The 57,671-nt window shown below is 35.8% G+C and carries 55 protein-coding genes and 1 pseudogene (1 of these 56 running past the window's edge); 22 read left to right on the top strand and 34 right to left on the bottom strand.

The genetic code is table 11. The features are described from left to right. The 8 genes from C9J35_RS13250 to C9J35_RS13220 all read left to right on the top strand — a co-directional run. Positions 1 to 230, top strand: the 3' end of a protein-coding gene (locus C9J35_RS13250; RefSeq protein ID WP_107924875.1) for an ABC transporter substrate-binding protein. The gene continues 802 nt to the left of window position 1, outside the view; only the last 230 of its 1,032 coding nucleotides appear in the window; its start codon lies beyond the left edge, outside the window; the stop codon is at positions 228 to 230. A 209-nt stretch (positions 231 to 439) separates the two neighbouring features. Then, the gene (locus tag C9J35_RS13245) at positions 440 to 2,101 is read left to right on the top strand and encodes an ABC transporter permease (RefSeq protein ID WP_107924874.1); all 1,662 of its coding nucleotides are present in this window, start codon (positions 440 to 442) and stop codon (positions 2,099 to 2,101) included. Next, complete coding sequence (locus C9J35_RS24205) at positions 2,094 to 2,651, top strand: MBL fold metallo-hydrolase (RefSeq protein ID WP_235616300.1); 558 nt, start codon at positions 2,094 to 2,096, stop codon at positions 2,649 to 2,651. The genes C9J35_RS13245 and C9J35_RS24205 overlap by 8 nt, the downstream gene beginning before the upstream one ends. 132 nt (positions 2,652 to 2,783) lie before the next feature. Then, the gene (locus C9J35_RS24200) at positions 2,784 to 3,206 is read left to right on the top strand and encodes a hypothetical protein (RefSeq protein WP_235616299.1); all 423 of its coding nucleotides are present in this window, start codon (positions 2,784 to 2,786) and stop codon (positions 3,204 to 3,206) included. Further along, positions 3,190 to 3,999 (top strand): CYTH domain-containing protein, encoded by an 810-nt coding sequence (locus C9J35_RS13235; protein ID WP_235616298.1) that lies wholly within the window; start codon positions 3,190 to 3,192, stop codon positions 3,997 to 3,999. Before C9J35_RS24200 ends, C9J35_RS13235 begins: the two co-directional genes overlap by 17 nt. 624 nt (positions 4,000 to 4,623) lie before the next feature. Next, a complete protein-coding gene (locus C9J35_RS13230; protein WP_107924915.1) occupies positions 4,624 to 5,919 on the top strand; it encodes a M48 family metallopeptidase in 1,296 nt (431 codons plus the stop codon). A 127-nt stretch (positions 5,920 to 6,046) separates the two neighbouring features. Further along, positions 6,047 to 6,862: a YitT family protein gene (locus C9J35_RS13225; RefSeq protein WP_107924873.1), complete on the top strand. Its 816-nt coding sequence runs from the start codon at positions 6,047 to 6,049 to the stop codon at positions 6,860 to 6,862. Between the two features lie 186 nt (positions 6,863 to 7,048). Next, complete coding sequence (locus C9J35_RS13220; protein ID WP_107924872.1) at positions 7,049 to 7,408, top strand: MmcQ/YjbR family DNA-binding protein; 360 nt, start codon at positions 7,049 to 7,051, stop codon at positions 7,406 to 7,408. A gap of 387 nt (positions 7,409 to 7,795) precedes the next feature. On the opposite strand, the gene C9J35_RS13215 is transcribed toward C9J35_RS13220, so the two are convergent. The 4 genes from C9J35_RS13215 to C9J35_RS13200 all read right to left on the bottom strand — a co-directional run bounded on the left by C9J35_RS13215 (position 7,796) and on the right by C9J35_RS13200 (position 9,941). Continuing rightward, entirely contained in the window at positions 7,796 to 8,152 is a 357-nt protein-coding gene (locus C9J35_RS13215) for a GIY-YIG nuclease family protein (protein WP_107924871.1), read from the bottom strand. Between the two features lie 16 nt (positions 8,153 to 8,168). After that, positions 8,169 to 8,924: a DUF2087 domain-containing protein gene (locus C9J35_RS13210; protein WP_107924870.1), complete on the bottom strand. Its 756-nt coding sequence runs from the start codon at positions 8,922 to 8,924 to the stop codon at positions 8,169 to 8,171. Positions 8,925 to 9,085: 161 nt separating this feature from the next. Beyond that, positions 9,086 to 9,490, bottom strand: coding sequence for a DUF3021 domain-containing protein (locus tag C9J35_RS13205; RefSeq protein ID WP_107924869.1), 405 nt, complete (start codon positions 9,488 to 9,490; stop codon positions 9,086 to 9,088). A 1-nt stretch (position 9,491) separates the two neighbouring features. Continuing rightward, on the bottom strand, positions 9,492 to 9,941 hold the full coding sequence (locus C9J35_RS13200; protein ID WP_054767865.1) for a LytTR family DNA-binding domain-containing protein: 450 nt from the start codon (positions 9,939 to 9,941) through the stop codon (positions 9,492 to 9,494). A gap of 340 nt (positions 9,942 to 10,281) precedes the next feature. Here C9J35_RS13200 and C9J35_RS13195 point away from each other — a divergent pair. Beyond that, positions 10,282 to 11,226, top strand: a pseudogene (locus C9J35_RS13195) (AbrB family transcriptional regulator). A gap of 226 nt (positions 11,227 to 11,452) precedes the next feature. On the opposite strand, the gene C9J35_RS13190 reads toward C9J35_RS13195, so the two are convergent. Further along, positions 11,453 to 13,147 carry a methyl-accepting chemotaxis protein gene (locus C9J35_RS13190; RefSeq protein ID WP_107924868.1) on the bottom strand — a complete coding sequence of 565 codons (1,695 nt, stop codon included), beginning with the start codon at positions 13,145 to 13,147 and terminating at the stop codon, positions 11,453 to 11,455. 251 nt (positions 13,148 to 13,398) lie between these two features. Here C9J35_RS13190 and C9J35_RS23615 point away from each other — a divergent pair, with 251 nt between their 5' ends. The 4 genes from C9J35_RS23615 to C9J35_RS13175 all read left to right on the top strand — a co-directional run bounded on the left by C9J35_RS23615 (position 13,399) and on the right by C9J35_RS13175 (position 17,194). Further along, complete coding sequence (locus C9J35_RS23615; RefSeq protein WP_167395967.1) at positions 13,399 to 13,539, top strand: RAxF-45 family protein; 141 nt, start codon at positions 13,399 to 13,401, stop codon at positions 13,537 to 13,539. A gap of 104 nt (positions 13,540 to 13,643) precedes the next feature. Continuing rightward, positions 13,644 to 15,440: a ribosomal protection-like ABC-F family protein gene (gene abc-f, locus C9J35_RS13185; RefSeq protein ID WP_107924867.1), complete on the top strand. Its 1,797-nt coding sequence runs from the start codon at positions 13,644 to 13,646 to the stop codon at positions 15,438 to 15,440. Then, positions 15,433 to 16,221, top strand: a complete 789-nt coding sequence (locus C9J35_RS13180; RefSeq protein WP_107924866.1) for a GNAT family N-acetyltransferase — start codon at positions 15,433 to 15,435, stop codon at positions 16,219 to 16,221. The genes abc-f and C9J35_RS13180 overlap by 8 nt, the downstream gene beginning before the upstream one ends. A gap of 238 nt (positions 16,222 to 16,459) precedes the next feature. Next, complete coding sequence (locus C9J35_RS13175) at positions 16,460 to 17,194, top strand: hypothetical protein (RefSeq protein WP_107924865.1); 735 nt, start codon at positions 16,460 to 16,462, stop codon at positions 17,192 to 17,194. A gap of 90 nt (positions 17,195 to 17,284) precedes the next feature. Here the strand turns inward: C9J35_RS13175 and C9J35_RS13170 are convergent, their stop codons facing one another. From C9J35_RS13170 to C9J35_RS13040, 27 genes are all read right to left on the bottom strand, one after another. After that, on the bottom strand, positions 17,285 to 17,668 hold the full coding sequence (locus tag C9J35_RS13170; RefSeq protein WP_107924864.1) for a hypothetical protein: 384 nt from the start codon (positions 17,666 to 17,668) through the stop codon (positions 17,285 to 17,287). A gap of 185 nt (positions 17,669 to 17,853) precedes the next feature. Then, entirely contained in the window at positions 17,854 to 18,591 is a 738-nt protein-coding gene (locus C9J35_RS24740; protein WP_107924863.1) for a peptidoglycan recognition protein family protein, read from the bottom strand. Beyond that, complete coding sequence (locus tag C9J35_RS13160) at positions 18,575 to 18,871, bottom strand: phage holin (protein ID WP_010858741.1); 297 nt, start codon at positions 18,869 to 18,871, stop codon at positions 18,575 to 18,577. Before C9J35_RS13160 ends, C9J35_RS24740 begins: the two co-directional genes overlap by 17 nt. A gap of 18 nt (positions 18,872 to 18,889) precedes the next feature. Then, the gene (locus tag C9J35_RS13155) at positions 18,890 to 19,303 is read right to left on the bottom strand and encodes a hypothetical protein (protein ID WP_054767862.1); all 414 of its coding nucleotides are present in this window, start codon (positions 19,301 to 19,303) and stop codon (positions 18,890 to 18,892) included. An 85-nt stretch (positions 19,304 to 19,388) separates the two neighbouring features. Then, positions 19,389 to 19,835 carry a hypothetical protein gene (locus tag C9J35_RS13150; RefSeq protein WP_107924862.1) on the bottom strand — a complete coding sequence of 149 codons (447 nt, stop codon included), beginning with the start codon at positions 19,833 to 19,835 and terminating at the stop codon, positions 19,389 to 19,391. A 26-nt stretch (positions 19,836 to 19,861) separates the two neighbouring features. After that, complete coding sequence (locus C9J35_RS13145; protein WP_107924861.1) at positions 19,862 to 21,763, bottom strand: DNRLRE domain-containing protein; 1,902 nt, start codon at positions 21,761 to 21,763, stop codon at positions 19,862 to 19,864. Positions 21,764 to 21,794: 31 nt separating this feature from the next. Continuing rightward, positions 21,795 to 23,837 (bottom strand): discoidin/SUN/FTP domain-containing protein, encoded by a 2,043-nt coding sequence (locus tag C9J35_RS13140; protein ID WP_107924860.1) that lies wholly within the window; start codon positions 23,835 to 23,837, stop codon positions 21,795 to 21,797. A 1-nt stretch (position 23,838) separates the two neighbouring features. Continuing rightward, entirely contained in the window at positions 23,839 to 24,585 is a 747-nt protein-coding gene (locus tag C9J35_RS13135) for a discoidin domain-containing protein (protein ID WP_107924859.1), read from the bottom strand. Positions 24,586 to 24,635: 50 nt separating this feature from the next. Then, a complete protein-coding gene (locus C9J35_RS13130) occupies positions 24,636 to 25,871 on the bottom strand; it encodes a discoidin domain-containing protein (RefSeq protein ID WP_107924858.1) in 1,236 nt (411 codons plus the stop codon). Position 25,872: 1 nt separating this feature from the next. After that, positions 25,873 to 27,015: a discoidin domain-containing protein gene (locus C9J35_RS13125; RefSeq protein WP_054767853.1), complete on the bottom strand. Its 1,143-nt coding sequence runs from the start codon at positions 27,013 to 27,015 to the stop codon at positions 25,873 to 25,875. After that, positions 27,012 to 28,091, bottom strand: a complete 1,080-nt coding sequence (locus tag C9J35_RS13120; RefSeq protein WP_107924857.1) for a hypothetical protein — start codon at positions 28,089 to 28,091, stop codon at positions 27,012 to 27,014. Before C9J35_RS13120 ends, C9J35_RS13125 begins: the two co-directional genes overlap by 4 nt. Before the next feature lie 23 nt (positions 28,092 to 28,114). Then, positions 28,115 to 28,447 carry a hypothetical protein gene (locus C9J35_RS13115; protein WP_107924856.1) on the bottom strand — a complete coding sequence of 111 codons (333 nt, stop codon included), beginning with the start codon at positions 28,445 to 28,447 and terminating at the stop codon, positions 28,115 to 28,117. A gap of 24 nt (positions 28,448 to 28,471) precedes the next feature. Further along, a complete protein-coding gene (locus tag C9J35_RS13110; RefSeq protein WP_107924855.1) occupies positions 28,472 to 29,071 on the bottom strand; it encodes a hypothetical protein in 600 nt (199 codons plus the stop codon). Positions 29,072 to 29,197: 126 nt separating this feature from the next. Next, positions 29,198 to 29,941, bottom strand: coding sequence for a hypothetical protein (locus C9J35_RS13105; RefSeq protein ID WP_054767848.1), 744 nt, complete (start codon positions 29,939 to 29,941; stop codon positions 29,198 to 29,200). A 56-nt stretch (positions 29,942 to 29,997) separates the two neighbouring features. After that, the gene (locus C9J35_RS13100; RefSeq protein ID WP_107924854.1) at positions 29,998 to 31,164 is read right to left on the bottom strand and encodes a hypothetical protein; all 1,167 of its coding nucleotides are present in this window, start codon (positions 31,162 to 31,164) and stop codon (positions 29,998 to 30,000) included. Between the two features lie 26 nt (positions 31,165 to 31,190). Continuing rightward, positions 31,191 to 31,676 (bottom strand): PAAR domain-containing protein, encoded by a 486-nt coding sequence (locus C9J35_RS13095; protein ID WP_107924853.1) that lies wholly within the window; start codon positions 31,674 to 31,676, stop codon positions 31,191 to 31,193. Positions 31,677 to 31,688: 12 nt separating this feature from the next. Further along, positions 31,689 to 35,483 carry a phage tail spike protein gene (locus tag C9J35_RS13090; RefSeq protein ID WP_167395966.1) on the bottom strand — a complete coding sequence of 1,265 codons (3,795 nt, stop codon included), beginning with the start codon at positions 35,481 to 35,483 and terminating at the stop codon, positions 31,689 to 31,691. Between the two features lie 24 nt (positions 35,484 to 35,507). Further along, the gene (locus C9J35_RS13085) at positions 35,508 to 36,149 is read right to left on the bottom strand and encodes a phage tail domain-containing protein (protein WP_107924851.1); all 642 of its coding nucleotides are present in this window, start codon (positions 36,147 to 36,149) and stop codon (positions 35,508 to 35,510) included. Between the two features lie 10 nt (positions 36,150 to 36,159). Continuing rightward, positions 36,160 to 36,849 (bottom strand): hypothetical protein, encoded by a 690-nt coding sequence (locus tag C9J35_RS13080; protein ID WP_107924850.1) that lies wholly within the window; start codon positions 36,847 to 36,849, stop codon positions 36,160 to 36,162. Next, positions 36,818 to 37,414 (bottom strand): distal tail protein Dit, encoded by a 597-nt coding sequence (locus C9J35_RS13075; RefSeq protein WP_107924849.1) that lies wholly within the window; start codon positions 37,412 to 37,414, stop codon positions 36,818 to 36,820. The genes C9J35_RS13080 and C9J35_RS13075 overlap by 32 nt, the downstream gene beginning before the upstream one ends. Then, positions 37,414 to 43,416 carry a peptidoglycan DD-metalloendopeptidase family protein gene (locus C9J35_RS13070; protein WP_107924848.1) on the bottom strand — a complete coding sequence of 2,001 codons (6,003 nt, stop codon included), beginning with the start codon at positions 43,414 to 43,416 and terminating at the stop codon, positions 37,414 to 37,416. Before C9J35_RS13070 ends, C9J35_RS13075 begins: the two co-directional genes overlap by 1 nt. 156 nt (positions 43,417 to 43,572) lie before the next feature. Then, positions 43,573 to 44,094: a YomO family phage-derived protein gene (locus C9J35_RS13065; protein ID WP_107924847.1), complete on the bottom strand. Its 522-nt coding sequence runs from the start codon at positions 44,092 to 44,094 to the stop codon at positions 43,573 to 43,575. Positions 44,095 to 44,360: 266 nt separating this feature from the next. Then, positions 44,361 to 45,359 (bottom strand): YomU family phage tail tube protein, encoded by a 999-nt coding sequence (locus C9J35_RS13060; RefSeq protein WP_107924846.1) that lies wholly within the window; start codon positions 45,357 to 45,359, stop codon positions 44,361 to 44,363. 22 nt (positions 45,360 to 45,381) lie between these two features. Further along, positions 45,382 to 46,152, bottom strand: coding sequence for a hypothetical protein (locus C9J35_RS13055; RefSeq protein WP_107924845.1), 771 nt, complete (start codon positions 46,150 to 46,152; stop codon positions 45,382 to 45,384). Next, positions 46,149 to 46,688 carry a YomW family phage-derived protein gene (locus C9J35_RS13050; protein ID WP_107924844.1) on the bottom strand — a complete coding sequence of 180 codons (540 nt, stop codon included), beginning with the start codon at positions 46,686 to 46,688 and terminating at the stop codon, positions 46,149 to 46,151. Before C9J35_RS13050 ends, C9J35_RS13055 begins: the two co-directional genes overlap by 4 nt. Before the next feature lie 384 nt (positions 46,689 to 47,072). Next, the gene (locus C9J35_RS13045) at positions 47,073 to 47,549 is read right to left on the bottom strand and encodes a hypothetical protein (RefSeq protein WP_107924843.1); all 477 of its coding nucleotides are present in this window, start codon (positions 47,547 to 47,549) and stop codon (positions 47,073 to 47,075) included. A gap of 77 nt (positions 47,550 to 47,626) precedes the next feature. Continuing rightward, positions 47,627 to 48,136 carry a helix-turn-helix domain-containing protein gene (locus tag C9J35_RS13040; RefSeq protein WP_107924842.1) on the bottom strand — a complete coding sequence of 170 codons (510 nt, stop codon included), beginning with the start codon at positions 48,134 to 48,136 and terminating at the stop codon, positions 47,627 to 47,629. Between the two features lie 278 nt (positions 48,137 to 48,414). Here C9J35_RS13040 and C9J35_RS13035 point away from each other — a divergent pair, with 278 nt between their 5' ends. From C9J35_RS13035 to floT, 9 genes are all read left to right on the top strand, one after another. Beyond that, the gene (locus C9J35_RS13035; protein ID WP_107924841.1) at positions 48,415 to 49,728 is read left to right on the top strand and encodes a ParB N-terminal domain-containing protein; all 1,314 of its coding nucleotides are present in this window, start codon (positions 48,415 to 48,417) and stop codon (positions 49,726 to 49,728) included. Between the two features lie 15 nt (positions 49,729 to 49,743). Beyond that, on the top strand, positions 49,744 to 50,730 hold the full coding sequence (locus tag C9J35_RS13030; RefSeq protein ID WP_107924840.1) for a phage lytic cycle repressor MrpR family protein: 987 nt from the start codon (positions 49,744 to 49,746) through the stop codon (positions 50,728 to 50,730). Between the two features lie 319 nt (positions 50,731 to 51,049). After that, positions 51,050 to 51,508 (top strand): hypothetical protein, encoded by a 459-nt coding sequence (locus C9J35_RS13025; protein ID WP_054767810.1) that lies wholly within the window; start codon positions 51,050 to 51,052, stop codon positions 51,506 to 51,508. 85 nt (positions 51,509 to 51,593) lie between these two features. Then, positions 51,594 to 51,824 carry a hypothetical protein gene (locus C9J35_RS13020; RefSeq protein ID WP_107924839.1) on the top strand — a complete coding sequence of 77 codons (231 nt, stop codon included), beginning with the start codon at positions 51,594 to 51,596 and terminating at the stop codon, positions 51,822 to 51,824. 185 nt (positions 51,825 to 52,009) lie between these two features. Next, a complete protein-coding gene (locus C9J35_RS13015; RefSeq protein WP_054767808.1) occupies positions 52,010 to 52,321 on the top strand; it encodes a hypothetical protein in 312 nt (103 codons plus the stop codon). 31 nt (positions 52,322 to 52,352) lie between these two features. Continuing rightward, positions 52,353 to 52,535 carry a hypothetical protein gene (locus C9J35_RS13010; protein WP_054767807.1) on the top strand — a complete coding sequence of 61 codons (183 nt, stop codon included), beginning with the start codon at positions 52,353 to 52,355 and terminating at the stop codon, positions 52,533 to 52,535. A gap of 156 nt (positions 52,536 to 52,691) precedes the next feature. Beyond that, complete coding sequence (locus C9J35_RS13005) at positions 52,692 to 53,363, top strand: 3D domain-containing protein (RefSeq protein WP_107924838.1); 672 nt, start codon at positions 52,692 to 52,694, stop codon at positions 53,361 to 53,363. A gap of 157 nt (positions 53,364 to 53,520) precedes the next feature. Further along, complete coding sequence (locus tag C9J35_RS13000; protein ID WP_054767804.1) at positions 53,521 to 54,051, top strand: NfeD family membrane protein; 531 nt, start codon at positions 53,521 to 53,523, stop codon at positions 54,049 to 54,051. Positions 54,052 to 54,066: 15 nt separating this feature from the next. Then, complete coding sequence (floT, locus tag C9J35_RS12995; protein WP_107924837.1) at positions 54,067 to 55,617, top strand: flotillin lipid rafts scaffold protein FloT; 1,551 nt, start codon at positions 54,067 to 54,069, stop codon at positions 55,615 to 55,617. A gap of 138 nt (positions 55,618 to 55,755) precedes the next feature. Here the strand turns inward: floT and C9J35_RS12990 are convergent, their stop codons facing one another. Both C9J35_RS12990 and serS read right to left on the bottom strand, forming a co-directional pair. Then, a complete protein-coding gene (locus tag C9J35_RS12990) occupies positions 55,756 to 56,301 on the bottom strand; it encodes a GNAT family N-acetyltransferase (RefSeq protein ID WP_107924836.1) in 546 nt (181 codons plus the stop codon). Positions 56,302 to 56,820: 519 nt separating this feature from the next. Continuing rightward, positions 56,821 to 57,671, bottom strand: an 851-nt coding sequence (gene serS, locus C9J35_RS12980; protein ID WP_107924835.1) for a serine--tRNA ligase, incomplete at its 5' end; no start/stop codon positions are given.

Below are 57,671 nucleotides of genomic sequence, written 5' to 3'. Positions count from 1 at the left end.
TTATGAAAGAGGCTAAGAATGTTGAAGGTGCTAAAGCTTACGTGAATTTCTTACTGTCAGATGAAGGCCAAAAACTTGTCACAGATGCTTATTTACTACCCGGCAATAAAGAAATTCCTGTGAAAGATCGTGCAACATTGGATGAAATTCCACAGTTCAATGTGGACTGGAAAGGTGCAGAAGCAAAGCAACTGGATATTTTAACTAAATTTAATGATATTTTTCGCTAAGCGGCAAATGTAAAAGTTTAAAATTCTCAGTGCTTTCGAGTAGGCCTTAAAAATTTCTATAGAAAAAATATTCATTTTCAGCGGGGCATGGCGAGCCTGCACGATACAACCACATCTGTGGGATCTTGCCTGCTTGTTGTCCCGCACATCAAGCCTACTTCTGTAGGCTAAGCTCCACCCATGTTTACGTAGGAAGGAATGAAGTAACAATGATAATGGAAGGCAGACGCACTTTTGGATTATTACTGACGATTGTCGCAACGTTTGCTATCGCGCCATTAATAGCTATTGTCTATTATACTTTTTTCAATGATGGGCATTTAGATGTTTCGCAGATGAATAGAATGTTTGCTAATGATAGACTGTGGCAAACACTGGGCAACTCCTTATTATTAGGTTTATTAGTTATTTTGGGCACAACGATATTAGCCTTGCCCATGGCATTGATTCGCACAAAAACCAGTTTACATAAATTTGATTGGTTAGATATTATCCTCACCATACCTTTTATGACACCACCTTATATTGGCTCGATGGGATGGATACTGTTTATGCAGAATAATGGCTTTTTACAGCAGTTAATTCCGAGTGCATCATGGATGTCGAATACCTTTTTCTCCTTATTTGGAATGGTCATGATTATGAGTCTACATTTGTTTCCATTTCTATATTTAATGTTGAAAAATACATTATTAAGAATCAATGGGTCATTTTTAGATGCTGCACTCATTTTTGGACGTAGCTCTTGGCGCAATTGGACAAAAGTTGTTTTGCCTTTATTGGTTTCAAGTTATGTTCTAGGTATATTGCTGATTTTTATCAAAACATTAGCAGAATTTGGGACCCCTGCAACCTTTGGAAGTCGCATTGGTTTTCAAGTTTTTACGACAGAAATTCACTCTTATCTTGCAAGATGGCCGGTAGATATTAGTATGGCGACATCCCTTTCATTGTTTTTACTCTCCGTGTGTCTAGTCATCTGGTATTTCCAAAATTTCATCGGGCGTAAATATACATACAGTGTGCTTTCTGGTAAAACCCCTGCTGTTCGGGAGATTAAAGATACATGGTATATCAAGCTCGGCTCCTGGTTATTTGTAGGAATGGTGTTACTGTTTTCGATAGCTATTCCGTACTTTTCAATTATTGTCACATCGTTGCAAAAAGTACGAGGAAATGGTTTGAGTGCTGGTAATTTCAGTTTAGCATCTTATCAGGCTGTATTTACAAGTGGAAGCGCTGGTTTATCAGCATTTCTAAATAGTATAGTTTTCTCGATAATTACAGCTGTCGTAACAGCGATTATAGGATTATTTATTGCACTGTATATTAAAAAAGGCGAACGCAAAAAGCAACAAGTGTTAGATTTCTTTAGTCTCATGCCGAATATTATTCCAGGAATTGTTTTTGTCGTCGGTTTAATCATGTTCTGGAATGCACCTTGGTTGCCAGCGACTATTTATAACACGAAGGCAATGGTAGTTGTGACTTATTGTGTGCTGTTCTTACCCTATTCTGTGCAGTATACCAAATCATCTTTATCACAATTGGATCAATCGATTTTTCAATCAGCCGCTATTTTTGGCCGTAGTAGTTGGGACATGTACCGCTCTATTTTTATTCCACTATTAATGCAAGGAATCCTCGCTGGCATGATGATGACATTTATTATTTCGATGCGTGAGCTCGTAGCAGGATTGCTTATTTTGCCACCATCAGTTGAGACGGGTGCAACATTTATCTACAGCCAATTTGAGCAAGGAAACGTTGGCGTAGGGATGGCTGTTGCGGTTATTACAGTCGCTATGACAGTTATTTTCATGTTCGTATTAGATTGGCTTCAAAAACGGGGAGGACATGCAAGTGCTTAATGTGGAAATTTTAGGGGGAGTTGGTGAGTATGGTCGTAATTGTTTTTATGTCGAAACTGAAGGGCGGGCCATTCTTCTGGATTGTGGCGTGATGAATAATCATGAGAAAACGTCCCCAGATTTAACCGAAGCCCATGTGGCCAAGCTAGATGCTGTCTTTATTTCTCATTCGCATATTGACCATGTGGGTGCTCTCCCTTTACTTGAGCAGTGGGGCTACAACGGGCAGCTATTTATGAGTAAGATGACAGCGCAACAACTCAAGCACACTTATGAAAATATAACAATATTTCAGCCAGAGTCGATGGGCAACTGGTTAACTATTAGCGATAATCTGTCCTTTCAATGGGGCTTTAGTGGCCATGTAATTGGCAGTGTGTGGTACAAAATTCGATTTTTAGAGGAGGTGATATTTTTCTCGGGAGATTATGTTGTAGATTCCTATCTATTAAAGGCTACTCTCCCGACAGAGGATGATAGGGGGTATGATTTAGCATTTATTGATAGCGGCCATATTGAGAAGCGCATCAAAAATGTAGAAGTGTTGTAGCAAATCACGAAATTTATCAATGCCAAGCAAAATTGCCCGATTATTTTTCCATCTTCTTTTTCGGGAAAAACCGCTGATATTGCGACTTACCTTTTTCAGCATACGGCAAGAGAACTAATTGTAGACAATGAATTGTTGGCCTTTTTTGAAGATTATGTCGAGGCGCCAGAAAATCTAATGTCTTCAACGTTTAACACAGTGTTAACAGCATTAAAAAGCAACCACTTGCAGGATAAGACAGAGGGGGATAACGCAATCTATTTTGTCCCAGAGCGTGACGAATCGACAATTTCGAAGCTGTTGTCCGAATTTCCGACAGCCATTGTTATTTTTACTGGGTACTGTAAGAATGGCAGCAACTTGAAACATGTAGTGCAAAATCGAGCGAAGCAATTTTTTTACAAAACACACCCTGATTATCATGACATCATAGAGCTATCCAAAAAAATAAACGCTCAAAAAATCATCTATTTTCACAGTCAGTTAACAACTAAAGAAACAACACTTTTAAAAATTATAGGAAATGAGGATGACATATATGATGAACCATGTTAAGAAAATGGCACTGCAACTAACTCTAATGGGTGTTGTATTACTTTGTATTGGCGTAATGGGTGTCACACAGGCGAAAGCAGCAATCGAACCTGGTCATGAGATTAAATATAATATTAAATCGGAGTTATTCAATGAAGCTAACATCTTAAGTACTTTCAGTGCTACTAAAAAAGATGAAGTGAAAATTTATTACTTCGATACACCAAGTAAGAACTTTCAAACTGCAGACTATAACAACCGCTTACGTGTCTATAAAGGTAGCAATAAAATCGATATTACGTATAAAAAAAGATTTCTAAATACACCGCTTGAAGAGGCACTAGCTATCACAGAGAGTCATGGTTTCACTGGCTCTGAATCCAATTATAAATTTGAGTTGGACATTAAGGGCGGTAATCGTACGTTCACAATCAGTCGAAAAGAGTCATTAAAGGCAACATCTAAAGTTTCCTACGATACAGTAGATACGAGTGCTGCAAAGAAATTAATTTTAGACAACGTTCCGAAGAAAATTTTAAATTGGGATTCGGCAGCATGGTATAACGACACATTAGCACAGGCTGTCGTTTACGGCCCTGCTACGGCGACAACGTATAAAGGGAGCTATGCTGGTTATGAAGCAGATATTGAAGTTTGGAACTATCAAGGAGAAATCATGGTAGAACTTTCAACGAAAGAAAGCGATGCTGCCAAAGCGGCTAGCATTGAACAACAATGGCAAGATCATTTACTAACGGCTGGCTATTTAAGTACAGATCAACGTGGCAAAACGGCCTTTGTTATGGACAAGTAATACAAGGAAACCCTTCTCAATGGGCGTCTGTAAATGCGCTTTAACAAAATGATTTTTTATGCATTATAAAAGCTTCCCTGACTGTAGACACTCAAAGAAATTTGAGTTTGCCTACAGTCTTTTTTTAGCATAAATAGCAAGTAACCGTTGATTTTCGTTGTAGGCGCTCCCTTTTGGCCGGCACAGCGTTAACTAATTTTGCGGTGGGTCACCACAACTTGGATTTTCCACACGTGCTGTTCCTGCAAACGCGCCGCGCCTTTTACGCCACTCAGCTTGTATCGCCTATTGTGCTCCTAACCTGCAAAAATTCTTGAGGGATAACCATTCGATGCCGTTGGTTTTAGGTCTCAGTAAGAGACTGCTATCATTGAACATATTTTTTAGCACTTAAAAATAGATTATAAACCGTGGTCTATTATTTCCAATCTGCCAGAAGCTATTTATGTAAAACTATTACTTGAGCATAATAGATGTGATGTCGTAAAGAGAAACATTGCTAGTAATAAAATTGTGGCATGGTTATGAGATGAAATAAAAACACCGAAAAATTTGTTCTAACTTTTTTGATTTAGCTTACACTTACTATAGGACGAACTTAGCATGGAGCAAGGAGGAAATGACATAGCGAAAAAAATGGGAATTGTCGCGCTATTATTATTTGGAGTGTATGTTCTTTGCATGTATTGGTATATTTTTCATGGTGGTGGTGGCACAATACCACAAGCATTAAAAGGAACAGTTGCGGACCCAGCGATGTTTATGTCTGAACGAGAACTATACTTAAGTGGTGAATATTCAAAAATACGAAATTTCCTATTTTTTGTGGCTACACCTTTTGAATGGCTTGTCTACCTAGTTATATTGCTGATGGGATTATCACGCTATTTTGAAAAGGTTTCAACGGCACAAACTAAATGGAAACTTGTGCAAAATGCCGCTTATTTGTTTTTATTATCGATTGTGCTGTATGTAGTATTATACCCAATCGAATATTATCGTTTTTATCTAAGTAAAAGCTATGGCATAAGTACACAAGGTTTTTCTTCGTGGATGCGAGACGGTGTCATTGATTTTTGGGTGAATTTTGGCATGACTTTCCTCATTGTATCTGTACTGTATTGGCTCATCAGGAAGAGTACTAAGAGATGGTGGTTGTTTGCATGGCTTTTAACCATCCCCTTTACGATTTTTGTCATGTTTATCCAACCGGTTGTCATTGATCCGTTATACAATGATTTTTATCCGCTGAAAAATAAAGAGCTAGAGACAAAAATCTTAACGCTTGCTGAACAAGCCCAAATACCGGCGGAGCATGTATATGAAGTCAATATGGCGGAAAAGACTAATGCTTTAAACGCATATGTGACGGGTGTAGGTAGCAATTCGAGAATTGTCTTATGGGATACGACCTTAAACCGACTGTCGGACAATGAAATTTTGTTCATCATGGCACATGAGATGGGCCATTACGTAGAGAAGCATATTTATTTTGGTATCGCTGGTTATCTTTTATTGACATTAATAGGACTGTGGCTGACATCGAAATGTATGAAATGGCTGATTACACGTTATGGACACATATTAAAAATTAATAAAATTAGCGACATTCATTCATTACCATTGTTTTTACTCATTACCTCTATTCTTTTGTTTGCATCGAGTCCACTCTCTAACTATATTTCAAGATATCAGGAAACAAGAGCAGATCAGTATGCTATTTCCTTAATGGGCGATCAGGCGTCCGCGGTGACCGCATTTCAAAAGTTAACAAAGTCTGGCTTAAGTGAAGTTAATCCACAGCTGCTCGTAAAATGGTTCCGCTATACTCATCCGCCTATGCTGGAACGTATTTATAAGGTAGCTGAAAAAGAGGGACAAAAAAAGGAAGCGCCGATTAAGGAAGAACAAAAGAAATAGGGATTCTAGATAAGGGCACTAGATGCCACGAAAACGATGGATGTAGGTTTTTCAGGCGAATAAGTTGGGTATTCTAAGGGAAAGATGAATCAAAACTTGTTCGTTATAGAATGGTGGGGGATTATTTATGCGCAATATTGTCATCATTACGCTGGCATCCATAATAGTAGGCTTTGCTTATAATTTTTTGTTAATTCCCCATGAAATTTTGAGTGGCGGATTAAGTGGGATAGCCATCATGCTTGGTATTGTCACACCCTTAAATACAGGGGTTTTGAACCTTTTATTAAATTTACCATTGCTAATTTTAGGTGTTATGAAATTGGGGAAGCGCTTTATAGGATATACCATTCTATCGGTAGTCGTATTGTCGGTAAGCTTATATGTTATCCCTATTTATAAAGCAACACAAGAGCCAATTCTGGCATCTTTATTTGGCGGTGTCATTGTAGGTATTGGCTCTGGCATTATTTTTCGTGCCTCAGGTTCTTCTGGAGGTTTTGATATTGTAGCAATGTTGTTAAGTCGCAAACGGGATTTTCCGCTCGGTGTGTTACTTTCTGGAATGAATGCAGTTGTTGTAGCCATCTCAGGATTTGTCTTTAGCTGGGACGCTGCTTTACTAACCCTTGTATCCATCTATGCCACAGGGAAGGTTGTAGACACAATTCATACAAGTCATATTAAATTAACGCTAATGATTATCACTAGTAAAGGTGAAGAAGTAAGGCAACAGCTTTTAGCGAAGCTTCCTCGCGGTGTAACAATTATTGATGCCAAAGGGGCTTACTCTGGAGAGGGGCGCAAAGTATTAATTACCGTCATTACGCGCTACCAGCTTGCAGAAGTAAAAAGTATGATTAAAGAAACAGATGGAAAAGCGTTTGTCAATATTCTACAAACGACCGAAGTCATCGGTATGTTCGATCGTAGCTTAAAGTGAGGGATTGTTTTGTTTTTGTTGGTAAAAAATTAATCTACTATGATTGTGTTTTGTCACGACAGGGATTCCAAACGTTCCTTACAAAGAGTCACAATTACAATTGCTTAGGCACACGTTACTGGTTATAATGTTTATAACCGAACGTGTGTTTTTTTATACTAATAATGTTGAAATGGAGCGAATCATATGGACAAGGACAAGATACATGATTATTGTTTGAAGCTTGCAGGCACAACACATGATTATAAAGAAGAGTGGGAAGCTGAGCGTTATCAAATTGGCGATAAGCTGTATGCCATGATTGGCGGAAATGCCACTGGGAAGCCAGTTCTTACCTTGAAATGTGAACCTAATCGAGCTGAGGACCTTAGAGAAACATATGAAGATATTATCCCAGGGTATTACATGAATAAAACACATTGGAACTCTATTTACATGAATTCAGATATCTCGATGGATGTAGTTGAACAGCTCATTCAGCACTCCTATGATTTAGTTTTCGCAAAGTTGACAAAAAAAGTTCAACAACAAATAACAGCACAATAGAAACATTATTTTAACGCAGCATAATCGCTCTAACTCAGACCGTGGACAAACTCAAAATTGAGTTTGGTGACAGTCTTTTTTTCTTTTAAAAGAGAAGTATCTATATTAACCCGTTGATTTCTGCTACGGCGGACGTCTTTCGCGGGCATGGCTTCAGTGTCCTCGGCAGGGCCTTCAGCACATGCTTTTCCCGCAGAAAGCTTTGCTCTGTAGCGAAAGGCGAATGCCGTCAGCTACACTCGCCACCTGTGCTCCGATTAACTAGTGTAGATCTATAAATGATTGAGATAATGTATTGTTGATAAAAATTCAAAAGGTATTCGCAATGTGATTATGGCGAATACCTTTTGTCATCAGTCTGCTAACTTTTTTGTGGAATTCCAAGTATTACTTGTTCTTGGGAGAATTATAACCTTGTTCGCCAAAGGGCTGTAGTTCGTCGAGCCATTTTTGCTCAAGCTTTTCGAGTTCTTTCTTGGCATCGAAATAGCCTTCTTGTTTTTTCTTTAAATACGCGACAACCTCGATATCGAATGCCTCCATGCCGAATGTATTGTAGTCAGCCTGTAATGCTTTATTATTATGTGTATTTGTTTTTAACATAAACTTGAAACCATTTAAACGTTTTAAATTATTAAAGCTACTGACAAACACTTTACCATTTTGTTTATTGGTCATCGTGAAAACACCAGCTTCAATTTCAATTTCTTTATAGGACTCTTTCAATTCTTTTTTATGATCCACTTTAAACCCTACTTTCTTATTTTTTTACCCAATAGGCACTGCCATCATCTTTACGATTCATAAAACCATACTCGATTAAATAGCGACGTATTTGCACATAGTCCTCATAGATAGGTTGAATAACCGCAGTTAATTCTTTTTCTGTATAGTGTTTTGAGTCATCCAGAAGCTTTGTGATTGCTCGAAGTACAACAATTTTATGCTTTTCACGTTTTGGGAAGCGGACAAGCTCTTTGCCGATACCACTCGGGAAGAATTTTTCAAGTAACTGTTGTTCTTCCGTAAGTGTAATATTGTAGCGATCATCTACCATCGTTGCCGTTTTGTGAATAGGCACAAAAGTATCGACTTTTTCATCATGCTCTTTTAATAACTCCATCATTGCAAGAAATGTTTTTGCCTGACGTTCTTTTTCTTTTAATGCAAAACGATGGTGACGGATAGTTGTGGCACTGCCTATTTCCAATTCTTCTTTGATCTCTTGATCGGTTTTACCCTCATAAAATAAGCGCAAAATATGACTTTGATGATCCGTTAAGCCTGTCATTTTTTTATTTAATCCATTAAGGTAATGAAAAACGGATTGGTGTGTTGCCGTTATGTGAAGCTGCATAAATTTTTCAGCCTCATACAATACACCCTCGTGTGGATATATAATTCCTTTTTCGATTGTCTCGCCACAAAGCAAACAAGTGAAGTGTGTCCGTTCTTCTGTATAGCCTTGCTTAATATCATCAATTGAAGCTTGCCAAAATAATTGATTTACATCCATTGTGGAACCTCCTGAAAACAAACTTTTATTTACATTGTTTGTTTATTTATAAATAATTTATCAAATTGTTTGTTAAAAATCAATAATAAACACATCGTTTCTATAAACGATGTGTATTATATATGGCATATATTCAGATTTTTTGTAATAAGCCCATATTGTTATTGCTTTCTCTTTTGTAGTTCTTGATTGATTTTTTCAATATCATTTATTTGTAGCACGTATAAAATGCACCAGACGATGGAGTAAATGATTACCTCAGAGACAAACACATAGAACATGCCCGAATGTTCAAACCAACGGCCAAAATAGCCTGCTATGAAAACGCAAAGTGTTACAGCAAGAAAGTGCAGAGCAAGCTGAATAGTAAATAATAAACGCTCTAATTCAAAAATTAGGGAGAGTAGGCCAATGACAATGCCGAGTATGGCGGCGATTATAATTTGCTCTAGTAATTCTGGTCCTGTTACCACAGCATTATTAGACACAATACTAATCGTCACGAGGACGTAGGAAGAGCTAAGTGAAATGAGTAGTCCGATAATCATCATGCTTAAAATTCTCATGTTATGAATCCCTCCCGATACCTAACTGGCGCTTTAATTCTTTTATATACTTACGGCTAACATGAATGGATACATCATTATCGAGAAGTAATTCTGTGGTCCCAATTGTGCCCATCTGAATCGAAGCAATTTTGTTCATATTGACGAGTGTCGATTTACTAACACGGGCAAAGTCTTTTGCTAACTGTGTTTCTAGTTCATATAATTTGCGCTTGGTTTCGAATTCCTGCTCTTCCGTCTGTAAAAATACTTTCGCACCCTCTGCATAAATTGAATAAATATCGGTAATTTTTACTAGATGGATTTCCTGCTGCAAATAGCCGTCAAGCATTGTTGTTTGAGCTGCTTGCAATTGTTTCATTAGTTTTTCAATTTGCTCGTTGTACTCCTTTGCGTGAATATGAATCTCGGTTTCTTCTAGCGCATTATTAATCGTTAAATGAATTTTCATTGGTGGCCCCCTTACAATCAATTACATCTAAACGTAACTGTTCCTGCACTCTTGCGGATGGCGTCCATCAACCGAATCAGGATAATATAAATGTAGCATAGAAATTTTTGGATAGGGTAGATTCTTTGATAAGAGGTTGCAATTAATTCATAACAGGTTCTTTTATACGCATATAGGGACTAGAAAGGTAGTGGAGTGGTAAATTGATTTCGTTCACTGCATAATAGAGCTATTCATTCGTAAGGGGGTGCTTGGTCTGTATGAATTTTTGAAGCCAATATTGATTACGTTATGTATTGGGTATATTGGGGCGCTGTTATTTCAATTTTTACATATTCCGATGCCTTGGTTACTTGGGGCCATTACTGCAGTGCTTTGTGTCCAACTGTTTACAAACGTTCAATTGAAATGGCATAAATATTTTCGCAATTTTGGTTTAGTCGTTGCAGGCTATTCCATTGGCTTTGCTTTTACGCCTGAAGCGGTTTAGGATATTAAACAATTTTTAGGCAGTATGATTGTGCTGAATGTAATCTTTATCGTGTTGTTTCTTGCCATAAGTTTTTTAGTAGCAAGACGTACAGATTTAGATTTCTCGACGGCCTTGGCATGCTGCGTACCTGGGGGAATGGCACAAGTCGTGGCTTTCGCTGAGGAGCAAGGGAATATGGATATTGCCGTTATTACATTTTATCAGGTTTTGCGTGTGCTACTGATTGTTGGCTTTGTGCCCTTAATGGTGGCGGGCTCCGGTGGGAATATCATGCCTGTAGATGGCGGCTGGACATGGGAACTAGCAGGCTTGCTTGCTATTTGTGGACTAGCAGGATGGCTTGCACAAAGGGGGAGAATCCCGACAGGCTATATGCTTGGGCCAGTATTTTTATTAATGGGCTTGAATTTAGTTGGGCTGGATGTCCCAAAAATGCCATTGTTTCTTCTTCATATGGCGCAGCTATGTATTGGTATTTATATTGGGCTTTTATTGAAAAAAGAGGATTTACATTTATCGAAGAAGCATGTGTTTTATGCATTTGTATCAGCAGGAATTTTTATCGGTACTGCCTATGGTTTAACTTTTATCTTGAAGAGATTATACGAGCTTGATTTTCAAACAGGTTTTTTAAGTATCGTACCGGGTGGGCTTGACCAAATGGGGATTATTGCCGCTTCGGTTCATGCCAATGTCACCATTGTCACTGCATTTCAGTTATTCAGGTTACTGATTGTCTCCATTTTCCTTGTTCCTTTCGTGAAGGTGTTCGTGAAAAAAGTGAGAACCTAAAAAGGACTGGATGCCTATTTCAGAGATATAGCCTAACAAGAATGTGGACTACGTAAAAAAGATTGCTCATTATCAAATGTCTTGATAATGAACAATCTTTTGCTGAATTAGTATTTTACATGAATCCCAGTGAATCGTTGTTAGAACGACATGTTGCACTGATAGAATTGCATTTGTCGCTGAAACAACCATGACTTGCGCTGATAAGATACCGCGTTCACGGAAGTTAGTATTTAAACTGATGGATTAAATCTTGCAGTGTTTCTGCATTTTTTGTGAGCTGGGTTGCCGCGTTGTTTATGTCTTCCATGGAATAGAGGTTGGCTTCCGCAATCTGTGTGACTTCTTTTGACTGCTCACGTGCATCGACTGCGATTTCAGCCATAATCTGTGTCGAGGCATTCGCTTGTTCGATGCGTGCATATAATTCCTCGGCGATACTAGATACCTCTTGGATTTTATTTGTAACAAGTGAAACTTTTGTCGTAATGTCTTCAAAGGCTACGCTTGTTGTATGAACAACCTTCACAGTTGAAGTGGCTTCCTTTTCACTTTGTTGCATATGTTCGCTTGCTTCTTTGGATAGTTGCTGCATGGTATGGATAGTATCAGTAATTTGAGCAGCAGATGTTTTAGATTGTTCAGCTAATTTTCGAACTTCTTCTGCGACGATGGCAAAGCCCTTGCCATGTTCTCCAGCACGCGCCGCTTCTATTGAGGCATTTAGAGCAAGTAGGTTGGTTTGGTCAGCTATGGCATGAATGACCTCTACAATTTCGCCTATTTTATTGGCATGTGTGTCAAGTGCCGCAATAGAATTGGCACTCTCTTGGACCGCTGTTGTCATGACATGCATTTGCATCTGCATTGCCTGAGCAGATTCTTCACCATGCTTTGCAGTGTCAAAGGCATCCGATGCATAGGTTGAGACTTCACTATTTGTTTCTGTTACAAGTTGAATACCACCTGCAATGTCCTGCATGGCTTCGACATTTTCGTTAGCACTGTGTTTTTGTGTGCTTGCACCACTCGCTAATTCCGCCATGTTGGATGTTAATTGTTTAGTTGTACTTGTCGTAGAACCGGCTGTAGCAGATAACTCAGCGGATGAAGCGGAAACTTGATTGGCTGTATCATCGACATGTCGCATCATATTTCGCAGTGTTTCCAGCATGGCATTGAATGAATGGGCAAGATCACCGATTTCGTCTTTCGCATTAACGACTAATTGTTGTGTCAAATCACCTTTGCCAGCAGAAATTGTTTCAAGTTGGTCGTTTAAACGTTTTAAAGGCTTAACGATACCACGCACAAATAATATGCCGGCAATGACAGCAATAACAGCAGCTATAAAGGCGATGACCCCCATTTTTAACAGCATTTTTTGGGCCACGGCATCTATTTCAGAAGTAGGGACACCTGCAAATATCATACCAATTATTTCACCATATGCATTTTTTATCGGTTCATATTGTGTTAAATAGGGTTTGCCGACCACTTCTGCTGTTCCACTGTATACGTCTCCTTGTGTTAACACGGCATCTGCAACTTTTGAATCGGCAGTTGTACCTACAGCGCGTTGACCATCTACCATAACGTTTGTATTTATACGTGTATCTTTAGCGAAAATAGTAATCGCTGCTTGCGATAACTCTCCTAATTTATCAACTAAAGCTGTCTCGTTGGCAATTTTTGCTTCCCCCTTGTAAAGCTCCCCATCTTTTAATTGCCATTCACCAGGTAGTGTTTGATCTAAATTATATACGCTTAAATCAAAAATTTCGCCAAGACGAGCCTTGTATTCCGCTTCTAATGTGGTTTTCATTTCGCTTGTATTAACGAGGCCTACTGCAATAAGGACAAATAAGGTGATCCCCACTAATAACAAGCTCATTTTGTTTTGCATACTCAATTTTTTCATAGAAGTCCCTCCAAGTTCTTCCTTACACAAAAAGACAGTAAGTTAACACTAAAGTAACTTACTACCAAATAATCATAATATTATCTAATTATTACAATTGATAAGGAAAACATTGCTATTCCACATTAGTATATAACTACTAGAGATGTTTGTATATTTCAAAAATAAAAGTTATTGCATTTTTTTCTGTTTCCAATTTCTATGGAGTGTGGTAATATAAAACCAATTATGATGAACGGAGGTGAAAAGGAATGAATCAAAACGCTACGAGAACAGGTGTAAATGCAGATAAAGCGATGTATTTTGCACGTGTACTTACTTTCGATTTTGCAAACAACGGGATAGGTCTGTCCATTTTTAAGCAAAATCAAATACAAAACGTAGCGGATTAACCATTCTTTTTCACAAATAATGAGGGAAAAGACTGCTTGTTAATGGAGCAGTCTTTTTTTGTTGTCTTAAGATGTTTTCCGCACGTTTCATGGAGGAAAAAACGATGCAAATTAAAGCTGAACATATACAAAAAGTTATGGGTGGTAATGTCTTATTTGAAGGACTTCAACTGGAAGTCAATACAGGAGAACATGTGGCGATTGTTGGTGTAAATGGCTGTGGAAAAACGACGTTATTACAGTTGTTAGCAGGTGCCGATACACCAGATGCAGGACGTATTATTAAAAGTAAGGATGCGACAATTGGGTATTTACATCAAATCCCAAGCTATCCTTTACTTACAGCAAAAGAGGTGCTTGAGGAGGCATTTGCCAATATCTATGCTGTAAAAGCAAAAATGACAAAGCTGGAGCTGGAGATGCAAACTGAGGTTACTGACAAAGTATTGCAGCAATATGGTCATATACAGGAACTCTATATGCAACAGGGGGGTTACGAGGTAGACGCACAATTAGCAATGATTGCAAATGGGCTCGGTATTACTGCATTGCTCTCACAGCCCTTTGCAAACTTAAGCGGTGGCGAAAAAACAAAAGTCATGTTAGGGCAAATCCTTTTAAGTAATCCCTCCATTCTATTATTAGACGAACCGACCAATCATTTGGATATGCAGGCCATTGAATGGCTAGAAAGTTATGTGCAAAACTTTACTGGAATGATTATCGCAGTATCGCATGATCGCCAGTTTATGAATCAAATGGCGCAAAAAATTATAGAAATTGAAGATGGCGAGGCATTTACGTATCAGGGGAATTATGACGCTTTTGTGGCACAAAAAGACGCGAAAATTGAACAGCAATTTGCCGAGTTTGAAGAACAACAAAAGAAAATTAAAAAAATGCAGGAAACCATTAAACGTTTAAAACAGTGGGCAAATGAAGCGAATCCACCTAATGCCTCCTTACATCGTCGTGCCAAAAGCATGGAAAAGGCACTGGCACGTATAGAACGTGTAAAAAAGCCAATGACCAAAAAGAAAATGAACTTGGCCTTAACGATGGCTGAACGTAGTGGTAAGGAAGTTGTACAGATACAAGACGTTAGTCATGCATTTGAAAAGCCATTATTGAAGGATAGTAATTTGTCGGTTTATTTTGGGGAACGAGTGGCGATTGTCGGGGACAATGGCAGTGGCAAAACAACACTGCTCAAAATGATATTAGGTGAGATTGTGCCAAATAAGGGCAATTGTAAGGTAGGAAGTAGTGTGAAAATTGGTTACTTATCGCAACAATTTGAGTATGACAATCCAGCAATTCGACTAATTGATGCCTTTCGTGAGCGTGTGTCTGTTTCGGAAGCCGATGCCCGTCATCTACTTGCACAGTTCTTATTTTATGGCTATGACGTATTTAAGAAAGTAAAGGATTTAAGTGGCGGCGAAAAAATGCGACTGCGTTTAGCTCAGTTAATGCATGAGGATATCAATTTACTTGTACTTGATGAACCGACCAACCATTTAGACATTGAAGCTCGGGAAGTGTTGGAGGATACCCTTGAATCTTTCGAGGGTACCATTGTTGGTGTATCCCATGACCGATATTTCTTACAAAAAATCTTTACAAAAATTGCATGGATTGAATACGAAAATATCCAGGTATATGAGGGTGATTATGAATGGGCGCGTACGAAGCGCCTGTCCGTAGTGAACGTACCGATAAACGAAAAAGCACAAGCGAAAATCCATAATAAAAAAGAACTATCTATTGAAGAGCAAATCGAGAAGCTAGAATTGAAATTAAAAGAACCGAAACTTGCCAAAGAACAACGCCAGAAATTAGAGCAACAGCTAGAGGTTTTATATGACCAATGGTTAGAAGGAGATATTGAGCATGCGTAATCTGGAAAAAATTATACAGTTGGATATTGATTATATAAAAAGTTTTAGTGACATGGAGAAGTGTGCAGCGGGAATATTGTTTTATAATCAGGAAATGCCAACATATTATGACGCCAATCATGCGCATATATGGCAGAAGATTGAGCAGGTAGATTGTTTTTTAATGGACATAAAGAAATTTTATGTTTCAAAAGGTCTTATACCAAGAATGTATTTATACAATGTAGAGGAAAATCAACAATGCATAGAGAAATTACATGTGCATGGCTTTCAATATGAGACCTTTACAGATGACATACAATGCTGGAATGGCGAGTTTGTGCAGCTTCCGATAAATCCAGCGATTGATATTGAGCGTGTAACAGATAATAATGTACAAGAAGCATTGGCTGTAGAAATGAGTATATCCACATTCGGTGAGCCCGCTTTAATAAAAGAAGCTTTCTATAAAACGTATCAATCACCGCACTTTACGTATTATTTATTAAGAGTTAACGGGGTAGCTTGTTGCACTGCCAATATTTTTGTAGCAGGAAATCAAGGTAGAGTGGAGAGTGTCGCGACTATTGAAAGCTTCCGTGGCCGTGGATTGATTGGCTATTTGTTGCAGCATATTCAACAACAATCGATGAAAGCCGGAATAGAGAATCTTTGGATTATGCCAATTAGTGCGCCTGTTGCAAGGGTCTATGCCAAGTTGAATTTCAAGTCAGTTGGTTCAGTGACATCTATTCATGCGTTTACAGAAGGAAAGAGCATTAAAGAAATACGTCAGGGTTAATAAACAGGCTGTCCAATCATGATGACAAGCACAGTTTGTGAGGTAGTCTATACATGAGTAAATCTTAACGTGGAAAGACGTGGAAGAAAATAATATTGCGCAATATTTTGGATTTGGCGTATGATAGACTACCTCCGAAAAAAGATTTTACAACTTTGAAAGTTTTTTACTTGAAAAAAAGCCGTATTCGATTTATTGTCTTTAGAGATACTTGTTAATTGGACTTGGAGGATATGGAATGCACGGAATTTATATACGCTACAATGTCTCAGAAGAAACCCCTAAAGCACAATGGCCCAAAAAATTGGATGCATTTGCCTATGTTCAACGAGGGAAACCACAACAAGAAAATGACAACACGCTTTCGTTGGAAGAGTTAAGAAGTCATGCAATCCGCTATATTAAAAGCTTAAAAGAAAATGCGAGTGTCCATTTGGTAGAACAACGCAATGGTGAAATTGAGCATTTCGATCGTCGCTATATGGAATCGTTAAAGTTAAAGGAAAATATCGATGCGCAACTCATTAATCTCGAGGAAATTCGCTTACTTTTGCAACTAATGAATGTCCTGAATTTGTCGCATGGTTTTGGAGAAAATGCTGGGAAACTACTCCGCCAAATTACCCCATATGCAAAAGAGGTGGAGCATCCAACATTCCAAACAACACGAGTAGAACGTCATTTTTATACGGAATTGATTGAACATATTGAAACAGTGTATACACGCATCATGCGCCAACACAATCCGTCTACAAATGAAATGCAGCAGTCGGAAAAGCTCTGGACAACAGTTTGTGAGCAGACAATTGAAAAGGTTGAGTCACGCATAGAACGTTTGTCTTCGATAAAATTAAAGCATGAGAAAAATTTGTTAGAGTTTAGTCAATTAAAGCAGCAAAATGTCGAAGCGAAGGAACGCTTAGATCATGCTGTTAATGAGCTGGATGTCATACTAGGTGCATTAGAATCGTAATCATCTAACGATTGACGGAGACTCCGAATAAAAATAAAAGCATGTTGCCGATTGAGCTCAAAAGTGTAGCTCTGCTCGGCAACATGCTTTTTATTGTGGTTTTGCTTTCTTTTCTGTTTCTTCATTTTTTGACTGGCGATAGACCCGTAATAAATCAAACGCCAGTAACAATACAATAATATAAAAAATGGGGCTGTTCAAAGATAGTCCGAATTGTGACTTCCCACCAAGTAATGATAAGATAATCCAAAGTCCGACTGTGTAGAGGGTTACACCCACATATGCCTTTTTAGATAGCCTCTTATATGTACCCTTTGCTGTCGATATTTGAATAATGACGAGGACGATTAATATAACAAGGATAACCTTCTTCGATAAAACCTCTGCTAAAGTAGTGGCAGGGAAAAAATCATTGACGAATAGTAGCGTGAAAAATACAAGAATACAAAAATTTAAAATGCTTGAAAGCTTCATGTAATGTCTCCTTTGATGCCAAATGTTCCTTTCTATTGTAACATGGTTCTTTGTGTTAAGAATATAAAGCCACATTTAAAATGATGAAAATTTATTTGTTTGTGATTCCTCAAATAGAAGGAGAAGCAAAAAAATTCCCTCTCCACCATTCGCTATAACGAACAGTGAGAGGGAAAAGTATGTTTCTATTTTTTATTGATTTGTCGATACAGGACAGTTGCAAATTGCTCGCGAGTAAGAGGCTTTTGTGGATCTACCCCATTCAGTAGGCCTTGTTTTTTAGCCCATTGCCAGCCCGCTTCATGGGAATCACTAACAGGTCGTTCCACCAATCCTAACGATTTTTTAATGAAATCTAATTGTTGTTTTATAGCCTGGTTCTCCGCTTTTAATTCTTCAAATTGTGACACTGTAAAACCTCCCTTATTGTCCGTCAGTAGATTCAGTTCCTTCTGTACTCTATGTAAGAAGGAAGACCATCTTCCTTCATCAAGAATACGATGGGGGCAGTATTTTCCATTCCAATCCTGATGCTTTCTCACTCGATCCATTGTCCAGCCACGTTCATGCAATAGCTGTGCTGTAAGTTGAACCGCTAATTCTTCAGCCCTTGCATAGCGTTCACCACCTGATTTCGAGTAACAAATCTCAATACCGATGGATTTCATGTTGCCGTTGCTTTTTCCATCTCCACAATGCCATCCAGTACGATGTAAAGGTAATCCTTGGATAACTTCTTGATCATCCACAGCAAAATGGTAGGACACCTGATTGTGATTACTAATCATATAACGAATTTCGTTTGAAGCTGCCGCATCATTGGCTGTATTATGTATAGTTATAAATTGTGCATCCATGTGATAAGGACATTTGATACCGTATTTTGAGGGCGATACTAAATTCTGTTTAATGTTTATAGTCAATAAAATCATCTCGTTTCGGTTTCACATAAGCCAGGGCTCTTTTTGAATCACTAACATTGGCCGTGGTCGGGTCTAAAATTGCGTTATATGTACTGACTGCCATTAAAGCTAATATGTAAGGGTTAGCAAGCGCATTGACAATTAAGGTCCAGACACTTTCCCAGGTAGTCAAATCAGCGCCAGTGATGCCGTAGTAGGCAAATAGGGGGGTAATAATCGATAATCCTAGGGTCACCCAGAATTGTGGGTTGCAAATTCGAACTTTCCAGTTAATTTTCATATGTATCCATTCCTTTCTTTATAAACCTAGCCATTTTAGTAGGAGTGCCCCTACAATTGTTGTCGGAATGAAAATCCACCAATGTAAATATTGTTTGATCGTGTCACTAATAGAGAGGCTATCTTTAGCGGATTCCAGTTTTAAATCCTCTTCAATACTGTCCACTCGTTTTCCAATGCCCTTTACATCATCTTGTAGTTCAACTTGCGACATGTTTAATTTGGTGAGGTTAATATTTATGTTATTGAAGGTTTTATCCATTCTATTTAATTGAATTTGTTGGTGTTTATTCATTTCTTGTTGTTGTTCTGACACGACTGTTAAGCGATACAATAATTCATGATTACCTTCCAGTTTTGAAATACGGCTATCCTGATTCTTGATTTCCACTTCAACACTAGCTAATCGTTCACCTAGCTTGTCATTTTGCAATTTAATCACCGACTTTATATAAATAATAAAAGGATAGGGAGGACGATAAGATCCACACCTATCCTGAACTGACTGCTCATTTCATCTAGTTTTCAAGTAATGTAATATCCTCAAAAATTTCACAGAATCTATCAAATAGAGTTGCTTTCTTACCTGTGAATTCTAAATCACAATTTAAGACAATCTCCTGTAAAATATGTAACATGTCAATTTTTTCTGCCGTTTCTTCAATAATAAAATCTTCATGTAGTAACGTCAAAATTTGTTGTTGCACTTCTTTTTCTGCTTCTTCAGTGAAAATAGGAAGCTCAATCTCTTTTTCATCTACAATTTCTGTATTATATAAAATTTCTCCATTTTCATCTTTTTCCGCATATTCATCAACCAATTGTTGTCTTTCTTGATTTACTTGATTCAATTGCTGTTCTAACAATTTGATAAAGCGAGTTCTCATTCGTGATTCTTTCCCTTTTAAAATGAGGTTAAAAAGAAAAGCTTGTAATTCACCGATTTCGTAATTTTTTATAATCATCTCTATTTCTCCTTTTGTTCACTAATTTACATAATAAACGCATAGCCAGTAACGCCGCCATTCACCACAATGACTGTGTCAGTGTTATGAACCATTAGGACACGGGGTTCGATCGTCGTGACAATATCAGAATCATCCCAAGTCGGAATAGTAATTTCAACAAGGATCTTTGGCTTCGATACAGATAAATCAGTGTTGATTTGACTGACTGCTTTACTAGTAATCTCAGTATTAATTTGACTTACTTTACGTGCGATAATTTCAGTGTTTATTTCACTTACGTAGGCTACAAAAATTTCAGCATCCGAATCAGCATCTTCATATACTCTAGCAGTAACTAAAGCTTCAACAGTAGGCTTAGATACAACAAGTTCGATTAGTATATCACTCTTAATATTCGGTTCAATTTCGACCCAAATATCGTTGCGATATTTTACTTCAATTTCAATGTAAATTTTTGGTTTAGAAACAGCTATTTCAGTATATAAGTTATTATTTTTAATAACTCGTGGAGTAATTTCCGTTGGGATAGTTTCCTTGCTCACTATAATCTCAGTGTTAACAACACTTGCATAAATAGTGTTAATATCAATTTCAGTGTTAATAACGCTATTCCTATAAGTAGGAATAGTAATTTCAACATGTGTGCAAGGTTTAGAAACGACTAATTCGGTGTCAATTTCGTCCTCTTTTCTTCTTGAAGCTGATATTTCAATAGGAATAGTAGGTTTGTTGACAATTATTTCAATCAAAATGCGACTATCTCTTGGATTTCTAACACTAATCTCTGTTGTAATATCGTGATCTTTCGGAATAGCTACTATTAGCTCGGTAGGCACATAAGGCTTATTTGCTGTGATTTCAACACATATATCTTCATCTAAAGGCACTTCTGATCGGTGCACGTAAAGATATGTTTGTTGATCAGAAGATTCAAATGTTGAATCAACAGTTATTTCAGTATTTTTATCTGAATTTAGCCGCTTATATACGAAGATTTCAGTAATATGCTGACTTCTACCAAAACTAAATATCCTGGAGTCATAGTATTCTACTACTAACGCTGGAGGGAGTTTGGATTCCCTGGTTTTAAATGTAACTTGTCCATCCGTTATTTCATTAGACACACGAATGATAAAGCCGTTATTTATTTGAGTAAGTGCTACCCAATTTTTTACAATATCGAATACATTAAATTCAACGTAACCTGCTTGTTTGTTGACAGTAAATTGATTGGTAATTAGCTTAATCGGAGTGGGTCTATTTAAGTGCGTAATACCATATTCAGACCATGAATTATTAGCATTTAAAACTTCTAGAGTAATATTTTGAGGGATACTGTTACTGTAGTACAATCTTAAATTTGCATCCGTAAGTACATAAGATGGATTAATGGAAGACAAGTCAAATTGTACAAATGAACGCCAAATATCCTCGTGACTACGACCAACTACCATAGAAGAATAGCCACCGTAGTTAATTGTTTGATAGTCCATTTTTTCACGCGTGAAAGCGTCTTGAGTAGGGTTGAAAATGTCTGTAATAATGGGCGGTTGTTGAATTTCGTAGAGAGCTGACATCCGATTATGAGGAGGTATTTCTATTTCAGCTTCTAGGTTGTTGTATCCAATCGGTTGAATTTCAGTTAGAATTTCTGAATTACCACGATACATAATGTTTATGTAAATCTCTTTTGAAGTCTCATCATAGGCCCGAGGGATAATATATGTATTAATATCAGCGTTTTCAGCAGGTCTCGCAATAATTTCTGTAAATACGTCATTGTTTCCAACAGCGATTAAAGAATATTTGGCTTTAAAGCTGTTGTGAGGGGGTGAATCAGTGTGGAAGGATGCTATTACTATTTCACCCGTATTCTGTTGTAGCAGGGGATCCGTAACTCCTTCATTAAAATTATTTTCCTCCATAATTTCACTTCCTTATCACATTGTATTGTGATTAGGCTTTGTCTGCTCTCACGATTATGTCAAATGAACCGTTAGCGTCAGGCGTAGCACCTAATTCAGATTTTAGTCGAATGAAGAATGGTATTTCTTCGTTATTTTGAAGCACACCACTTAGTCTTAAATCAGGCTGTGGCATGAAGGGAGATAAACTTGTACTAAATTCAATGCTCATACCTGTAGGGAAATTAGATGTGTTAGCGTATAAGTGAATGTTCTTAACGTCATAGCCATATTGGTTTTTAAGAATAACCTCATGCTCAATTGTAGTTTGACCTGCGATAATAACACCGAAGTCAAGATACTGTAGAACTTCACCAATCTCACTAGAGAAGTATTGCCCATAGACATCTTTGAACATAAGACCTGAATATGTTCCCATGAATTGAGTTGACCAATAATCTGTAGTTCCAAAGAAATCTTGAAACTCTATTTTAAGTGTGTTCCAATCATCAATTCTAATATCTTTACTACCGATTACTAACTCAATGTTCTGAGGTGACTCACCTAGTTTAGTAAAGCTTCCATCAGTAGGGTAGTAGTAACCATTGTTGAGTAATACACGATATTGAACACGAGTTAAATCACCATCACTTAAAACACCTTTAAGAATATTAGCGTCAAATGAAATGTCGATTTTAGCAGTAGTGTTTAAGATGTATAAGCTTGTGTCTGAAATAGTTGTAGTGTCACGAGGAAGATAATCTTCATATGAAACACTCTCCACAACAGAAACAATTGTGTCACGAGGGTTGTCTTTCAAGAACACACCAATGTTCAAGTATTTTTCTTTCCATGTACGCCACTGAGCATCGGTGATGTTATTTAGGTCTGTATGTTTCATACCATTAGCTGATATTGCTTGCTCCGTAGAAGCATCAGAGACAACAAACTTTTCTAGTTTTTTATCCCACACATACCATTTATCAGGTGTTTCTCCACCAACAAAGTAGCGAGCTTCATCACGATATGATTGAGATATGTCATTGACGATAACATCATCTAAAGCACCATAGACACGTTTAGGGTTGACTAGTTTAATAAACTGAGGTTTTGGTATAGCAGTCATTTCAAGCACTCTCTGTGCAGCCTCAGGGGCTTCATCTGTCCATGTGACAACTTCAAAATCACCTTCTAGTTCATCTATAGGCGACCAATTAGCTTCAAGAATTAAATCAGCTTCATTTACTTCTTCATCATCTGTGTAATAAAGAACCTCAACATTGTCGCCAAATTCATCATAAATATCAAATGGCTCAGTAGTTGTTGATACGATAATATCGTCTGTTGTTTCTGTGTACACTAGAACCTCAGGAAGTTCACCAATGTAGTCATAAACTGAATAAGGTTCTACTTCATCAATTAATTCAATAAATGTGCAACCACTGTCTGTGTAATATAAGACTGTTGCATCATCCAGTTCATTTATTACTGAGATGCTTTTCTCTAAATAAGCATCAATGCCTTGATTAACAAATTGGTCTTCTGTTGGATAAGTAGACGAAACAACTTCCCATGAAGATGTTGATGTGTTGTAAGTCTTATAGTTATTTTCGTGAAAGACTAATACTCTTTCAGAGTATACTAACTCAAAAACCTCTAATTCAGCTACACCCCAACTATTAGTTTGGTGTCTTGACTTGTGTACAATTCTAATCCCACTTACCCAAGTGGGTGTGAGGTCAAATGTAAGTGTTTCTAATACAGCTCCATGACTTCCTGCATGAAGGACAACCCAAGTACCATTAACTAACCCTTGAAACTCCCAAGTTTTCAAGTCTCCATGTGACCAAGAATAGCCAACTCTAATAGTGTATCTTGCTAAAAAATACTCTTTTGGAAATGTCATTTGAATATATTCGTTTGCGACAGGGAGAATACTACTTCTTGGTGTAGTGGAATTGTTTTTATCGAAAGCATTGTTAGGGTTTTGAATTTGAGTTGTTGAAACTGTAATCTTAAAACCATCAACTGTCCCACCCGAAGCAGTTGGACTGTTGGTAGTAGGAAATGCAGGTATAATACTATTGTACTCCATATTATTTCACCTCTCTTATAAATGTATTTGTTGTCTTATTTTTTTCTTTTCCACCTATTTTAACTTCGAAGACTTTTCCTGTTCCCAATGTTTTTTCCTCATTAGAAGGGTAGAGTTTCTTGTCAAAAGGTACATCTAATTGAATCTCTTTACCTTGCTCAATTCCATGTAAAATCATGTTTTTATCAGAAGAAGATGGGAGATGAATTAGAGTTTTATTGTCGAGAGAGTAGTGTTTTTGAGTTGTTGAATTTTTTAAGATAGATGAATTTCTGTTGTCAAATCCAAATAGCAATTGCCCTATTCCTGTATGAGTATACCCATTGTTTGTTAAGATTTCGATTCTGTAAATTTTATATTTTTTATTATTACTTATATCGAGCTCTCTTTTTTCATTAGGCGACCAATTTGTTTGGTTAGAAAATTCAGCAATAATATCAAAGTTAGTGCCATCATTAGAAGCTAAAATTTTAAAATCTTTTGGTGGTGAAGTTGCACCTGTGGCTGAATCATTTCTTGAAGTAAGTACCATTTTATTAACATATTTTTGTTCACCTAAATCTAATTGTAGCCATCCTGTAGGTACATTTTCTTTTGTAGACCAAACATCAGTAGAACTTGAGTTAGTTCCATTAAATGCTTTCCAAGCATCATACGTAGTTGAAAAAATACTACTAGCACTCGCCACAAATGGGGAAGGAGCAGTATTGCTTGTCATTTTTGTTTCATACCAAACTAAGACACTCATTTAATCATTCCTTTCTTTTATTAAATTTAGAAAATCAAAAAGCACTAAGTCTAATTAAACTTAATGCTAAGAGGTTTTCTATTTATTTTTGTAGTCCAAAGACCTTCTGCATTTTCACTAACAGTATCTTGTAAAATGTAGTTTTTAGTAGCTATTGGTTGATTCATATCTGAAAATAACGATTTACCGTAATTTATAAAGTTTTGTTTAGAGAGAGAGGGTATTTCATAGGCTACCATGCCATTACCACTATATCCTACTCTAACTTCACTAATTCCTATATAGGGCGCACCATTATTAGTTTCTATGAAAATTCTAATATATTGATATTTTCTAAGTGAAAAAGAAAATATTTTTATTTCTTCTTTTGTCCAAGATAAATTAGTAGTAACATGTAAGTCATTCCAAATAGCATTATCATTAGAACCTTGAAGTCTCATATTTTTTGGATTGGCTGTAATTACATAAGAGGTAGTAATAGCAGATGATACTCCTTGAATACTAATAGAATCAATTAGTTTCTTCTCACCTAAGTCTATAGTAAGCCATTCATTTGCGCTACCTAATGAAAGCCAAGATGTCGTGAGGTCATTATCAAATGCTTTCCAAGCAGGATATGAAGTATTATAAATTCTACTTGCACTAGCCATTAATGGAGAGGGGGAGGTGTCAGATGTCATATTTGTTTCATACCAAGTGTCGATATTTGATACTGAATAATATTTTCCTTTGGCAGAGAGTAATGTTTTACTCGTTGCAAAAGAACCACTTCCATCAAAGAAGTGTGTTCCTTCGAATTCACTATCCTCTAGCAATTTGTCAGCACTATTAAGGAATGGTGCTTGACCTGCATTGATAAAAGTAGAGACATTAGGATTAGCACTTGCGGCACTACCTATGACTGGCTTAATCTTTGTTATAATGTTTTGAGGATGGTCTTTTATATCAGCCCAATTAGAAAAATTTCCACCGTTTACATTCCATCTAAGTTTACCTTGAGTTGCAGATGTTAAGTCTAGATGAACACCGTAGACAGCATTGGCTACTGGTTGCCATATCGCAATCATAGTTCCAAGCATTGACGCAGGAGCGTTCCAAGGAGGATTGTCTTTATCAGTGAGTCCTATCCATCTATTAGAACTTCCTGAACCATTTATTATTTCAAAATAAAATTTACCATCTCCGAGAGAGCGATAATCTATTGTGCTATCAGAACGCAATACTCCATTTGCCACTGTGTAGTCATTAGAAGCAATCCATCTGCTGTTTATTATAGATACTGCCATATTATTTCACCTCTATCTTTATACTTCTAATATCAAAATATTTCTTTAAATCAATTGTCTTACTAAATACTTTCCCAATTTCTCCTGTCCCTAAAATCTCACTTTTCTCTGCCATTGGCAAAGATTCTAATTCTGCGACTGTACGGTCAAGTATAGATAGTGAATCCATACCTTTAGTAACGAACTCATCTTTGGTCGGAATTGTGTTTGTTACATCTTCCCATTTTTCTTTTACCTCTGGAATATCTTGAGTTAATAAAGTAAATCCACTTAGAGAAGCAAATCCACTAACTGTAGCCTTTACAAATATTCTATAATATCTGTAGTTATCTGGATTGTCTATTGTGAATTTTTCATAGGAGTCAATTGCTAATGGATGTTCGTTTACTTCATCTAGGTCTATCCATAGATTATCATCATTACTTCCTTGTAAAATCCACGACTTTATTTGCTGAGTTATATGTCCAGATGTCAACTGATATGTGTAAGCTTTTCTTGGAGATGACAAGTCAATCTTAATCCATGTATCACTAGAAGAGTTAGCAATCCATCTGCTTGCACCATTTAGTATTCTATTGAATGCATTGAAAGAGAAAAAACCTCCATAAGAATCCTTACAACTTGATACATATGGTACTGGATTAGTGTCATTAATCATTACTGGTATTAAATTTGTACCAGAAACAGCATCTTTACCTTCGATGTATCGTTTATACTCACCATCATGTAAAATAAGAGTTTTATTTTCAATTTCATAAGTATCTATACCATAAAAAACAAACGCCCTACTACTAGCACCATCATAAACTGTTATAGTTGCATTGTGATTTCCATAGTCCATTTGCTTTTCATAAACTAAAACATATCCAATATCTCCTGTACCTCTTAGTGTTGTAATTGATTCTTCCATTCCACCATCTATTTTTATTTTTACATTTGTAGCTCTAAAATTATCTCTTGTCCCTGCAATAATTCTAATAGCACTGCCAACAAAAGAAAAAGTTATAGTAGCACTTGCACTTAATAATCCAATACAATTGCCATAATCAGAGGTTGTTCCCCTATAAGTAAAAATACTGTTTTTATAGTCATATCTTGTCCATTTTTCCTCAGGCTGTGTTAATATACTATATAATTCTGTCACTCTTCCACTACCTCCAATCTATCAATTCTTACCCAATCATCACGAGTGATTTTCTTTCTGTGTAAGCTACCTATGTCTGACCAAGTTGAATCTAATTCCTTGTCATAAGTATAATCACGTTTGAGACTTAAAGATGTTGTACCTTCTTCATAGAAATCTAATTCTCCTAAGCCTGCGTATGAAGCATGTCCATTGTTTTCAGAAAATTTAAGTCTATATGCTTTATAAGTATCATTGTTTAAAATAGAGTATTCTTTGTCTTGATAACTTGCTGTCCATGATTGCTTAGTTTGAGTACCTAAGTCTACCCACGTTCCATTAGTACCATTTGTAGTATCTAAGCTTCCTTGAAGAACCCATGACTTAACCATACCTGATAGCTGACCACTAGTACCACCTGCGCTTCTTACCTTATATTTGCTAACTCTAACAGGATTGTTAAAATAGAATCCTACAAAACCTGTTAGAAAACCATTTCTAGAAAGATAACCTTCTGCTTTGTCTGCTTTATCAAAAGCATACCAAGCTGAATAACTACTACTATACTCTGTTTCTGCAAAAGCAAAACCTTCTGAGGAAGATGTATTTGATGTTAATCTAGGGACAATATAACTACCTGCTTTAACTTCTTTTTCTTCAATAAATTCATTCGTATTGAAATCACTGTTCGCTATAGTAAAAACATCCGTAACAAACCCTGCAAATAAATCTATTCTTACTTGAATGTACTGCTTAGTGTCAGACTGAATTGCCCCATCTTCCGCAATCGCAATCCAATCAGACCAATCTCTACCATTGTCTGAAACTCTTGTTAATACTGCGAATGAGCTTGCGCCATTGTTTGTATTAGTTGTGAATATTTTTTCGAAGTCCTGAAAAATATCTCCTAAATCAATCACATCAGAAGTCCATGAACCTTCTTCTGTGTAAATAGGGTTTCCTTGACCATCAATATCAACTTCCACTAGTTGAAGAAATCCTGTTGTCTTGTTAATTTCAGTATTGTCATGTGTTCCTGAGACACCAATAGGTAATCCTATTTCTTTCTTTTCTAAATTACCGCCTATAAGAGCCATATGAGCATTTTCCTTTCTTATTATTAAATATGAGTTATATTACCTTCTTGTCTATCTCCTGTATCAATCGACTCAATACCACCAATAAAAGTAATAAAACTACCACTTACGTTTGTAAATGAATTATCTAAAAACAACACAATGAACTTTGAGTTTTTAGATGATTTAATTTCTCCAATCTTAGCGTCTAAGCCTTTGCTAACAAGTTTATCTACTAGCATTTGAATTGAGTATTTTCCTGTGTCTATTGTGTATGCTTTCTCAGTTGAAGACTCAAATAAAGAAATCTTGTTGTTAGCTGTTGTTATTTCTAAAGAATCATTTTTATCAGGTAGATATAGCCAAAATCTTTTCATAATACCATTTCCTCGCCTAGTTAATTATTTGATAGTCCAATTCATCTGACCTGCTCTATTGGCTTCTAAAGGGGCGTAGAAGCGTTCTACTTCAATTCCTCTTGACTTAAATACCAAATGACCATTCATTGATTTATTGGAAGTCAATTTAACTTCAACAAAAGGACTTTCATTGTCTAAAGGAAGTGAAACAATAGGCTGAAAGAATAATTGAACTCCTTCTTTTTCGTAATTTGTTTTGTAGCCAAAATTAATTGACTTTAAGTTTGATTGCTGAATACCTTGAACGTTGTTGTAATCAGCGTAAGCTTCTTTATATGTGATAAGGTCTTTGTCTGCGAAGTTTGTTGTTAAGTGATATACTTCTGCTATTTCATCAATGTACTCGATTTCAATTCTTCTACCGTTTAGGTTGAAAGAACCATCAGACATTTCGAAGTAAAGTTTCATTCCTTGACCAAACAAACCAAAACGAATGACCTGATTTTTCTGAATTAAGTAAAAATCATTTTTTTTATGCGTAAGTAGGTCATACTCAGCGTAATTTTTTCCATTTGCATAATCAGCATTCCAATTGAAAGGAATACCATATGCTTGATTGTTTCCTGCGTTTGCGAATAGCATTTTTATCAATCTCCTTCATTGCATTGAAGTTTTTCTTTTAATCAATCTATAAAAATAGGGTAGGGGAGAAAGCTCCCTTACCCTGTAAAATTACTATTTTATTTCTTAAATATCATTATGTTGCTTTTACACATAACGGTAAGAAACACGTTGCATTAATAGGTTTTTACCTGCGCTTGCTGTAATTGGTACATCTGCATAGACAGTAACTTTTACAAAGTTACCGCCTGCAAAATCGGCATTGCTTCCATCATCTAATGTGTCATGTGCCAACCCTAATATTTCCTTAGCAGCAGGTGTTTTATCAATTTTAATTGCCATATACTCAATGTCATTGTCAGGTACTAAATTGCCTTCCACTTTTGCCCATGAGGGTTCTGTTACATCTGTTGTACCAGCTTTAACTACTTTATAGATAAAACCATTTGCTACTGTAGGTTGTATATAAGTATCTAAAACTAAAATCGTGTTGTTTGACCACACAGAAGCATTTTTAGCGTTTTTGTTAGTTGTAGTACCATTTGTACCTAAATCTTTAGTACCTAATGGATTCGCAGTCCCACCTTTACCTACAGGCGTAAATTTAGTTTCATTTAAAGTGTCAACTCGTACATGGAACCAGTTATCACGTACAGCTTCAACAACTTTACCAACTGAATCCCCAGGACCACCTTCTCGGTCGCGAGTTGTAAATGTCACTTCTTCCATTTTTGAACAATCAGATTTACCCTCTCTATTATTCCAAATATAAAATGTTTTATGTGGGGACTCTGAATCTGCGTCAACAGTACCATAGTTTACTGTGTTGTTTACTTTGCTTGCCAGTTCGTTTGTACCTTCATACCATGATACTACAGGTGGGTTTGTCATTATAAAATTCCTTCTTTCTAGTTAATTTAATTTTTTATAATAAAAAACTCTCCGAATCAATGAAGATTTAGAGAGTCGTTTAACACTATTTTTACATTGACCGATAAGTTTTGTGCATCGACAGAAAAAGAGGGGATAGTTAATCTGAAAATATCACCTTTTTTCACATTACGTTCTGTTAAAGCGTGTGTTTTATCATCAAGATAGTGGTTTTCGCCAATCACAACTGGGTTATCCGTGATATCATGCCAATCCGTAAAATTGGCAGATTTTTGAATTTTAACGGGAGTTGGTTGAGCGCCTTTTGATGTGACAGAGGCTTTTACTTCTACAATTTCACCTTCGTAATCAAAGACAACATGAGGATCTTGAACGCCTTCTAAGATATCTTTTGGAATGATGAATACAATTGTTTTCTCATTAACAAATTCAGTAATGCCTTTAAGTTTCATATAATGCTCTTTGCTCATTAATCCGTTTAAAAGCTCACTTGCTAGAGGAATGTTGCCCCCTAATGCATCGATAGGAACCCAGTCTTTTCCGTTCCATCTATAGCGGATGCCTGTATCAAAAACCTGAGTAGTCCATCCAACTTCCGGGTAAGGGAACTTTTTCGCAATATCGTTATATGTATTGACAAAAGGCTGATAAATTAGAACAGTTGTTTCATACGCGTCTTTTACTAATTCGGTAGCATCTTTTGCTTGCTGTGTTGCAATTAAAGCCTGGTCTGTGGCGTTATTGGAATTGTTAATAGCGATGACAAGACGGTTTAAGTACTCTTCATAAGTGTCTGTTCGATCTATTAATTCTTGTACTTGCGCTTTACTTTTTTCAATGATTTCATGCAATGATTCAGTAGCGGTTGTCCCATCATAATGAATGATACGAGTAGAAGGGTAGAGGATAAGGCCTCTTCCTTTATATATAATGGAAAGGGTCTCCGCTTCTTTTGATTCATGGACATAAACAAAGCCGTTCGTATAGTCAACATAAAATTCATTTTTATCGAGGTTGTGTTTTATAAAGGCTTCGTAGTTTATCTCAAACATGCCTGCAATACGTACTTTAAACATCTCGTCAGGAATTTCTAATAAGAATACCCGTTGATTTACTACTCGTGCAATATCAAGTCTATCGATAAAAGGATCGTTGGGCGTACCTTTTCTCCAAACGATATGGATAGGATTATTAAATTCTAAATAGTTAATAGGTAATGACAATTACTCACCTTCTTTCTTCATTTTTTTCAACCTGAGAATACGTTGCTGGAACCTTCACTTAGTGTTGGTGTAGTGCCTCCATGAGTAGTCACTTTGTCGCTTTTTCTGGCTAATGACTTGCCATTAACGAACACAGTCGAACTTCCTCCAGTAACAGAACCAGTGGCATTTGTATGAGAACCACTGTCATAAGACCAACCACTCGGAACTGAGTAGGTGTCTTTTTCTGACGTTTTTGCTCCTGAATATACCACTTCTTTTCCATTGACGAATACATTGGAACTACCTTCGTTTATTTCCCCTTCAATCGTTGCACTAATGTGATCGTATGAGTGAGAGGAGGAGGGGGGAGTTAGAACACCATAGCACACGCCACCTGACCAATATCCTGAATAATATTCACCGTTCATATAACCTGCTTCACAAGTATATTCATTTGGTTTTTTTACCTTGATATGCCCCGTTGCTGTGCTATTTTGAATTTTATTTCCTTTCACTGAAACTTCAGGCATGTTACTTCCTCCTTAGTTGAGGTCGATTCGAGACCCATTTACCTTAACTCCCGAAGTGCTGATGACAATTTTATTTTCTCCTACCGCTAAAGTAATGGCATTGGAAGCTTTGAAATTAATATTTTTGCCATCGAAGTTCATGGAGTGAGGTGTTTTCATTAGAATGGATTCATCGCCATTTTTAAGAGCAATTTCTCGTTTTTGGCCATCCGTGCCCACATAGTCAAAATAGAAGCCATCACTTTTTTTGTATTGGTATCCGACATTGTTTCCTGCGCCCGCATCTCCGCCTGCCCCCCACGTCATGTGAGGGTAAGCAGCATCTCCAGTTTCTTTCACTGTGATCGTGAGCTTATCTTTTTCAGAACCGCCATAATTTGTTTTAATCTTAAAGAAATTATCCTTAATATGAATAAAGTCTTGTGGTTGGTTGGAATTCAGTGTCTTTAATTTATTGACCGTTAAATCGGAAATATAACTTCCATCCACATCTTTTATCATTTCATCACTATCATTACCCATTATAAGAAGTTTTTTAGCGTAGATAAGGCCATCTTTACCAATCCAAATGCGCTTTTCACCTTTAACATCAATGGCGATGCCTTCATTGGCATTTAAGCGTATTTCTTCGCCGTTATTGCCGTTAATCGTAATACCTTTATTGTGGTCGAAAGTTATTTTCTCTCCTAAAAAACCGTCAACAATTTTTAAATTATGGGTCGTAATATCTTTGGCATAAAGCCTACCATCTGTGTCAACGTAGAATTTTCTATTGCCGTTAACATAAATTGAAATGGCTTCGTTTGCGTTTAGCCTTATCTCTTCGCCATTTCTACCAAAGATAGTGATGCCACGTTCCCAATCAAGAATAATGGCGTCGCCTAAGTTGCCATCTACAATGCGTAAGTTTTTTGTGACTAAACCTTCAGCATACAGTGTGCCATCTTCCCATTTATCGTCACCTAATGTAGCAAATAATTTACTGACCCATTTATCATTCTCCCACTTTTGCAGAGCAAGACCATTAGTAGCATTCAGGAAAGCTCGATATTTACCATCACTGCGCACAGCTATAAAACCAAACTCATTCATAATTAAATTATTATTATATGCACCCATGTGAATACCTGAATAGAACAAGGAGTCTTCAATAGCCTGTCGAAGGCGAGTAGCCTCATCATAGTAATCTTTAAATCTTTGCACAAAAATACCACGATTTTCAATCGGACTTGTGGATTCTGTCAATGGATCAGTCATATCAATATTCAAATTTTGTGATTCCGAATAGCCGTTATTAATTATTTTTATGTAATTTGAAATATAATTCATTAACTCTAAATATTTATTTTTTAAAGCACCTGTTGAATATCTGTCAGTTATAGAATAGACAGTACGGAACGTTTGAGTATCTGTATAAAATTTGCCATCAACATCTGTTTTATTATCTCGTTCACTTCTAATATACTTTTGCGCTTGTTGAAGAAGCAGCTTGTAGTCTGAGTGTATTTTATATAATTCTTTAATAAGCTCTAATTTTTCAAGCGTAGTCAATTTACCGTCTGCCACAATCTTGTCAAATAAGCCAATATCAAAGTAATTATTTTCAGCATCTAAAATTACTTGGTCTAGGTTATTTACGATTTTAATATTTTCGGCCACCATATTTCGAGAATACAACGTACCATCTGTATTAGCCCATAGTACTTTTTTCCAATCATCGCCGTCTTTTTTGCTGACTGAAAAACCTTCACAAGTTGTCAACGCTACTTTTGTTATCGTATTCCATGAAACAAGACCAAAACATTCAGATTCTTGAGGAATTAAATTTCCGTCTTTATCTTTTTCATTATCTGATACAAGCCCTAACCGCATGACTTCATCACCGTTACGATTATAAATAGTGGTCCGTGAGCCTTGTGTCAGCCAAACACCTGATTCGTCTTCAATGATTAAATTCACACCCGAAATTATTTTACCGAAAATTCTCTCGCCAAAAATACCATCCTTCGAAATGGCGTGCTTCCATGAGTTGCCGTTATCGTTTGTGATAGCTAAAAATCCATTTTGAATCACTAGCCAGCTTAAAGGGTCGGTTAAATCTTTTACTGTAATGCCGCGCTCATTGATTTCAATTTGCTGATTATAACCAGCCATTACGGCATTTTTTAAAGAGTCCCATTTATTGTTAATGATGTCGTTGATGGCCCCATTGTTTTTTTCGGAAAGATTCCATTTCCATTTTTCCATTTGGACGAGGGTAGAGGTATTGCCAGCCTTACTAAGTTGCTCTAACCAGGTGTTTTTTTCATCAATTTCGTTGGTGATAATAACTGAAATACTTTCTCGTTCAAAATCATAGGTAATTTCCGTTATTTTAGCTTTAATATCTACCTGCAATCGGTCATAACGAACACTGACGATATCACCTAAATTGAGTTTGTCCCAATCATTTTGACATTCCACGACTGCTAAAAAATCAATCATATTCATATCTAATTTAATTTTTGGTTGTAAGTATTGTTTGAAAATTTCTTGTGCTTCTTCTAACAAATCTTGATCATCGACAATCGAGTCATTTGTATATTCTTTATCGATTTCGAAATTGGATAATTCAGCCAATTGCTCTTTTGAGAAATTATTTTCTCTTAGTAATTTACTTCTTAATCGTTCTAACTCATCTTGATAATTGCTTAATTGATAGTTTAAGTCCCGAATAAAGGCTTCTTGATTGGCAATCTCAGCTCTTTTTGCTTCTAGTTGGTTAATGATATCCAGGTGAGAAGGGGAGTTCGATTGAAAGTTAGCATTGGATAAATCTAATTCATCTTCTATGATAATTCTTTGTGTTTGTAGACTGCTAAGACGCTGTTCTTCAGTTTGAATAATGGAATTCTGCGTAGTGATAGAACTCGTTAAGTGAGTGAATTTTTCTGCTAATGACTCTACTAATGCATGATAATTTTCTAATGCAATACATAAGTCATCACTTAAGTACTCCGAATGGCTAATGACGACCCCATTTTCACGTTTAAAGGGGTAGAGGTAGAATCTAAAATCTTCTAAATAAGCCTGACCTGTGGGGTTTAACCGATGTATTGTCAGTCCATCTTGACCATAAACCTTTAATCGAGTGATTGTATCAATCGTGTTAGTAGACAAATTAAAGCTTTCTAAATATTTGCCATCTCGGATATAAAACCCTTTATTGTTGCCAATATTATCAGGTCTATAGTAGTTTATTTCACATTTAAGTGTGTCCCAAACAATTAGAGCATTCCATAGGTTTGCTAAATCATAAATAATTTCTAGAATATTATTTGAGGATACTTCATAGCTGCGATAGGTTTCGAAAAAGCTATCGACATAACCAATTTTCCAATTAGTATTTGCTGAGGATAATATTTCGTTTGTAATTTGTGCGAGCGTTTTACTGACTACTTCAAAATCTCTAATATTTTTATCGCTCAGTTGCACACCCAACGATAGGGCAGAGTATTGAATATATTCATCATCGCTATAAGATTTGGTGGATTCATTCAATAAGAAGTATTCCGTTACAGGACCGAACTTCAGTTTAAATAAATATCGATTTTTAATCGTTTGGATATTCGGATTGTCCGTGGGAACACCATCTTGCAAAATAACTGTCGGTATCTTGAAAGATAATTCATTTAATACATTTAACTTCGTATTATAGCTAATATCATAAGCTTCACTAAGAAGTGCGATTGTTTTTTTATCGGGTCTACAGAGGAAAATTCTCGGTTGTGCAGCTTTTATATCATAATTAATGTCACCTAATTTCACTTTATCACCCCCTTTCATTGAAAATTATTGTTGAATAAATACATGTTGGTATCTAACATGCATATCGAAATCTCCATCTGCTTGAATGTAGTTGTTCCCAATCGTTAGTTCCAAAAATTCATCATTGTGATCATCATAGCGATAGACGCCTAAATATTGTCGATTTGACACTATTTCTTCTTTCTGACAATGAATAAAAACTTCTTCGTTATCAATTAAATTATGTAATTGCATCTTTTGATTTGTCATAGTATTCGTTATTGCTACGTTTCCATTGCCGTTCTTTTTTCTAATCCATACTTTAGGTTTTACCGTAAAATCACCTAAGTTTTCTAAAACAGCACATGGATCAAAACTAATAGAGAATGTTTGGATATAAGGTTTTTCATGCTCTTTAGTAGCACTCATGACGATTTTATATCTAAAGGACATTCCTTTGAGGCTATATTGATCTAAAAGACCAGTATCATTGAAATTTATTGGCTGCCATGCGGTCCACTTAAGCGTATCGTAGGATACTGAATAATAGAATTCGACTTGTTTAGCATATACATTTACAATATTAGCTGCCATCGTTGTCAAATATTTTTGGGCATTAGTAGAAATAGAATGTATGTTGGAGATATACGAGCCTTTTACCGTTGAAATGGAACCCCAATTTGTCATGCAAGCACCTCTATTCTATTTTGCCAAATGGCCTAAATTCACAGCTGTTTCCAATACGTTTCCATTTAATGGTCTTCGCTTTTCGCCAAACGACAGAGTTATCAATGGATGCAGTTTCATTTTGAATGGAAGACCATACGGGTTCATTTACTGAAGACAATCCTGCTGTTTCACAAATGTAGTAGTATTGTTTGCTACCATTAGTAGGATAAACAATATCCCCAACTTCATAGTTATAGTCCTTGCGCCAATTACTACCATTAACATCATAAAACTCTTGATGTAATCCTGTAAGGAAGGTAGGGGAGCTAGTTGAACTTTTGCCATCCACTACACATTCATATAAACCACCATTATCAGGCACAGCCTTTATTAAATCTCCTACAACATAATTCTTGTTAGGTTTCCAGGTTTTAGCATGGATGCCTTCTCTCGTGGCAACCCAACCAATATGGGCGCTAATGGCGGGTGCTTTGTTCCATACAATATAACCAATCGGATAAAACGTGTTATCATGTAATTCTTCAATAGATTGAGCAGACGATTTTAAGTATTTTTCAAGTTTATTAAAGTTTTCACCATAGTTGACAATGGTTTCCTTGATATCATCCTGCTCAAATGTGGTTTCTGTTACAATTTTTAAGCCTAGTTTATTTGTAGTTTCCATTTCAATTGTCACCCCAATTCGTAGTGTTGGCATACAATATGCCCCATGTGTTATTCATTGCATCAATTGTCAATCCATTTGAAGTAATTTTCATATTATGGCATTCTCCTTCCGCAAATGTAGTCATATCATCCTTTAATAAGTAACTTTTATTCGATTCTCGAAACTCTATCTTATCTAGTATATGTTCATGCGAATAGGTATAAGGTGAATCGCATCGAATCTTTAGTTCTACATAACCTTGTTTGAGCCCATTATGTATGAGCGTTGAATCACCTTCTACAAGTGCATACATGACTCTATTAGGATTATGATCAAATACTAGTGGTTTATAATAGGGTTGGAAGAGCCAGCGTGCAATTTTTCTTAAATCACTTTCGTTTACCCAATCATCTAGATAAAAGGACAATTTAAAAGAGAGTGGTTCATGCTCCACTCTCTGAAAGTAAGGTGTTTCATTATTTGCGATTTTCTTTTCGATAATTCGCCGTGACGGTAAAAAATTCTCTTCAAATAAATTACCTGAAGACCATCCTATCGTAACGCCCATATCCTTTGATGAGATATTATCATACATAAAATGAATAGATTCTAACACTAATTTCTCATCCCTTTCTTACGTAATAAGTCATCGTTAATCATTTTGCTAAATTTATTGAGATCATTCATATCACCATTCATTTTATCGATGTTAAATTCGATGTTGATGTCTCCGTATGTTGCAGCAGAAGCGGCTTGAACTGTACTGAAGGTATTGCTAAATTGCGGGATTCTATCTAATATTGGTCGGAAGAATAAGCTAGCTCTATCCATTATATTGGCCATTGAAAGTAAGTTTTTAGTGTCAATAGGGGAATGAATTAATTCATTTGGATGGACAATCATCGCTTTCCCACCTAAACCGTCAATACCATTGCTAGAAAAATTCGTCATTCCTCCTTGTAAGGCAGAAGCAGAGTTATTAAAATTGTACTGAGTCCCGGCTATTCTTAAGGCATTTGCTTTATCTATGATAAGATCCTGAAGTTGGGGTGTTATGACTACGTGCTTCGCTTGTTCCATAAAAAAGTTACTTAATTTAAGTAGATCATCATCAGATAGTTTTGTTGTTATGTAATTAGTAAAATCGATATCTGTGGGAATCTCAGAATTATTTTTTCTGCCTTCTTGGGCCAGATTGTGAGCCTTTTCTCTAATACTTGCTTTACGTACAGAGTTTGGTTCTTCTTCAGCAAGAACATCGGTCATAAACTTCCCTAACAGTACTTGCATATCACCTTCAATCAGTGAAGATTTGTTTTTATTATTGCTAATATCATCCGAAGAACCATACTCACCATTTTCTATTTGTGATGATTTCTCAACCTGATTCATTAAATCTAATGCTTTTTCTAATTCCTCAATAATATTTTGTCTGATAGAGGTTCCAACTTTATCGAATGTTCCAGTTAGTGTTTTCTCTAAATCGGGCATGCTTTCGGTTAACCAATTTTTAAAATCGCCAAATTCCTGTTTTAATGAAGCGAATTCTCCATCGCGAATTTTCTTTCTAATTTCTTCGAATTTACGTTCATCATTTAGTCTATCAGTATAGAACTGTTCCCAATATTTCTTTTTCTCATCTATTAAGTTTAATTCTTTTTCATGATATTCATTTTCCAGCTCTTCCTTTTGACTCATTTCAGTTTCTTTTGCTTCTAATTGCTCATTTAATGATTCTTTCCGTAATTCTATTTCACGGTCATGGCGTTTTTCTGAAATTTCCTCGTCAATTTGAGCAAGTTGCTCTTGTAAATTTTTTCGTTTAGATTTAGCCTCGTGAGAATTATCTAGCAGCAATAAATTGTATTGTCCTTGGATATCATTGCGCTCTTTTTCAAGTTTAGCAATATCCTGATCATAATCACGCTGGGATTCTTGCTGGTCAATTAGTTTCAATTTATCTTGGATATTTTTTCTAAATAAATCCATTTCATCTTTATAATTGTCCATGACAGTGTCGTGACGGTCATTTTCCCGCTGTATCTCGTCATCGATACTTTTTATATGTGCATCCCGTTTTTCTTGTATGTATTCTTTATAGGCATCAATTAATTTATTTGCTAATTCTTCTTGTTTTTTCTTTTCGTCTGCTGCAAGTTCCGCTGTTAAACGAGCCCTTTTAAGATCCAAAGCTTTAAGGTCTGCCTCTGCTTTTTTTAAATCCTCAGGAAGCAAACTGAGTTGTAATATATTATTTTTGGTGGTGTTTATTTGGTTTTTAATACTTTCTATTAAATTTTTTTGCTGTTCTTTTTGGAATTTACTTTCACGAATATCTTCATCGGAGCCTTCATCAAACATGGACTGGATAATTTTACTTCGCTCGATTGAAAACTCAATATTATCATTTTTCTCATCATATTGAGTCTTAATATTAATCAATATTTCGTAATTCTTTTCTCGAATTTCAATATCTAGCAATTTTATTTCAGTTGTAAGCTGTGCATATCGCTCTTTAAGCTGCTCTAAAACTTCGCCTGAATGCTTGCCGTTTGCAATCTGCTGTTGTAAATATTGTAACTCGCTTCGATTGACCTTTTGCTTTTGATTCATGTAAATGGTCATCAGTTGCAATGTCTTGGCATATCTAGCGGAATTGGTATCTAATTCTTGTATTTTAGCATTCTCATATTCTAGCTGTGATTCTGGCATGCTGCGTTGATAGTCAAACGTTTCGAGTTTGTTCAAAGCCAATTGTGAAATGGCATTATTGGTGTCTAACATTTCGGTTTTCAATTCCAATAATCTACTTTTCATTTCATCTAGCGTGATAGCTGAAAGAGAGCCATTTTTAATTAATCCTTCTAAATAGACGAGTTCCTGATTATTTACGGTTTGCTTTTGCTCTAAATATTTCGTTTGTAGATCGATTGTTTTTGTATATCGACTCGAACTTTTATCAACCAATTTTAGCTTGGAATCCTCATAATCTAAATTAGATTGTATATTTCCTCGCTTCCAATCAAAATGAGATAACTGAGAGTCTATAATGTCTTTTTCAATTTTAGCAATTAGCTCTTTTTGATTAAGAATGTCACTTTGTATTTTGAGCAACTCGGATTTTGCTTGGTCGATTGCTTGTTGCGTTGTTTCTACAGCAGTCGAGCTGCTAGAGCTAATAATTCCTGATTTTGCATTGTTCAAGTAGTCAGTAGGATTAATAGTTTTATCGTTCTTTCTGACTTCGTAATGTAAATGAGAGCCATCACTTGAACCTTTATAAACATTCCCCGAATTACCAATTGTTCCAATTTTGGTTCCTGCTGTAATATTGTCTCCGATTTTTACGAGAGTTTCATTCATATGAGCGAATAGGTGTTTTATGCCATTGTCATCCTGAATCATGACAATATTTCCATATGATTCATGCTCTCCGTTTTTAGCTGCGTCACCACTTTTAATAACTTTTCCATTGATAGGGGAGTCTAGTCGTTGCCCCATGGAGCCATCGATATCTACGCCTAGATGAAAATCCTTTTTTCCATTTAGTGTACGATTGCCGTAATTGCTTGTAATTGGACCATTCCAACCATTTAATTTAGAAGAGGTCGCGGAAGTTGTTGCATTATTACCTGAAACAGTCCCTGTTTTATTAATCTTTCCTGCAGCAATCTGAGATTTTATGGATTTTTCTTGATCCTCAATTAAAGTAAGCTTTCTCTTTTCGAGTTCGATTTGTGCTTGAAGTGACTTTCGATACTCTTCGGAATGTTTTGGTAGGGTGGATTGAACTTTAACCTGTTTTTCAATCTCAAGATTTAAATTATCTAGTGTTTGTTTGTATTTGTCTGTAATATGGATGGATTCTTTGGTTGTTGAATTTGTAGATTTTGAGGCTTTCTTAGAAGACTCAATTGAAGAAGTAAATTCGTCTATCTCTCCAATATTAAAGTCGAAATCTAAAGTTAAACCACTTAATTCTTTTTTGTAGTTACTAATAGTATTTTCTACAACTAATTGTTGTGCTGTCAGTGCTATACCAAGAAACCCATTCATCGTGCCAATTGCTTTTGATGAGATTTCATTAGCTCTAACATAATTCTCTAACATCATAATTTCTTTTTTAGCATTTAAGATTTTAAATTTTGTTGCTTGAGCTGAAGATATCATCATTTCCTGGTCAGCAGTTAATTTTCCTTCGCGAGCTAACTTATATGCTTTTAAAAGTGTTTCATTTGCATGATTTTCAGCTTGAATGGCTTTAATTTTTTCTTCACTTAAGGCTATTGCTTTACCGTCATTATCAAGAAGAAAAGGGTAGTGTGTATTCAAACTATTCATGATTAGATCACGAGACTTTAAAGTATCTACAAGCTGCCGTTCTTCCGCTGTTAAATTACCTTTTTGACTAAGGTTTCGTATCTCTTCTTCTGTATATCCCTTCAATTGATTCGTTAACATTTCATATTGGAATAATAAGTCCGAAGTATCATTTACTTTTTTCTGTGATACCCCTGCTAGTTGTTCATAAGTAGTTGTAAGTTTTTCTACTTCTTCCTTATAGTCAAAAACTTTTGCTTTTGCTTCAGCGAATGTTAAGTTATTAGCCTTCATTTCAATTGATACTTCTTTTTGAGTTTTAGTAGTATCATCGAATTGTTGTTTTAAAGACTTCATAATACTATTTACTTCATCTTCGCTTAATCCTAACTTTGTCAGTTCAGCAGTCATATTTGATATTTTATCTTTTGTTTCATTAGCCATTGAGTCAAAAGTGTCAGAGGTAGCATTCTCCATGTTTTGGAAAGAAGCTATAATATCATTTGTTACTGTATCGGCGTTATCGTTTGAAAATAATGATGTTAACGATTCTTGTAAAGTATCTAAATTACTTGCATCTGTTACGTCAATTAATTGTGCAGCAAAACCTGCCGCATTGTTTTTTACACTATCAGTTAATTTATCATTTTCGCCTATTATATGGGCAATATTAGAGATATAGTCAGATTTTTGTGCTAAAACTTCCTGATTAAGTTCTCTCTCATTTTTAACAATTTCTTCTTTGAAGTGTTTGACGTTATTATTTAGTCTCTCATAGTAATCTGCTAAATCACTATTGCCACTTTTCTCAGCACTAGATTGAAGTTTATTTAATTCTTTTATTTTATTTTCATAATCCTCTGTTGATTTAAGTAAAGGATTTCCTTTGTTATCCGAAAAAGTAACTTTATCTTTAATGCTTTGGCTCATGTCTGTACTATGGGTTAAGGTGACGGCAGCATTATGCGCTATATTTTTTTGTTCTTTTTCAAGGCTAGAAATTGTTTTTTTTCGTGTATTAATATTGTCGTCACGTTCTTCTTGTGCGACTTGTTCAGCACTTTGTGCTTCTAATGCCTGTTGTTCTTTAAGTAGACCTATTTTTATCTTTAATGCTTCCGATGAACCAATGATTTTATTTCCAAATTCGTCTTCACCTGTAACAATGTTTGGTAAAATCTCGCCCAGTTGATTAGCAATGTCACGATATTCGGCAAGTACAGAGGAGTCTGTATTGCCTAATGTCATTGCATTTTCTAATTCAGCGTATCTAGTAGATAATGTATCAATTTCTGTAGCATTTGAAGTAAAAGTATCCAAAATATTCTTTTGTTCAGCCGCTAATTCTGCTGTTTTTTGTTTTGCTTTCTCGCTGCTTTCAATTATTTTTCCAAACACAAAATCGATACCTGTTAGAGCTAAGCCAGGTCCAAATGTTGAAAGTAAACCTTTCCCAATTGCTGCTATACCTGTTCCGGCTCCTCTAATATCACCATATGCTTCCTTTGCTGTTTTTGATAACTCAAACATGTTTACCCCAAAATCAAGTAGAGACGTTGAACTTTGAGAGGCTTCTTTAGTATTCTTGCCAAACTCTGCAATAGCTTGATTAATGCTTTCTAGTTGGCTTGGGATTTCAGAGATGCCTGCAATTTGTATACCTTCACCAAATTGAATATTATTGATTTGAGTATTTAAATCTGAAATTTGGTAGGTTAATTGTTCGAAATTGGTGTTGTTTGCGTAGGCTTTATTTAACTCATAAATGTTATATAAATTTGCTTCGAGCGCTTGCAGGTTTTGTTGTGTTTCTTGAATGCCATTTAGTTTAAATTGGTTAAAATTGATTGTTTCTATTTCTGTTTTCAGTTGTGTCAATAGCTGCTCTAGTGATTGTAAGTCGCCAGTAGGAATGCTTGCTAAACGCTTGTAAAATGATTTTACATTTAGATTTGCATCACCGATGGCTTCATTTAGCTGGTCTATCGATTTTACTGAAGAGGTCACTTGCTGTTTGAATTCATCGAATAGTGAAAGGGTAGGGGATGATCCAGTTCCAACACTCTGTAATTTTTGGTTTAACGCGTCTAAATGTTGTTGTAGTGCATGAATTTGTTTTTCGTATTCAAGGAATAGTTGCGTATTGTGACCTTTTACATCTAAGTTTATCGTTAGAGCATTTATATTTTTTAATCTCTTTATATATGTATGTATATTTTTTCTTGAAACCTCGTCATTGACTCCTAGAGCGACTAATAAGTCCATTGGTTTTTTTGTTTGTCCACCACCAGTACTCAATCGTTTTTCCCTCCTAATTTAAGATAAACATAAAAATACAGCAACTTTAACAGTAGCTGTAATCATCAGTTTATCGTTTTATTTTTTTCGAATATGGTTGAATATCCTAAAATGTTCAAGTACCCACCTAAAAAGGTAGGGGAGTAGTTCAAAATTTTAACGATTGCTAAGTGAAGGCTCTTTTACTAGTTTGTCTTTGTCAGTAGACTCGATTTTATTGATTAGCTCTTTTTCGAGTTCTAAAAACTGCATACTTAAATTGAGTCGCTTACTAATTTCCTCTAGCACATTTGAGATTTCCTGCATCGTAAACATTTCCGTTAAGAATAGGTCGTACCAACCAATCTCTACTAGATTATTCATAGTAGCAAAATGACTTTCAATAGATTTATCTTTAAGTTCAGTTTTTAAATCAGTAAAATGCTTGATCACTAAAAAGAGGACATAGTGTTGTAGTTCATGGTCATTCTTAAAGAAATCTAAGTTATTTTGCTGCACATAGTCGATAGTGCTTGCTAAGTCATTTATTAATATCGTTACTTTACGCTTACTGAATTTTGGATAGTAATAAATGAATTTACCCTGGTCTTTATCAATGTGAAATTTTTGTTTTTTATTGAGCTCATCCGCATTTTGTTGAATATCTGCTAATGTTAGTTTCGTTTCACGTTTAGCCATTTTTAAACTCCTTTTTTTAATTAAAGATAGGCTGTCCTAAAAGTAAGTAAAAACAATAAGCTTAGAGATATTCTTCCTGATATAAAGGTAAGAATCCGCGTAGACTCCTGTGGGAAAAGCAAGAGCATGAGACCCAGCAGGGAGCTTTAGCGAGCGATGCGGCTCATGCCTTGCCCGCGGAAAGCGAAGCGGATTTTTACCATATAGGAAGACAGGCGTTATTGTTTGAAGAACTTTTTAGACAGCCTCATTTTAAATTAATTCATTTAAATTACATCAACAACAATTGTTTCAAGGTATGTACCATCAGTTACTTCAATGATTGTTTGGTCATTTGCTGCTGCAGAGGCACCTAAAGTAATGACACCATTTGCATCAACACTTGCGATTGTTGTGTTCTTGGAAGTCCACGTTAAATCACTATTTTGTAAAAGGACATTGCTGTAACCTGCGCCTCGGATACCTAGTACTGCGATGCGTTGAGCATCTCCTGCGACAGCAGAATCAAGCACTAGACGAGAAGGATTCGAAGCTAATGCTGTAACTTGTACTTTTTCATCAGCTAGATTACGAAGTTTAATGTAGGCATAGTTTCCTTTTTTGTCTGCTAGTGAGCTACCTGCAAGAGAAGAAGAAGCTACACCTTCATGTGTCATAGAAATTTCCACTGCACCATTTGGTTTAAAGTTAGGCACCTCGATAATTACTTCGCCTGTTTTTCCGTTATTAGAGCGAATATCTACATTTAATTCCATACGTACAGCTTTCGGGAATGAATCAGCAGAGATTTCAATTGTATCCATCATTTCCTGAACAGCATAGACAACTTGTACTTCTTTGCCAGCTAATGCTGGAACAGAAATCTCTTTGCCAGTAGGAGCGTATTGCGAGAATGTACCATTAACTTGTTCCACATGCACTTTGCCAATAGGCGTGTCAGCTAATGTTCCTTTACCACTCGCATCAAGTAAAATGATTTCATCCGTATAGAATTCGGCTAATTGATGATTGATTTCTGTACCATTTTGTAAGGCAATATAAGCTGTATCGAATGCAGCATCTTCAATTGAGAACGTTAATTCTTTTTGGTAGTTAAGTTCGTATACTTTTTTCGAGCCTTTACCTGCATGAATAGCCTGTGTTTGAATTGCTTGTGTCATCGATGAATTCAATAAAGTTTTACCGTTAAGAATTAATTCATCCGTTAAACGATCAAATAAACGTACATTTGCTACTGAAGTTAAAAATTGATTTTGTTGTGTCATAATAAATTACCATCCTTTTAAGTTATTGTTTTTTATTTGAACTAGAATCAAGTCCTAGCTGTTTCATTTGTTTGTCAAATGCTGACTTTGTCATAATGACATCCTCATTTTTCTTCGGCTCGTCAATATGGCCTAGCCAATGGGGAAGATCTTGATCATTTTTAAATTCAACCATTCCAGAGTAACGTGCATTCAGAATGGCATCACTGCTGACCATATAATCCATACGAATTAAACCTTTATGAAATTGATAGAGGGTTAGATTTTCTATTTCATGGTAGGGGAGACCCGATTTGCAATGATAAGCGACTATTTGCTGTTCTAAATCTGCCTGTTTCGTTTTTCTTTTTGCCATAAATGCTCGTGCTTCTTGAATGGCCTTTTTAGTGCCTGGATCGATAAATTCATCGTCTAAATCGATGAGGTTTTGCTCACTGATGATAGTTTTAATTTTATCGAAATCACGTTCATGCAATGAAATACCGTCGACAATTATAAATGCCATACCTTTTTCATTGATTGTGAATTGAATGTCTTCCGTTTTGAAAATCAAACGATATAAAGCAATTAATTTTGCTAATAAATCAGGGCCATCTTTGTTTTGAGAGAGGGCAAGCAAAAACATGAAATAAGACATTCTAATGACTTCTGGTTCTTGAAAATCACTTTTTGGCAATAATAAGCATTGTACGTAATCATAAAATTCATCGGCATCAACCATGCGAACAGGATAAATACTTAATCCTTTATATGTAGTAGACTTGCCAAATGCTTTTTTAGTTGAAAAGCTCATGATTGAAAACCTCTTGCCCCTTGACCAGAAGGAATAATATAAATCCAGCGATACCCTACAAATCCTTCAGGTGTATTTACAATGGGGATCCCACTGTGAAATCTCATATCTCCAAATTCTTCAATATCCTCTTGAAATAGCACTTCATTTAACATTTCACCTAGCCAATCGAGTCGAAAATCTATATTATTGATAGCAACTGGCGTATAGATATCAAAAATATATTGTTGTGTGCTAGAGTAGGGATGATCAGTAAATTGATTTGTGCTTTTAAGATAATGCTTTTGAGGCGTTCGTGGACCAGTATATAAACAAATGCGAGAAAAATGTGAATCAATTAAATCGCTTGTTTTTTCTCCAACTACTAATAGGTTGTTTATAATAAGATCTTTTTCAGGTAACTGTGAAATATCCATTTTCGACTCATCCAAAGGATCATCTAAATGATTTTTTGGCATGTAGTACAGTAATCGAAGTAACTTTTCATGTTCTTTCAATGCTGTATAAAACTTAGATAAATAATTTACAATTTTCATTCTCCTTTGTCCTCACTTCCTAAAGAAGGTTGATTTTGAAGGTTTTGCTCTCATGATTAAAAAAGAGTATTTTATAACGTTTTTACATTAATTCATTTATTAATTTACTTACTTACTTCAACTAACAATTGGTGGGGATGAGAAAGCCTCCATTGATTGAGTTTCACTTAATACATACAATTGTCATCACCTACTTAATTTCGATTTGAGAAACAGGTACTTACAGTTTACGATTTAGTATTGATTCTGTTCTCATGTTATGTATTCCATTTATAAACCTCTTTTGAAGTACATGAAACCTTCATGATGTATCCATGCCTTCGCATAGATACATTTGAAAATTTCATTCAAATTAATAGTATGTATTTTAAATTAATTCGTTTATTAACCATGTTCTTCTTCGACTTCTTCAATTCCAAAGGCAATTGCTTCTAAGTAAGAAGTATTGGAAAATGTGTTATGTCTGATTGAACCTTTTTTGATTTCTTTTTGTTTATGATGAGATAATACATAGTTATCTTGCAATTGATGCTGGGCACTTTGATTTCTAAGTAATTTTGTAATCTCTCGCCGTCTGAGATTGCGTCTTTTGGTTTCTTTAATAAATTTTAAATTCTCTTCTTCTAATAACAATTCGGCTTTAGTAAAATATCCTTTTGTAATATAATAACCAATCATATCTAATAAAATTAACGTCTGATGGGTATGTGAGGTTATACTGAAATAAAATTCTAACGGTATCTCTTCACCTTGATAAATCACTTTTTCATTTTCTAGCATAAATCTTATAGTTCGCACTCTTTCCTCCATTGGGAGGTCTAAATTCAATTCTACCATTCTGTGAGGTAATTGTAGTTTCATATTATTGCTCCTTCTACTTATTAAGGTGACTGGTGTATCTAAAAAGCTACTATTTCCGCCCAAGTGATTTTTTGAAGCTACTTTTTGCATTTCTTACACTGTGAATGATATAAATCTTTACTGCTGCTATTTAAACTGTAAAACTCGTCGGTTGCAGGAAGTCGCTCTTTACATTTGCTACAACTTTTAGTTCGTAGATTTAAATTCTTTGTATATACTACCTTTCTCCATTGTCTATCATTTTCTTGTTTTATTTGGTGACAAATTGTATTAAACCTTCGTCCCACCGTTTTTAGTGGAATCCCTAAAAGCTGTCCAATTTTATAATTAGTGTAGTCTTTAGCAATGTATTCAAGTAATTCCACTTGCTCTTCATTTAAACATTTTTTTATTAATTCATCTAAATCGGCAAATAAACTAATTACATCCGTGTTCATTTTTAAAGTATTTGATGCACACACGCCCTGACTGCCATTTAACATCGTATCATCTATTGAACCTCTAAACGTCAATAATTCTTTAATTACAGTTTCGTCTGATAAAACTAAATGTTGATATTTTGTATCTTTAGCTGTTTGATAGGCCATTAACTGTCATCTCCTTTAATGTAAGTATTCGATTACACTTATCCATATTATAATTGCTATATTTTATAAATCAATATATTTTTATATTAATTCATTTATTAATTCTCATTCATTTACCGTTTTTCATTGTTTCTTCCTATTAAATAAGCAATTTAATAATCTTCCTAAAAAGAAATGGTGTATATCATTAATTCATTTATAATAGTTACATTTTAATTTAGCATATGGTACTATTAAAATAATCATATTTTTAATGGAAAAACAAGGGAGTGGAAACTTTGAAAATTGGTAAAACCCGAGAATTATTAATCGAAGATATTAAAGCTAAAATCCCATTGTTAGTTCAACATGATTTAATTTTAGATGAGATATCTATTCAACTTAATCGATATAACATTAATATAGGCAATATTTTAGAAATGATTAATGATGAAAATGTGCTAAGAGAAACAAATTTAAGCGAATTATTACTATTAGGTGAGCAACTTAATTTAAAATTTGATGACAGTAATCCTGGGTGGATGAATGAATGGTTAAATCCTTCTGAAATCAAAGAATTAAGATTCTATAAAAGAGAATCGCCGTATGAAGACATCATAACGTTACCATATACTTTTGAACATGTTATAAAAACAGGACATCATGAGTTTGCAGCAGTGCTCCCCAATATAATTATCGGCAAGCTTTGGATGAGTGGTATTTCTATGTATAACCCAAATATACAGCGACAAGCCAAAAAGAAAAAACTAAAAAATGAAATTATCGAAGTGATGAATTTAAATCCAAAATCATTGCGTGAGATTGAAAAGCAAACATTAAATGGAGATTTAATTACATCTACTTTACGATATAATGCAAAAGTTGGTACGGGTAATGACGGTTTAGAATTATATTATGATGAAAAAGAACAATCCCTTACTGTATTAGAAGGAACTACACTCGATGTTTTAGATGGGGCACATCGTACTTTCTCTATTTATAATGCATACATGAAAAAAAGTGATCTGCAAGGTAATATGATTGTTATTTTTTCAAATATGACAGAGGCTCAATGTAAACGAGTGCAAGTAGATATGGCAAAAGCTAACCCTATCCCAAAACCAAGACTGCAGGAATTAGCAAAAGATAAATTGTCTGATGAGGTAGTTATTGAGTTAAAAGTTGATGGGGAATTAAAGGGAAAAATTACTTCTAGTTCAAATGTTAAATATTCATTTGGGGAAGTGGTTACTTTTTCTGAATTATCCAATGCCATCGATAACAGTTTTAAAATAGAAAGTCGTTTACAGGTAGGTAAAGTTGTAACAGTAATTAACGAATATATGATGTATCTTTTTGCTTATTACAAGGATAATTTAACTGATAAAAATTCATTAATGTTTAAAAATAGAATGTTTGTTGGCCATATTGAATTGGCTGCAAGGATGCATGAAGAAAATATTCCTTTTGAAATTTTAAATAATTATTTAGATCAGATTGACTTCTCAATTCATAATTCATTATGGGAGGAGCTTGGTATTTTACAGTATGGCGGACTAAGCACACGAAATAGAAAAAAACTTCAAAAAGTATTTGAGGTTTTAATTAAATAATGAGGTGTACAATTGATGCTTAAAGAAAATGTATTTAATAAAGATATAAAAGAGTGGTATTTAAAATCTTTAGATGTAAAAGATAATAGTTTAACTACCTATTTATCGCTCTTTAATAAAGCAACGCTGATAGAAAATCAAAAAAATAAGGATATTTTTGATATGAATAAAGTGGAATTGGAAGAATTGTTTTATAGTTTAAAATCACCTAGTCCACAACCTATAAGTGCCTCCATTGGTTTTATCTCAAGGTATATAGATTGGGCAATTATGAATGGTTATACGGAAAATCGTTCACAAAGGTTACCAAGTATAATCGATATTGAATATTGTAGTAGATTTATTTATAAAGCGTCAATCGTCAGGTATACAAGAGAGCAATTGATAACTTATATGCGTTTATTTGATGATCAACGGCATGCAGTATTTTTATTATGTTTATTTGAGGGAATCAAAGGTGAAGGCTATAGCGAAATTTTAAATTTAAAAATGGCTGATTTGAGTAATGACAATGGGGTTTGCTTTGCTAGATTGACGAATAATAAGGGGTATAGAAGAAAAATTGAAATAACCGAAGATCTTTATTGGAAGCTTGAAAAATTAGACAAAATATCCTCTACTAGTTTGACACCAAAACAAGGACAAAAATACTTTACGGACAATACTTATATATTTAAGAAAGCAAATTCAAAAAGTAGTGATATTCAACTGAGAGCTTCTTTCGGGAATAGAGCACTGGATTTAGCCAAAACAATCTTTGACAATAGTAATTTAATAGCTAGTACGATACAGATTTCAGGTATGATGTGGTATTTGTGGGAAATGGTAAAAGATAATGAAGTGAAAACCCTAGACAAAGAGCTATTAGAAAAAGTTGCAAATAAATATGATACCGGTTATGCGAATAAAGATAATAAGTATGTAAGTTATTCTATACTCAAACATAAATTAGATTTTGATTTTATGAAAACAAATTATGGAGATTTTAATATAGAGCTATAGAACTGGTGAATACCAGTTTTTTTGTTGTCCTGCATTAACGGTCAGTAAGACGCCCACCTCAGGTTGAAAGACGAGGTGGGCGTTTTACTGACTGTAGCAGCCTGATTGGGTGAGAGAAAATCCCCACTGATGGTCGTTTTACTTTATAAATAAAATAATAAGATAAAACGACTTGGGTATTGGGTAAATTGTAAATATTCTCTAAAAATAAACTTGAAAACGAACGTCTGTTCGTGATAAGATAAGAACAAATCAATGCTGAGGAGAATAGCTAGAAAAAGTTATATTAGGAATCATTGTAATACTAGGGGGTTTTCAAGTGGATGAGATACAAACAACAGCTATTTTAGAGCTGGTTATTTATAAGGATAGCAATATTTCAAATGAGTTAATGAAAGATTTTAATGGAAGTATTACAAATGTTATTCTGAGAGATGAAGGAGGTAATACGCTTGAATGTGCATGTATGGACAGTTCGGTTTCTAGTTTAATACTAATGGATTCATTGCATGAAGAGGAAATAGAATTAATGAATGAACTGACTGATACAAAATTCATCTATCAAAAAGCACAAGATATTCAATATGATAGTTTAATTCAATTAGATGACAGTCAGGACAATATATACTGTGTTGTAGAGCTTGAAAATATAATTTATTTATATAATGGCTTTTTAAGAAAAACCATTAATGATGATAGTATTACGTCTTTAAAAAGCTTAAAAGATTATTTAAATATCCACTATCCAGCACATAAAATATTGGAAAGAATATGTTAAAGGTTTGGAAAATGAGTAGTTACGGAAAAAGTGAAAGGATGATAAAGGTCGATGTTGTACTATTATTGAAAGGTGGTGAACAGAAATGGAAAAAATTTTAGTGAAAGAATTTGCTTCTGAACTAATTGGACAATCAAAAGGAAGGATCAGCAAAATCGACGCTGAAGCAATAGCAATAAATTACATATCTAAGGTCAAAAATTTTAATTTGTTAAAGACTAATGGTACTAGAAATGTTGTACAGAGCATCATTGGGGATAAACAAATTGTCGACTTAATGAAGGGAGGAAGCACATATAATTTTTCATTTAAATGAAATAATACTAAAAAAGTGAGGTGCGAATAGAAATTTATACGAAAATTTCTAAGTCTATCATTCAAGAAAGTCAGTACAGCTTTATTTGGATGAAATAATTTAAAATATTATAAAATTGTAAGAAACAAAATGCTATAAATAATTAGAACTATCGATCGTAAAAAATATTGAAAGTAGGGGCTACTATGGATAATAAATTATTAAAAGAATTGACGTTAGATTTTAGCTATATTTTTGGCGCAATCAATCAGGGGAAAGTTTTTGACAATGAAACCAACATGAAAGAATTTTTGCTAAAAAGTAAAGAGTTTCAGAAGAAGCTTGTGGATTTAACAGAGCAAGTAGCATCAACGTTTTTGGATATAGAATATAAACGTGAAAAAGCTCTATTAACATCACATATCCAATCAGAGAATGAGATAACACTGAAAAAGCTTAGTGCACTCATGGCAGAGATTGATAAACAAGTCTATTTGAAAAGAACATTTAAATTGTAGCTAAAGTAATTTTTGAAGGGAAGGGGATTCAATGAAAGCTTTCAAAGATGGGAATTCAAATAGAAGTACTATTGATCGTTATGCGATGGCATTAGCTTATCAAGAAATGGGAAATATAAATTTAATCATTTCTAAGGAAATGCAGCATTTAGAAATTGAGGCGGCAAAATCAGTAGAGACATTCTTAAAAAATATGAACTTTTATAAATGTTAATCATCAATATTAATCTGTACATCAATTTTTTATACCTATAATACATAATAAGAACAATCTATTAAATAAATTAATATAAAAAGGTTTGATTCTACACTTTAATAAATAGCCTTGAAAATCATGTGCCAGTATTAATGTAGAGTTTAAGGTATTTTTATGAAAGCAATAACAGTAATTTCAATAATATGGGTTATTCTCTTTTTAATAATCTTTGTCCTATTATACGAAGATGACAATAACATTGAAAATAATAACTATAATTCAACAGTTGTCATGCAAAATTCGGCACAGAGCAAGTATGAGAACTCGGTTACAAAAATCAACAGTCAAGCACGACGATTAAAAGCTGAAAGGCTACAAAGACAACAAGAAATGCAAAGGTTAAAGAATAAGGAAAAGCTACAAATAGAGCAGCTTAGATTAAAAAAAGACCATCAAAATCGTGCTAGCTATTCAAAAAAGAATACAAAAATAATTGTGCATCATGACAAGGTAGCAAGCAATCAAGCTGAGTGGCAGCAATTTAATGCTTCGTATTACGGTTCTGATTGTACAGGCTGTAGTGGTATAACCGCAACAGGCATTAATGTTCGTGAAACAATTTACTATCATGGTTTAAGAATCGTGGCGGTAGACCCTACAGTAATCCCGTTAGGAACAATTGTCGAAATTAAAACGCCCTATGAGTCGTTTAGGGCAATTTCTGCTGATAAAGGTGGTGCCATTAAAGGCCACAAATTAGATATTCTGGTTGAATCAGAAAGAATTGCTGCACGCTATGGTCGGCATCATGTACAGTTGCGAATCGTTCAATATCCAGAAAAGTAAATTAAAAATTAATACATAGAATAATGAAAAAAGATAGTTGAGCCAATGACTTATACGTTGTAAAGTTATTCGTTTTTTTGAAAAATGTAAAATATTATGAAACTTATAGGGGCGTGTATCCGTATAGTAGGTAATACGATGAAAAGGGGTGAACAACTTGACGCTATTTGGCTATTCACTTGAACAGATTTATTTGGTGGTGTTAATTTTTGCTGGCCTTGCTACAATATTGTTCATGTTTTTTGGAGATGCTGTGGAAGGTATTGGCGATGGACTACCCATTCTAAATCCAAGTGTGATTTTATCATTCATCACGATGATGTCAGCAACAGGTTTTATATTAGAGAAGCTAGCCTTATTTTCAAGCGCATGGAATATCGTTGCTGCTATTATCATCGGAAGTATTTTAAGTGCACTATTTTATTTATTTATTCTTGTTCCGCTGAGATCCGCTGATGTCTCGTTAGCTTATACGGAAGAATCCCTTGGTGGTCAATTAGGGAGGGTAATCGTACCAATACCAACAGACGGCTTTGGGGAAGTTGTGATAGAGACGGCGAGTGGCATGATTTCCAAGCGAGCAGCAGGTTTTGACAATGAGGTTATCGATTATGATACAACGGTGCTTATTGTGGAAGTGAAAGAAGGTACTCTACTGGTGAGAGCCTATGAAAAGAAATTTATCTAAAGGGGAGACAGTAATATGACGAGTATTTTGATTGTTGTAGGGGTTGTAGCATTTATATTAATCGCCATTGTGGGATTGTATGTGACGAAGTATCGTACGGCTGGTCCTGACGAAGCACTGATTGTGACAGGAAGCTACCTTGGCTCAAAAAATGTACATAAGGATGAGTCAGGAAATCGCATCAAAATTATACGTGGGGGCGGTACATTCGTTTTCCCAATTTTCCAACAAGCACAGCCACTCAGTCTATTATCAAGTAAACTAGAGGTAACAACACCGGAAGTGTATACGGAGCAAGGAGTTCCCGTAATGGCAGATGGTACAGCTATCATAAAAATTGGCGGCTCTATTACAGAAATCGCCACAGCGGCTGAGCAGTTTTTAGGGAAGCAAAAATCAGAGCGTGAAGGTGAGGCGCGTGAGGTATTAGAAGGTCACTTACGCTCTATTTTAGGCTCAATGACTGTTGAGGAAATTTACAAAAATCGTGATAAATTCTCGCAGGAGGTTCAGCGTGTAGCCTCTCAGGATTTAGCGAAGATGGGTCTTGTGATTGTATCCTTTACGATTAAAGATGTACGTGATAAAAACGGCTATTTAGATTCGCTTGGTAAACCGAGAATCGCACAGGTGAAACGTGACGCAGATATTGCGACAGCAGATGCAGAAAAGGAAACACGCATTAAACGTGCAGAAGCATCTAAAGAGGCACAGAAAGCAGAAATAGAGCGTGCCACAGAAATTGCAGAAGCGGAAAAAGAAAACCAATTAAAGGTAGCGGAATTCCGTCGCGAGCAGGATATTGCCAAAGCTCGAGCGGACCAAGCATATGAACTTGAAACAGCCCGTGCCAAACAGGAAGTTACCGAGCAAGAGATGCAAATTCGCATTATTGAGCGCCAAAAGCAAATTGAACTAGAAGAAAAAGAGATTTTACGTCGCGAGAAGCAATATGATTCAGAAGTAAAGAAAAAGGCAGACGCTGATCGTTATGCAGTGGAGCAAAATGCAGCAGCGGAAAAAAGTCGTGAGCTCGCGCAAGCTGATGCTGAAAAATATCGTATTGAATCGTTAGCGAAAGCAGAAGCGGAGAAAATTCGATTAGACGGTATGGCAAAAGCCGATGCTGAGCGTGCCCAAGGGGAGACAGATGCAGATATTATCCGTCTGCGTGGTCTAGCTGAAGCCGAGGCGAAACGTAAAATTGCCGAAGCCTTTGAATATTACGGCCAAGCAGCTGTTCTGGATATGGTTGTACGCATGATGCCTGAATATGCGAAAGAACTGGCTAGCCCGTTAGGCAACATCGACAAAATTACAGTAGTGGATACTGGTGGTGGAGAAGGCGGTGGCGGTGCCAATAAGGTGACGTCGTACGCAACAAACTTGATGTCAACACTCCAGGAATCATTGAAAGAAACCTCAGGGATTGATGTTAAGGAATTGATTGAAAGCTATGCAGGTAAGCATACATTGCGTCCCGAGCTTGAGCAAATTGCGGTAGGTTTAGGGAAACAACAAGCGCCTGAGCTAACAAAGGAAATAAAAGAACCAGTTGAACAATAAAGACAATAGCTACCTGACACTTCGGTGTCAGGTAGCTATTTTTTAGGGCACTCCTGTAAATATGTGCACAGCAAGCGGTGAAGTAGCATGTATAAGCGGCGATATATGCCGATTAACGCATAATATTGGTGCTAGCTCTTATAGCAATGCCTGCCATTCCTTTACGAGCATGCCATATACCACATGGTCCACATAACGATCGTACAGCCATTCAGCGTCACGAATCGTACCTTCTATTGTAAAGTTTAATCTCTCAGGAATAGCACGACTTTTCACATTACCTACAGCTGCACGAATTTCTACTTTATTGAGCTGTAGCTCCTCAAAAGCATAGTGCATTAGAGCTTTTACGGTTTTTGTCATGATGCCATGTCCTTGTGCGTCTTTACTCAGCCAATAACCTACCGTGGCAGTTTTATTCGAAGGGTTGATGGCATTAAAGCCAGCAATACCTACAATTTCATGTCGGAAAATAATAACAAGAGAGAGACTACTCTGTGCCTCGAAGCCAGCGATACAGCTTTCTATATAAGCCTTTGAGTCGGCTACCTCTTTTGTAAAATCAAGCCATGGCAACCATTCGCGTAAGTATTCTCGAGAGGCATCCGTTAGGGCAAAAACAGCTTGTGCGTCTTCTACGGCAACAGTGCGTAAAGCTAATTCATTATCAATGGTAATTCTCATGCCATTCACTCCAATTCTTTAGGTTTTCCCGCTTTAACGGTCAGTAAAAGCTATGGTTGCTCAACTGACCATAGAAGCCCGATTGGTTCAACTAACAATCAGTGGGAGTAAGACCCCCACTGATTGAAGTATCACTGTATCCGGCTTTAACGGTCAGTAAAAGCTATGGTCGCTCAACTGACCGTAAAAGCCCGATTGGTTCAACTAACAATCAGTGGAGGAGTAAGATCCCAACTGATGGAAGTATCACTGTATCCCGCATTAACGGTCAGTAAAACGAACAACTGACCGTAGAAGCCCGATTGGTTCAACTAGCAATCAGTGGGGGGAGTAAGATCCCCACTATGCACCCTATCCTTGATTATAGTAACATCTTTTTTAGTCTCGCTAAATTTCCTTTAAGAAATAATAAAGCATTTTTTTCAATTCCACGGCGTTTACACCACCCGATACGATTAAAAGCATCTGTAAATCATAATGGCCTGTTAAAGGATATCTAAAATAGCTTTTACCCGTTATTTATTTTGGTGCAATTATTTTTTTACCACCCATGTATGGTCTTAAAACTTCTGGAATAACTACGCTTCCATCTGCTTGTTGGTAGTTTTCTAATATAGCAGCAACTGTACGACCAATGGCAAGACCTGAACCGTTTAATGTATGAACATATTCTGGTTTTGCATTTGGCTCACGACGGAAGCGGATATTCGCTCGTCGTGCTTGGAAATCCTCAAAGTTAGAGCAAGAAGAAATTTCACGGTACATGTTTTGTGCAGGAATCCAAACTTCTAAATCATATTTCTTCGCTGCAGTAAAACCTAAATCAGCTGTACACATTTTTAGTTTACGATACGGTAAGCCTAGTAATTGCAGTACTTTTTCAGCATGACCTGTTAACAACTCTAGCTGTTCATAAGATTCCTCTGGTTTTACAAAGCGTACTAATTCCACTTTGTTGAATTGGTGCTGACGGATTAAACCACGTGTATCACGGCCCGCAGAGCCTGCCTCTGAACGGAAGCACGCACTATAGGAAGCAAAGCCTTGTGGTAAAGCCTCAGCCAGTAAAATTTCATCACGATAGAAGTTTGTTACAGATACCTCTGCTGTTGGAATCATGAAATAATCTGTTTCCTCTAATTTAAATAAATCTTCTTCAAATTTAGGAAGATTTCCAGTACCCGTCAAGCTATCACGATTAACAATGACAGGTGGTAGCATTTCTTCATAGCCATGCTCTTCAGCATGTAAATCCATCATAAAGCTCATTAATGCACGTTCCAAGCGAGCGCCAAGTCCACGATAGAATAAGAATCGGCTACCCGTTACTTTTGCGCCGCGTTCAAAGTCTACAATTTGAAGATCTGTAG

It is taken from the genome of Lysinibacillus parviboronicapiens (genome assembly GCF_003049575.1).
GTDB lineage: Bacteria > Bacillota > Bacilli > Bacillales_A > Planococcaceae > Lysinibacillus > Lysinibacillus parviboronicapiens.
This window is presented reverse-complemented; position numbering and strand designations above follow the sequence as displayed.

Excerpts from the sequence above, each read along its gene's own strand:
- C9J35_RS13245 (WP_107924874.1), top strand. The coding sequence starts at position 440 with ATGATAATGGAAGGCAGACGCACTTTTGGATTATTACTGACGATTGTC.
- C9J35_RS13235 (WP_235616298.1), top strand. The coding sequence starts at position 3,190 with ATGATGAACCATGTTAAGAAAATGGCACTGCAACTAACTCTAATGGGT.
- C9J35_RS13225 (WP_107924873.1), top strand. The coding sequence starts at position 6,047 with ATGCGCAATATTGTCATCATTACGCTGGCATCCATAATAGTAGGCTTT.
- C9J35_RS13220 (WP_107924872.1), top strand. The coding sequence starts at position 7,049 with ATGGACAAGGACAAGATACATGATTATTGTTTGAAGCTTGCAGGCACA.
- C9J35_RS13210 (WP_107924870.1), bottom strand. The coding sequence starts at position 8,924 with ATGGATGTAAATCAATTATTTTGGCAAGCTTCAATTGATGATATTAAG.
- C9J35_RS13205 (WP_107924869.1), bottom strand. The coding sequence starts at position 9,490 with ATGAGAATTTTAAGCATGATGATTATCGGACTACTCATTTCACTTAGC.
- C9J35_RS13200 (WP_054767865.1), bottom strand. The coding sequence starts at position 9,941 with ATGAAAATTCATTTAACGATTAATAATGCGCTAGAAGAAACCGAGATT.
- C9J35_RS13190 (WP_107924868.1), bottom strand. The coding sequence starts at position 13,147 with ATGAAAAAATTGAGTATGCAAAACAAAATGAGCTTGTTATTAGTGGGG.
- C9J35_RS23615 (WP_167395967.1), top strand. The coding sequence starts at position 13,399 with ATGAATCAAAACGCTACGAGAACAGGTGTAAATGCAGATAAAGCGATG.
- abc-f (WP_107924867.1), top strand. The coding sequence starts at position 13,644 with ATGCAAATTAAAGCTGAACATATACAAAAAGTTATGGGTGGTAATGTC.
- C9J35_RS13180 (WP_107924866.1), top strand. The coding sequence starts at position 15,433 with ATGCGTAATCTGGAAAAAATTATACAGTTGGATATTGATTATATAAAA.
- C9J35_RS13175 (WP_107924865.1), top strand. The coding sequence starts at position 16,460 with ATGCACGGAATTTATATACGCTACAATGTCTCAGAAGAAACCCCTAAA.
- C9J35_RS13170 (WP_107924864.1), bottom strand. The coding sequence starts at position 17,668 with ATGAAGCTTTCAAGCATTTTAAATTTTTGTATTCTTGTATTTTTCACG.
- C9J35_RS13160 (WP_010858741.1), bottom strand. The coding sequence starts at position 18,871 with ATGAAAATTAACTGGAAAGTTCGAATTTGCAACCCACAATTCTGGGTG.
- C9J35_RS13150 (WP_107924862.1), bottom strand. The coding sequence starts at position 19,835 with ATGATTATAAAAAATTACGAAATCGGTGAATTACAAGCTTTTCTTTTT.
- C9J35_RS13145 (WP_107924861.1), bottom strand. The coding sequence starts at position 21,763 with ATGGAGGAAAATAATTTTAATGAAGGAGTTACGGATCCCCTGCTACAA.
- C9J35_RS13140 (WP_107924860.1), bottom strand. The coding sequence starts at position 23,837 with ATGGAGTACAATAGTATTATACCTGCATTTCCTACTACCAACAGTCCA.
- C9J35_RS13135 (WP_107924859.1), bottom strand. The coding sequence starts at position 24,585 with ATGAGTGTCTTAGTTTGGTATGAAACAAAAATGACAAGCAATACTGCT.
- C9J35_RS13130 (WP_107924858.1), bottom strand. The coding sequence starts at position 25,871 with ATGGCAGTATCTATAATAAACAGCAGATGGATTGCTTCTAATGACTAC.
- C9J35_RS13120 (WP_107924857.1), bottom strand. The coding sequence starts at position 28,091 with ATGGCTCTTATAGGCGGTAATTTAGAAAAGAAAGAAATAGGATTACCT.
- C9J35_RS13115 (WP_107924856.1), bottom strand. The coding sequence starts at position 28,447 with ATGAAAAGATTTTGGCTATATCTACCTGATAAAAATGATTCTTTAGAA.
- C9J35_RS13110 (WP_107924855.1), bottom strand. The coding sequence starts at position 29,071 with ATGCTATTCGCAAACGCAGGAAACAATCAAGCATATGGTATTCCTTTC.
- C9J35_RS13105 (WP_054767848.1), bottom strand. The coding sequence starts at position 29,941 with ATGACAAACCCACCTGTAGTATCATGGTATGAAGGTACAAACGAACTG.
- C9J35_RS13095 (WP_107924853.1), bottom strand. The coding sequence starts at position 31,676 with ATGCCTGAAGTTTCAGTGAAAGGAAATAAAATTCAAAATAGCACAGCA.
- C9J35_RS13085 (WP_107924851.1), bottom strand. The coding sequence starts at position 36,149 with ATGACAAATTGGGGTTCCATTTCAACGGTAAAAGGCTCGTATATCTCC.
- C9J35_RS13080 (WP_107924850.1), bottom strand. The coding sequence starts at position 36,849 with ATGCCAACACTACGAATTGGGGTGACAATTGAAATGGAAACTACAAAT.
- C9J35_RS13065 (WP_107924847.1), bottom strand. The coding sequence starts at position 44,094 with ATGGCTAAACGTGAAACGAAACTAACATTAGCAGATATTCAACAAAAT.
- C9J35_RS13060 (WP_107924846.1), bottom strand. The coding sequence starts at position 45,359 with ATGACACAACAAAATCAATTTTTAACTTCAGTAGCAAATGTACGTTTA.
- C9J35_RS13055 (WP_107924845.1), bottom strand. The coding sequence starts at position 46,152 with ATGAGCTTTTCAACTAAAAAAGCATTTGGCAAGTCTACTACATATAAA.
- C9J35_RS13050 (WP_107924844.1), bottom strand. The coding sequence starts at position 46,688 with ATGAAAATTGTAAATTATTTATCTAAGTTTTATACAGCATTGAAAGAA.
- C9J35_RS13045 (WP_107924843.1), bottom strand. The coding sequence starts at position 47,549 with ATGAAACTACAATTACCTCACAGAATGGTAGAATTGAATTTAGACCTC.
- C9J35_RS13040 (WP_107924842.1), bottom strand. The coding sequence starts at position 48,136 with ATGGCCTATCAAACAGCTAAAGATACAAAATATCAACATTTAGTTTTA.
- C9J35_RS13030 (WP_107924840.1), top strand. The coding sequence starts at position 49,744 with ATGCTTAAAGAAAATGTATTTAATAAAGATATAAAAGAGTGGTATTTA.
- C9J35_RS13020 (WP_107924839.1), top strand. The coding sequence starts at position 51,594 with ATGGAAAAAATTTTAGTGAAAGAATTTGCTTCTGAACTAATTGGACAA.
- C9J35_RS13015 (WP_054767808.1), top strand. The coding sequence starts at position 52,010 with ATGGATAATAAATTATTAAAAGAATTGACGTTAGATTTTAGCTATATT.
- C9J35_RS13010 (WP_054767807.1), top strand. The coding sequence starts at position 52,353 with ATGAAAGCTTTCAAAGATGGGAATTCAAATAGAAGTACTATTGATCGT.
- C9J35_RS13005 (WP_107924838.1), top strand. The coding sequence starts at position 52,692 with ATGAAAGCAATAACAGTAATTTCAATAATATGGGTTATTCTCTTTTTA.
- floT (WP_107924837.1), top strand. The coding sequence starts at position 54,067 with ATGACGAGTATTTTGATTGTTGTAGGGGTTGTAGCATTTATATTAATC.
- C9J35_RS12990 (WP_107924836.1), bottom strand. The coding sequence starts at position 56,301 with ATGAGAATTACCATTGATAATGAATTAGCTTTACGCACTGTTGCCGTA.